The organism is Cronobacter muytjensii ATCC 51329, assembly GCF_001277195.1.
GTDB classification, from domain to species: Bacteria; Pseudomonadota; Gammaproteobacteria; order Enterobacterales; family Enterobacteriaceae; genus Cronobacter; species Cronobacter muytjensii.
This window is the reverse complement of record NZ_CP012268.1, coordinates 451439-508807: the sequence shown is the minus strand read 5'-3', so window position 1 is coordinate 508807 and position 57369 is coordinate 451439. Positions and strand designations below refer to the sequence as shown.

General features: G+C 56.8%; 54 protein-coding genes, 1 tRNA gene and 1 other RNA gene (2 of these 56 only partly in view). 18 read left to right on the top strand and 38 right to left on the bottom strand.

The window, feature by feature from the left end; translation table 11 throughout:
- A protein-coding gene (locus AFK63_RS02490) for a glycoside hydrolase family 1 protein (RefSeq protein ID WP_038868057.1) crosses the window boundary here: on the bottom strand, positions 1–149 show its 5' end (the start). The gene continues 1279 nt to the left of window position 1, outside the view; 149 of the gene's 1428 nt are visible here — the first part of the coding sequence; it begins with the start codon at positions 147–149; its stop codon lies off the left edge, out of view.
- A gap of 7 nt (positions 150–156) precedes the next feature.
- Positions 157–1494, bottom strand: coding sequence for a PTS sugar transporter subunit IIC (locus tag AFK63_RS02485; protein WP_038868055.1), 1338 nt, complete (start codon positions 1492–1494; stop codon positions 157–159).
- A gap of 285 nt (positions 1495–1779) precedes the next feature.
- Here AFK63_RS02485 and AFK63_RS02480 point away from each other — a divergent pair, with 285 nt between their 5' ends.
- Positions 1780–2817: a LacI family DNA-binding transcriptional regulator gene (locus AFK63_RS02480; RefSeq protein WP_038868053.1), complete on the top strand. Its 1038-nt coding sequence runs from the start codon at positions 1780–1782 to the stop codon at positions 2815–2817.
- Here AFK63_RS02480 and lysA read toward each other — a convergent pair.
- Positions 2794–4056, bottom strand: coding sequence for a diaminopimelate decarboxylase (gene lysA, locus AFK63_RS02475; protein ID WP_038868051.1), 1263 nt, complete (start codon positions 4054–4056; stop codon positions 2794–2796). The genes AFK63_RS02480 and lysA overlap by 24 nt on opposite strands.
- Before the next feature lie 277 nt (positions 4057–4333).
- On the opposite strand from lysA, the gene AFK63_RS02470 reads away from it, so the two are divergent.
- Positions 4334–5272, top strand: coding sequence for a LysR family transcriptional regulator (locus tag AFK63_RS02470; protein ID WP_038868049.1), 939 nt, complete (start codon positions 4334–4336; stop codon positions 5270–5272).
- Here the strand turns inward: AFK63_RS02470 and AFK63_RS02465 are convergent.
- The gene (locus tag AFK63_RS02465; RefSeq protein ID WP_038868048.1) at positions 5223–5951 is read right to left on the bottom strand and encodes an aspartate/glutamate racemase; all 729 of its coding nucleotides are present in this window, start codon (positions 5949–5951) and stop codon (positions 5223–5225) included. The genes AFK63_RS02470 and AFK63_RS02465 overlap by 50 nt on opposite strands.
- A 151-nt stretch (positions 5952–6102) precedes the next feature.
- Here AFK63_RS02465 and AFK63_RS02460 point away from each other — a divergent pair, with 151 nt between their 5' ends.
- A complete protein-coding gene (locus AFK63_RS02460; RefSeq protein ID WP_038868047.1) occupies positions 6103–6426 on the top strand; it encodes a cupin domain-containing protein in 324 nt (107 codons plus the stop codon).
- Positions 6427–6481: 55 nt separating this feature from the next.
- Here AFK63_RS02460 and wzz(fepE) read toward each other — a convergent pair whose 3' ends face one another.
- Complete coding sequence (gene wzz(fepE), locus AFK63_RS02455; protein WP_038868045.1) at positions 6482–7624, bottom strand: LPS O-antigen length regulator Wzz(fepE); 1143 nt, start codon at positions 7622–7624, stop codon at positions 6482–6484.
- A gap of 599 nt (positions 7625–8223) precedes the next feature.
- On the opposite strand from wzz(fepE), the gene AFK63_RS02450 reads away from it, so the two are divergent.
- The 5 genes from AFK63_RS02450 (at position 8224) to AFK63_RS02430 (ending at position 13665) form a co-directional block, all read left to right on the top strand.
- Positions 8224–9114: a carbohydrate ABC transporter permease gene (locus AFK63_RS02450; protein WP_007663765.1), complete on the top strand. Its 891-nt coding sequence runs from the start codon at positions 8224–8226 to the stop codon at positions 9112–9114.
- Positions 9107–10021, top strand: coding sequence for a carbohydrate ABC transporter permease (locus AFK63_RS02445; protein ID WP_038868043.1), 915 nt, complete (start codon positions 9107–9109; stop codon positions 10019–10021). The genes AFK63_RS02450 and AFK63_RS02445 overlap by 8 nt, the downstream gene beginning before the upstream one ends.
- A 12-nt stretch (positions 10022–10033) precedes the next feature.
- The gene (locus AFK63_RS02440; protein WP_038868041.1) at positions 10034–11161 is read left to right on the top strand and encodes an ABC transporter ATP-binding protein; all 1128 of its coding nucleotides are present in this window, start codon (positions 10034–10036) and stop codon (positions 11159–11161) included.
- A gap of 13 nt (positions 11162–11174) precedes the next feature.
- Entirely contained in the window at positions 11175–12464 is a 1290-nt protein-coding gene (locus AFK63_RS02435) for an ABC transporter substrate-binding protein (RefSeq protein ID WP_038868039.1), read from the top strand.
- Positions 12465–12534: 70 nt separating this feature from the next.
- The gene (locus AFK63_RS02430) at positions 12535–13665 is read left to right on the top strand and encodes an oligogalacturonate lyase family protein (protein ID WP_038868037.1); all 1131 of its coding nucleotides are present in this window, start codon (positions 12535–12537) and stop codon (positions 13663–13665) included.
- 458 nt (positions 13666–14123) lie between these two features.
- Here the strand turns inward: AFK63_RS02430 and kduD are convergent, their stop codons facing one another.
- Positions 14124–14885 carry a 2-dehydro-3-deoxy-D-gluconate 5-dehydrogenase KduD gene (gene kduD, locus AFK63_RS02425; protein WP_038868035.1) on the bottom strand — a complete coding sequence of 254 codons (762 nt, stop codon included), beginning with the start codon at positions 14883–14885 and terminating at the stop codon, positions 14124–14126.
- A 624-nt stretch (positions 14886–15509) separates the two neighbouring features.
- On the opposite strand from kduD, the gene AFK63_RS02415 reads away from it, so the two are divergent.
- Positions 15510–16688, top strand: a complete 1179-nt coding sequence (locus AFK63_RS02415; RefSeq protein WP_038868034.1) for an oligogalacturonate lyase family protein — start codon at positions 15510–15512, stop codon at positions 16686–16688.
- Between the two features lie 261 nt (positions 16689–16949).
- On the opposite strand, the gene AFK63_RS02410 is transcribed toward AFK63_RS02415, so the two are convergent.
- The 12 genes from AFK63_RS02410 to xerD all read right to left on the bottom strand — a co-directional run bounded on the left by AFK63_RS02410 (position 16950) and on the right by xerD (position 28894).
- The gene (locus AFK63_RS02410; protein WP_038868032.1) at positions 16950–17630 is read right to left on the bottom strand and encodes an oligogalacturonate-specific porin KdgM family protein; all 681 of its coding nucleotides are present in this window, start codon (positions 17628–17630) and stop codon (positions 16950–16952) included.
- Between the two features lie 387 nt (positions 17631–18017).
- Entirely contained in the window at positions 18018–19199 is a 1182-nt protein-coding gene (locus AFK63_RS02405; protein WP_038868029.1) for an acetyl-CoA C-acetyltransferase, read from the bottom strand.
- A 151-nt stretch (positions 19200–19350) separates the two neighbouring features.
- Positions 19351–19971 carry a helix-turn-helix domain-containing protein gene (locus AFK63_RS02400; protein ID WP_038868027.1) on the bottom strand — a complete coding sequence of 207 codons (621 nt, stop codon included), beginning with the start codon at positions 19969–19971 and terminating at the stop codon, positions 19351–19353.
- Between the two features lie 161 nt (positions 19972–20132).
- Positions 20133–20753 (bottom strand): LysE family translocator, encoded by a 621-nt coding sequence (locus AFK63_RS02395; protein ID WP_038868025.1) that lies wholly within the window; start codon positions 20751–20753, stop codon positions 20133–20135.
- A gap of 530 nt (positions 20754–21283) precedes the next feature.
- A complete protein-coding gene (locus tag AFK63_RS21525; RefSeq protein ID WP_038868023.1) occupies positions 21284–21511 on the bottom strand; it encodes a hypothetical protein in 228 nt (75 codons plus the stop codon).
- A 208-nt stretch (positions 21512–21719) separates the two neighbouring features.
- Positions 21720–21793, bottom strand: a tRNA-Gly gene (locus AFK63_RS02385).
- Positions 21794–21902: 109 nt separating this feature from the next.
- Positions 21903–22601 (bottom strand): amidase activator ActS, encoded by a 699-nt coding sequence (gene actS / locus AFK63_RS02380; protein WP_108695692.1) that lies wholly within the window; start codon positions 22599–22601, stop codon positions 21903–21905.
- Between the two features lie 195 nt (positions 22602–22796).
- Complete coding sequence (gene lysS, locus AFK63_RS02375) at positions 22797–24314, bottom strand: lysine--tRNA ligase (protein WP_038868019.1); 1518 nt, start codon at positions 24312–24314, stop codon at positions 22797–22799.
- Between the two features lie 9 nt (positions 24315–24323).
- A protein-coding gene (gene prfB / locus AFK63_RS02370; protein WP_144420883.1) for a peptide chain release factor 2 occupies positions 24324–25422 on the bottom strand; the annotation gives its coding sequence in 2 pieces (ribosomal slippage) (positions 24324–25346 and positions 25348–25422; 1098 coding nt in all).
- A 96-nt stretch (positions 25423–25518) separates the two neighbouring features.
- Positions 25519–27252, bottom strand: a complete 1734-nt coding sequence (gene recJ / locus AFK63_RS02365; RefSeq protein ID WP_038868014.1) for a single-stranded-DNA-specific exonuclease RecJ — start codon at positions 27250–27252, stop codon at positions 25519–25521.
- 3 nt (positions 27253–27255) lie between these two features.
- The gene (gene dsbC, locus AFK63_RS02360) at positions 27256–27975 is read right to left on the bottom strand and encodes a bifunctional protein-disulfide isomerase/oxidoreductase DsbC (RefSeq protein WP_038868012.1); all 720 of its coding nucleotides are present in this window, start codon (positions 27973–27975) and stop codon (positions 27256–27258) included.
- 22 nt (positions 27976–27997) lie between these two features.
- Positions 27998–28894, bottom strand: a complete 897-nt coding sequence (gene xerD, locus AFK63_RS02355) for a site-specific tyrosine recombinase XerD (RefSeq protein WP_038868009.1) — start codon at positions 28892–28894, stop codon at positions 27998–28000.
- Positions 28895–28995: 101 nt separating this feature from the next.
- Between xerD and fldB the strand changes: the two genes are divergently transcribed.
- Positions 28996–29517 carry a flavodoxin FldB gene (gene fldB, locus AFK63_RS02350; protein ID WP_038868007.1) on the top strand — a complete coding sequence of 174 codons (522 nt, stop codon included), beginning with the start codon at positions 28996–28998 and terminating at the stop codon, positions 29515–29517.
- A 31-nt stretch (positions 29518–29548) separates the two neighbouring features.
- On the opposite strand, the gene AFK63_RS02345 is transcribed toward fldB, so the two are convergent.
- Entirely contained in the window at positions 29549–29965 is a 417-nt protein-coding gene (locus tag AFK63_RS02345) for a protein YgfX (RefSeq protein ID WP_038868005.1), read from the bottom strand.
- Complete coding sequence (gene sdhE / locus AFK63_RS02340; protein ID WP_038868003.1) at positions 29946–30212, bottom strand: FAD assembly factor SdhE; 267 nt, start codon at positions 30210–30212, stop codon at positions 29946–29948. The genes AFK63_RS02345 and sdhE overlap by 20 nt, the downstream gene beginning before the upstream one ends.
- 276 nt (positions 30213–30488) lie before the next feature.
- Between sdhE and ygfZ the strand changes: the two genes are divergently transcribed.
- Positions 30489–31478, top strand: a complete 990-nt coding sequence (ygfZ, locus tag AFK63_RS02335) for a tRNA-modifying protein YgfZ (protein ID WP_038868000.1) — start codon at positions 30489–30491, stop codon at positions 31476–31478.
- Between the two features lie 130 nt (positions 31479–31608).
- Here ygfZ and trhA read toward each other — a convergent pair whose 3' ends face one another.
- Positions 31609–32262 carry a PAQR family membrane homeostasis protein TrhA gene (gene trhA, locus AFK63_RS02330; protein ID WP_038867998.1) on the bottom strand — a complete coding sequence of 218 codons (654 nt, stop codon included), beginning with the start codon at positions 32260–32262 and terminating at the stop codon, positions 31609–31611.
- A gap of 164 nt (positions 32263–32426) precedes the next feature.
- A complete protein-coding gene (gene yqfB, locus AFK63_RS02325; RefSeq protein WP_038867996.1) occupies positions 32427–32741 on the bottom strand; it encodes a N(4)-acetylcytidine aminohydrolase in 315 nt (104 codons plus the stop codon).
- Between the two features lie 178 nt (positions 32742–32919).
- On the opposite strand from yqfB, the gene AFK63_RS02320 reads away from it, so the two are divergent.
- Positions 32920–33648: a MurR/RpiR family transcriptional regulator gene (locus AFK63_RS02320; RefSeq protein WP_038867994.1), complete on the top strand. Its 729-nt coding sequence runs from the start codon at positions 32920–32922 to the stop codon at positions 33646–33648.
- Positions 33649–33799: 151 nt separating this feature from the next.
- Positions 33800–35233, top strand: a complete 1434-nt coding sequence (locus tag AFK63_RS02315; RefSeq protein WP_038867993.1) for a 6-phospho-beta-glucosidase — start codon at positions 33800–33802, stop codon at positions 35231–35233.
- A gap of 173 nt (positions 35234–35406) precedes the next feature.
- Here the strand turns inward: AFK63_RS02315 and AFK63_RS02310 are convergent, their stop codons facing one another.
- The 8 genes from AFK63_RS02310 to AFK63_RS02275 form a co-directional block, all read right to left on the bottom strand.
- Positions 35407–36150 carry an SDR family oxidoreductase gene (locus tag AFK63_RS02310; protein WP_038867990.1) on the bottom strand — a complete coding sequence of 248 codons (744 nt, stop codon included), beginning with the start codon at positions 36148–36150 and terminating at the stop codon, positions 35407–35409.
- A 200-nt stretch (positions 36151–36350) separates the two neighbouring features.
- Positions 36351–39224, bottom strand: a complete 2874-nt coding sequence (gene gcvP, locus AFK63_RS02305; protein ID WP_038867988.1) for an aminomethyl-transferring glycine dehydrogenase — start codon at positions 39222–39224, stop codon at positions 36351–36353.
- Between the two features lie 133 nt (positions 39225–39357).
- Positions 39358–39747 (bottom strand): glycine cleavage system protein GcvH, encoded by a 390-nt coding sequence (gene gcvH, locus AFK63_RS02300; RefSeq protein ID WP_038867985.1) that lies wholly within the window; start codon positions 39745–39747, stop codon positions 39358–39360.
- 23 nt (positions 39748–39770) lie between these two features.
- On the bottom strand, positions 39771–40868 hold the full coding sequence (gcvT, locus tag AFK63_RS02295) for a glycine cleavage system aminomethyltransferase GcvT (RefSeq protein WP_038867984.1): 1098 nt from the start codon (positions 40866–40868) through the stop codon (positions 39771–39773).
- Positions 40869–41290: 422 nt separating this feature from the next.
- Complete coding sequence (ubiI, locus tag AFK63_RS02290) at positions 41291–42493, bottom strand: FAD-dependent 2-octaprenylphenol hydroxylase (RefSeq protein WP_038867982.1); 1203 nt, start codon at positions 42491–42493, stop codon at positions 41291–41293.
- 10 nt (positions 42494–42503) lie between these two features.
- Entirely contained in the window at positions 42504–43682 is a 1179-nt protein-coding gene (ubiH, locus tag AFK63_RS02285) for a 2-octaprenyl-6-methoxyphenyl hydroxylase (protein WP_038867981.1), read from the bottom strand.
- Entirely contained in the window at positions 43679–44995 is a 1317-nt protein-coding gene (pepP, locus tag AFK63_RS02280) for a Xaa-Pro aminopeptidase (protein WP_038867979.1), read from the bottom strand. The genes ubiH and pepP overlap by 4 nt, the downstream gene beginning before the upstream one ends.
- A gap of 23 nt (positions 44996–45018) precedes the next feature.
- Entirely contained in the window at positions 45019–45597 is a 579-nt protein-coding gene (locus AFK63_RS02275) for a YecA/YgfB family protein (RefSeq protein WP_131824734.1), read from the bottom strand.
- 161 nt (positions 45598–45758) lie between these two features.
- On the opposite strand from AFK63_RS02275, the gene zapA reads away from it, so the two are divergent.
- The 3 genes from zapA (at position 45759) to AFK63_RS02265 (ending at position 46925) form a co-directional block, all read left to right on the top strand.
- Complete coding sequence (gene zapA / locus AFK63_RS02270; RefSeq protein ID WP_007669177.1) at positions 45759–46088, top strand: cell division protein ZapA; 330 nt, start codon at positions 45759–45761, stop codon at positions 46086–46088.
- 41 nt (positions 46089–46129) lie between these two features.
- Positions 46130–46313, top strand: a non-coding RNA gene (gene ssrS, locus AFK63_RS20005) — 6S RNA.
- A 15-nt stretch (positions 46314–46328) separates the two neighbouring features.
- Entirely contained in the window at positions 46329–46925 is a 597-nt protein-coding gene (locus AFK63_RS02265) for a 5-formyltetrahydrofolate cyclo-ligase (protein ID WP_038867976.1), read from the top strand.
- 102 nt (positions 46926–47027) lie between these two features.
- Here AFK63_RS02265 and serA read toward each other — a convergent pair whose 3' ends face one another.
- Both serA and rpiA read right to left on the bottom strand, forming a co-directional pair.
- The gene (gene serA / locus AFK63_RS02260; protein ID WP_038867973.1) at positions 47028–48266 is read right to left on the bottom strand and encodes a phosphoglycerate dehydrogenase; all 1239 of its coding nucleotides are present in this window, start codon (positions 48264–48266) and stop codon (positions 47028–47030) included.
- A 268-nt stretch (positions 48267–48534) separates the two neighbouring features.
- Positions 48535–49194, bottom strand: coding sequence for a ribose-5-phosphate isomerase RpiA (rpiA, locus tag AFK63_RS02255; RefSeq protein ID WP_038867971.1), 660 nt, complete (start codon positions 49192–49194; stop codon positions 48535–48537).
- 167 nt (positions 49195–49361) lie between these two features.
- On the opposite strand from rpiA, the gene argP reads away from it, so the two are divergent.
- Positions 49362–50255, top strand: coding sequence for a DNA-binding transcriptional regulator ArgP (gene argP, locus AFK63_RS02250; RefSeq protein ID WP_038867968.1), 894 nt, complete (start codon positions 49362–49364; stop codon positions 50253–50255).
- 28 nt (positions 50256–50283) lie between these two features.
- Here the strand turns inward: argP and AFK63_RS02245 are convergent, their stop codons facing one another.
- The 6 genes from AFK63_RS02245 to epd form a co-directional block, all read right to left on the bottom strand.
- Positions 50284–51069 carry an oxidative stress defense protein gene (locus AFK63_RS02245; RefSeq protein WP_038867966.1) on the bottom strand — a complete coding sequence of 262 codons (786 nt, stop codon included), beginning with the start codon at positions 51067–51069 and terminating at the stop codon, positions 50284–50286.
- A gap of 103 nt (positions 51070–51172) precedes the next feature.
- The gene (argO, locus tag AFK63_RS02240) at positions 51173–51808 is read right to left on the bottom strand and encodes an arginine exporter ArgO (protein ID WP_038867964.1); all 636 of its coding nucleotides are present in this window, start codon (positions 51806–51808) and stop codon (positions 51173–51175) included.
- 146 nt (positions 51809–51954) lie between these two features.
- Positions 51955–52893: a small-conductance mechanosensitive channel MscS gene (locus AFK63_RS02235; RefSeq protein ID WP_038867961.1), complete on the bottom strand. Its 939-nt coding sequence runs from the start codon at positions 52891–52893 to the stop codon at positions 51955–51957.
- A 189-nt stretch (positions 52894–53082) separates the two neighbouring features.
- Positions 53083–54162: a class II fructose-bisphosphate aldolase gene (gene fbaA, locus AFK63_RS02230; RefSeq protein ID WP_038867959.1), complete on the bottom strand. Its 1080-nt coding sequence runs from the start codon at positions 54160–54162 to the stop codon at positions 53083–53085.
- Between the two features lie 96 nt (positions 54163–54258).
- Complete coding sequence (pgk, locus tag AFK63_RS02225; RefSeq protein WP_038867948.1) at positions 54259–55422, bottom strand: phosphoglycerate kinase; 1164 nt, start codon at positions 55420–55422, stop codon at positions 54259–54261.
- A gap of 75 nt (positions 55423–55497) precedes the next feature.
- The gene (epd, locus tag AFK63_RS02220) at positions 55498–56517 is read right to left on the bottom strand and encodes an erythrose-4-phosphate dehydrogenase (RefSeq protein WP_038867945.1); all 1020 of its coding nucleotides are present in this window, start codon (positions 56515–56517) and stop codon (positions 55498–55500) included.
- Positions 56518–56872: 355 nt separating this feature from the next.
- Between epd and AFK63_RS02215 the strand changes: the two genes are divergently transcribed.
- Positions 56873–57369, top strand: the 5' end (the start) of a protein-coding gene (locus tag AFK63_RS02215) for an ADP-ribosylglycohydrolase family protein (protein ID WP_038867943.1). Its footprint extends 640 nt past the window's final position; only the first 497 of its 1137 coding nucleotides appear in the window; the start codon lies at positions 56873–56875; the stop codon falls past the right edge of the window.

Here is a 57369-nt window from a genome sequence, read left to right as displayed (position 1 = left end):
TCATGCCAGACGTGGCGATCGTTCTGATACCAGAGATCGAGCCAGGAGTCCTGGCCCGCTTTTTTACCGCTCCACCCTTCGGTCTGCCACGCGGACGACGCCGCGCCCAGAATAAAATCCGGCGGAATAACGAGAGTTTTTTCGCTCATGCTTGCCTCATGCGTTTTTCGCCGTTTCGACGCTGGCGGCCTGGAGCTGCGCCTGCTCAGCGCGGCGCGAGGCGATTTTCACGAACGGCAGATAGATAAGAATGGAAACCAGAATGCAGACAAGCTGGGTGACGACCGCGCCCATTGAGCCTGCGGTCGAAAGCCAGGCGTTGATAAGCGGCGGCGTGGTCCAGGGCACCATCACCACAGCTTTACCGGCAAAGCCCATCACTGTGGCGAAATAGCCAATGGAGCCCGTCACCAGCGGTGTGATGATAAACGGCACCGCGAGGATCGGGTTGAGCATAATGGGCATCCCGAAAATCACCGGCTCGTTGATATTGAAAATGCCCGGCCCGAACGACAGCTTGGCGATTTCTTTCATCTCTTTGCGTTTGGTGGCGATCATCACGGCAATCAGCAGACCGATGGTCAGCCCGGAGCCGCCAATGCTCATGTAGACATCCCAGAACGGCATGGTGATGATGTTCGGCACCTCTTTGCCCTGCTCAAACGCGCTCATATTGACGGTGATCGCGCCGAGCAGCAGCGGCTCGCGAATGGGCTTTATCATCTGGTTGCCATGAATACCGATAACCCAGAACAGTTGAGCGACAAACATCAGCAGCAGAATACCCGGCAGGCTTTGCACGACGCGCTCCAGCGGCTGCTGGACGACCTGGTAGACCGCGTCGTAAAGGTACATGCCGGTCACCTGATGGAACACAAAACCGAACGTCGCGATAACGGTAGTGGTGATAATCGCCGGGATCAGCGCCGAGAATGAGGCGGAGACATTGGGCGGTACGGTGTCGGGCATTTTGATTTTCAACCCGTCGCGGTTTTCAAGCCAGGTGTAGATCTCGACAGACAGGATCGCGATAAACATGCCGAGGAACAGGCTGCGGGTATCAGAGAACTGGCGCAGCAGCACATCTTTCACCACGTGCATTTCGCCATCCACCAGCATCTCGACCGTGGTCGGCGTGACGCAGATAAAACAGATCACCGCCAGCAGGCCGGGGAACAGCGTTTTAATGCCGTTGATGCGCCCCAGTTCAATGCCGATGAGAAACACCGCGCCGATGTTTAAAAAGTTCAGCGTCGCGTAGTTAATGGCGCTGGTGATGGGTTTTAACGCGGCAAGGAACGACAGCGCCTGAAAGCTTGCCAGCCCGTTTTTCGGATCCAGCACCATGTTGGAGATCAGCACCGAAAACGCGCCGACGATAATCACCGGCATCAGTGTGATAAACGACGCCTTGATCGCCATGATATAGCGGTAGCTGTTGAATTTGGTCGCGAAACTCCCCAGAGAGTCGATCAACTTTTCCTGGAACGCCATAGGGTGTGCCCTCATTGAATGTGGCTTTTTTATCGGAAAGGTTACCGCTGAACACCTTTTTTGGTATGCCAAAAAATAGGATCGCCACGCGCAATTATCTGTGACACTTCTCGCACAAACGAAGATTGGCATTCCAAATAATCAAAACGGCAATATTTGGCATACCAGAACTTTATAAAATCCTATCAGCGACCTGGCGACAGAGCGCGGCGCGCCCGCCCCCTTTACCGTCCGGCTTGTGTGTTAAACTCCTTCGAATAGCGATGGCAACGGGAGCGTAAGGGAATGGTAACAATGCGGGATGTTTCACTGCGGGCTGGCGTTTCCAAAGCGACCGTATCACGCGTGCTGAATAACACCGGCCAGGTCAAAGAAAGCACCCGCACACAGGTTTTTCGCGCTATGGAGGAGTTGGGATACCGCCCTAACCTGCTGGCCCGATCGCTTGCGCACCGCACCAGCAACAGTATTGGTCTGGTGGTTTCAAGCTTTAACGGCTTCTACTTCGGGCGTCTGTTGCAGCAGGCGTCGCGGCAGACCGAAACGCACGGCAAACAGCTTATCGTCACCGACGGCCACGACACGCCCGCGCGCGAGCTGGAAGCCGTGCAGATGCTGGCAGACCGCCAGTGCGACGCCATCGTGCTCTACACCCGCCATATGAGTGAAAACGCGATTATGGAGCTTATTCATCACACCCCCGTGCCGCTGGTTATCATCAACCGCGACGTCAGCCAGGCGCGTGAGCGCTGCGTTTTTTTTGAACAGCAGGACGCCGCGTTCCGGGCGGTGGAATACCTGATTGAACAGGGGCACAGGGAGATAGCCTGCATTACGGTGTCGCTCGCCACGCCCACCGGTCAGGCGCGCCTGCTGGGCTACCGCCGCGCGCTGGAAAAACACGGCATCGCCGGCAACGAGGCGCTGATTAAAAATGGCGATTCCACCATGAGCGGCGGCCATGCGCGTTGTCGGGATCTGCTGGAAAGTGGCGTACGCTTCACCGCGCTTTTCGCCTGCAATGACGATATGGCGCTGGGCGCCTCGAAAGCGCTTTACCGGGCGGGCCTGCGCATTCCGCAGGATGTATCGCTGTTCGGCTTTGACGACGCGCCGAGCGCCGCGTGGCTTGAACCCGGGCTCTCGACGGTCTGTCTGCCGATTGAAGATATGATAACGACCGCGATTGACAGCGCGATCCGGCTGTCGCGCGACGAGCCGCTCGCCGCAATCCCGCCGTTTACCGGCACGCTGGTGTTGCGGGACTCTGTCGCGCCGGGGCCTTACGCCGCCGCGCCGTTAAAAGCGCTCAAGCGCCAGTAACTCCTCAATAGTCTGACGGCGGCGAATAGTGCGCGCCTCGCCGTTTTCCAGCAGCACTTCCGGCAGCAGCGGACGGCTGTTGTAGTTCGAGGACATCGACGCGCCATACGCGCCGGTATCATGCAGCACCAGATAATCGCCCGGACGCACCGCCGGCAGCGCGCGGGTTTCCACTTTGCCGCCCTCCTGCTGGGTAAAAACGTCGCCCGATTCGCACAGCGGCCCGGCGACCACGGTCTCCAGCAGCGGCGCATCGCGCAGATCGCGCCCATCCGCCGCCAGCGCGGAGATATGGTGATAGCTGCCATACATTGACGGGCGCATCAGATCGTTAAAGCCCGCGTCGATCAGCACGAAATGACGCGATCCCATCTCTTTCACGCTGCGTACCTGGGCCACCAGCACGCCCGCCTCCGCCACGAGAAAACGGCCCGGCTCGATCTCAAGCTTAACCGGATGACCAAAGTGCGCGGCTATCTGCTCGCGTGCGCGGTTCCAGAGCCCGTAATAGTGATCAGTATCAATGGTTTCGTCGCCTTCCCGGTAAGGAACAGACAGCCCGCCGCCGGCGGAGATAGCGTCCAGATCCTGACCATACTCAATCACCTGGCTTACCATCGCGCCGCATACCTGCTCCAGATGGCCATAATCGACGCCGGAGCCGATATGCATATGCATACCGACCAGTTTCAGCTGATAACGCTGCATAACCTCAAGCGCCGCCGGAAGATCGCTGTACCAGATGCCATGTTTGCTGTTCTCGCCGCCGGTATTGGTTTTCTGGCTGTGACCATGACCAAAACCCGGGTTGATACGCAGCCAGACGCGATGCCCAGGCGAGACCGCGCCGAGCTGTTCCAGCATATCCACCGAGCCCGCGTTAACCGGCACGCCCAGTTCATGCACGCGGGCGATGGTCGCGTCGTCGAGCACGTCTGCCGTAAACACGATGTCATCCGGATGCTGGCGCGGATCGTAACCCGCCGCGACTGCGCGCTCGATTTCGCCAAGCGACACGGAATCCACTTTCACGCCCGCCTCGCGCATCAGGCGCAGGATATGGATATTCGAGCAGGCTTTCTGGGCGAAACGAATAACGTCGAACTGACGCAGGCGATCGATTTGCGCGCGGATGATAGCCGCGTCATAGACCCAGACGGGGCCGCCAAATTGCGCGGGCAGCGGCAGTAAAGTAGTGGCATTCAGGGCGCTGTCGGTGTGGTAAAGAGAACGTGGCATGGCGAGACTCCTTTAAGCTGATGCCTCTATTACGCCATAGCCGTTAACGAAGAAAAAATATCGATTTCTCGTGAGTCTATGCAAATATGATATGGGTTTATGAGGGCGAAGCCGACAGCGCCTGGCCGGTTGGGCAGGCAGGCGCACCGGTGCTACGTATGACGCTGACCTGGAGAGCGGGTACGCGAAGCGCCCCGCCCCCGCGCCGCCATCAATAAGGCGGGATCTCCCCTGTGGGGAGGGACAAACATTCACGCTTTACGAACAAGGAAACTCCATGCCAGGCGTCACGCTTCGCCATATCGAAATTTTCCACGCGGTCATGACCGCGGGCAACGTTACGGAGGCGGCGGCGCTGCTGCGCACTTCGCAGCCCACCGTCAGCCGCGAGCTGGCGCGATTTGAAAAGCTTATCGGGCTGTCGCTTTTTACCCGCGCCCGCGGGCGGCTGCACCCTACGGTGCAGGGGCTGCGCCTGTTTGAAGAAGTTCAGCGTTCCTGGTACGGGCTTGACCGCATCGTCAGCGCGGCGGAAAGCCTGCGCCAGTTCCGCCAGGGCGAACTCTCCGTCGCCTGCCTGCCGGTCTTTTCGCAATCGCTGCTGCCGCTGCTGTTAAAGCCGTTTCTGGATAACTATCCGGAAGTCAGCCTGAATATCGTGCCGCAGGAGTCGCCGCTGCTGGAAGAGTGGCTCTCCGCCCAACGCCACGATTTAGGGATAACGGAAAACACCGCCACGCCCGCCGGCACCGAGCGCCAGACGCTGCTGACATTAAATGAAGTGTGCGTGCTGCCCGCCGGGCATCGCCTGGCCGATAAACCCCAGCTTACGCCGCAGGATTTCGCCGGTGAGAATTACATCAGCCTGTCGCGCGCTGACAGCTACCGGCAACTGCTTGATTCGCTGTTCCAGGAGCATAATGTGCAGCGGCGCATGGTGCTGGAAACCCACAGCGCCGCGTCGGTCTGCGCGATGGTACGCGCGGGCGTCGGCGTGTCGATAGTCAACCCGCTCACCGCGCTGGATTATGCGGCGACGGGTATTGTGGTGCGCCGCTTCAGCGTGGCGGTGCCGTTTACGGTCAGCCTGATCCGCCCGCTGCACCGCCCGGCTTCCGCGCTGGTGGAAGCGTTCAGCCGCCATTTGCAGCAGCAGATGGCCGGACTTAGCGTAACGCTTGAGGCGATGCAGGCGAGTCCTGGTCACCCAGCATGAAATTTACCGCGTCGGCGGCATGCAGCGCGGCGGTGTCGAATACCGGCAGCGGGCACTCCTGCGCGCCCAGCAGCAGGCCGATTTCGGTACAGCCAAAAATCACGCCCTGCGCGCCGTTACCGGCGAGGGTATCAATCTGCTGCTGATAGTAGCGCTTTGATTCCGCGGTGATTTTACCAAGACACAGCTCTTCGAAGATTATCTGATTGATGCGCGCCCGTGCGGGTTCGTCAGGGATAAGCGTCTGCACGCCGAAGCCCTGACTGAGCCGCGCGCGATAAAAATCCTGCTCCATGGTATAGCGCGTGCCGAGCAGCGCCACCTGGCGTAGCCCCGCTGCGTTAATCGCGCGGCCCGTGGCGTCGGCGATATGTAAAAACGGCAGCGGACAGTGCGTTTCTATCTGATGCGCCACTTTATGCATGGTGTTGGTACACAGCACAATCGCCTGCGCCCCGGCGCGTTCAAGGCCCAGCGCCGCCTGCGCCAGCATCTCGCCCGCTTTTTCCCACTCGCCGCTCGCCTGGCAGGCTTCTATCTCGTGAAAATCGACGCTGTGCAGCAGCAGTTGTGCGGAGTGCAGCCCGCCCAGACGGTCACGCACGCCTTCGTTGATTAAGCGGTAATACGGGATCGTGGATTCCCAGCTCATACCGCCCAGCAAGCCTACTGTTTTCATCATTGCCTCCTTGTGTCCACACCGGGTTATAACATGCCCGCAAAGAGGAACAAATGTGATCTGCCCGCCATTTCCCGGCGTGGCGCGTTCTTTTCTTTTTCTCGCCAGGATAGATTAAATGAAACAACGTTTCACATATTCGAGGCGAGCCATGTTTATTTATCACAACGAGACCACGCTGGAAGATTTAGGCAACGGCGTGACCCGCCGCATTCTGGCGCACGACGGCAAGATGATGGCGGTGGAAGTCAATTTTGACGCCGGCGCGGTCGGCCCCATGCATAACCACCCGCATGAGCAACTGACCTATGTGCTTTCCGGCGAATTTGAGTTCACCATCGGCGAAGAAACCCGCCGCGTCAGCGCAGGCGACACGCTGTATAAAAAGCCGAATATCATGCACGGCTGCGTTTGTATTACGCCCGGCACGCTGCTCGACACCTTTACGCCGGTGCGGGAAGATTTTTTGAAATAACCGCGCCAGTAAAAAAGCCGTCCAAAGAGGCGGCTTTTTTGTCTGCGAGGGCGCGTCAGGGGAGCAGCGCGTCGGCGTGCGTCTCACGCTCCGCCATCGCCTGGCGCTGCGCGAGCATATCGCGCATCAGCACCGTCGCACAGGCAATAATTAAGCCCGCCAGCGCCATCAGGATAACCACCAGCGCTTTACCTGGCCCGTCGCTTTTCACCGGCAGCGACGGCGTCATCTGATAGTGGAAAGGCAGGAAATCCACCTCGGCCAGATTCAGTTTTTTCAGCTCCGCCAGGCGATATTCGCGGCTCTGGATGGCGCTGTTAAGCGCCGTGACATCGCTGATTGAACGCTCTATTTGCAGCTTCTGCGCAAGCCCATCTGCGCCGAGCGCGATTGAGTAATCCGGGTCATCCTTCACGGCCTGCCCATTGCTGTACACCGGCTTTTTAATGCCCGCCGCGTTAGCGACCTGCAACGAGTAATTAAGACGCTGAATCGCAATTTTGTGTTCGTTATTCAGGTTGTTACGCTCAATCTCCAGGCGGCTTTCTTCCGATTTCACTTTCAGCTCAATAGTGGTGCGCAGATTTTCCAGCACCTCACGCTGTACCGCCAGTGCCGCGTAATTGATGTACTCCTTTAGCACGCGCTGCGCGTCCTGCGCTTCCGGCGCGGTAAAACTCAGCGTCCACGAGCTGTAAGGCGAGGCGGTTGGCGATTTCGGATCGTCATTGGACTGCATTTTAATGCGCTGCGCCACCATCGTAATGGCGCGCTGAAGGCTTTCGGTATCGCCCTGCGCGCTTTTTACCTGTTCCTGCACCCACGGCGAGGTACGCAGGAATTTCTCCTGCAGCGCGCGCGAATCGAACTTTTTCAGGAACATGTTTTCCAGCGACGCGGCATCAATCGCGGCATCCGTATCCAGCACCTGCAGACTCACCAGCATACGCTGCAGCTCTATCAGCTGTCGCGTCTCCGGTACGGAGACCACCGCCTGGCTGGTCCATTTCTGCGGCAGCAAAAAAGCCACCGCCAGGCCCATGACGATAAACAGCGCGGTGATGGAAAAGATCATTTTGCGGGATTTGAAAAGGACCTCGATCAACGCAATCAGATCTATCTCCGTGCGCTGGCGGTCAAGAAGCGGGTAATCCGTGGCGGGGGTCAGCGGATTATTTTTAATATCTATCGATGACATAGTGAGTGAGACGCTTTATTGGCTGCTGTTAATGAAGTCGTAATTATTTCCCATGAAACAATATGCATGCGAATTGTTTCATCAATCAAATATATAAAATCAAGAAAATTGACGGGCGCACAAGGGTATCCCTTTGACAAAACAAGAAAAGTTGTGCAAAAAAGAAAAACATATCCGTGTTCTGAAGAAAGGTCATACGTCCGTATTCATCATTATCGCGAATAATTAAAAGTCAGCGCAAACGATAATTTGCCTCCCTACCAGAAGTTGTATCACCCCGCCGCCTGAAAAATAGCGCTGCTTCAAAAATCTGGAACAGCGTTTCGACCATGATCACATTTCCGCCATTTATCGAATGACGGCGAAATAAATAGCAATAAGATAAATTAAAACGCTGTTTTAGAAACTAGAAACGACGGTTCAATAAATTATAAAAGTCGCGATCTTCATCACACTACGATCGCGCATTTTCATCACGACACCGTTATTTACAGCGCGGCAGACAGGCCGCCCGCATGTTCGCGGGTCTCGCGCCTTCGCTGTCGCACGATGCTCGACCCGAATCCGATTGATGAACCCTTAATGCCAGGTAGGTATGTATGAATGAAAACAAGCTCCTGGGTCTGGCCTGGATATCACCCTACATTATCGGGTTGATAGTCTTTACGGCCTTCCCTTTTGTTTCCTCTTTCGTGCTCAGCTTTACCGAGTACGATTTAATGAATCCGCCGGTGTTTAACGGTATCGAAAACTACCGTTACATGCTGATGGATGACGATCTTTTCTGGAAATCGATGGGCGTTACCTTCGCCTATGTGTTCCTGACCATTCCGCTGAAGCTCGCCTTCGCGCTCGGCATCGCCTTTGTGCTGAATTTTAAACTGCGCGGCATCGGCTTCTTTCGCACCGCCTATTACATTCCGTCGATTCTCGGCAGCTCGGTCGCTATCGCCGTGCTGTGGCGCGCGCTTTTCGCCATCGACGGCCTGCTGAACAGCTTTATCGGCGTGTTTGGCTTAGACCCGGTGAACTGGCTCGGCGAGCCGTCGCTGGCGCTGATGTCGGTCACGCTGCTGCGCGTCTGGCAGTTCGGCTCCGCGATGGTGATTTTCCTCGCCGCGCTGCAAAACGTGCCGCAGTCGCAGTATGAGGCGGCAATGATCGACGGCGCGTCGAAGTGGCAGATGTTTATGAAGGTTACGGTGCCGCTGATTACGCCGGTTATCTTCTTTAATTTCATTATGCAGACCACTCAGGCGTTCCAGGAGTTTACCGGCCCTTACGTCATTACCGGCGGCGGCCCGACTTACTACACCTATCTGTTCTCGCTTTATATCTACGACACCGCCTTTAAATATTTCGATATGGGCTACGGCGCGGCGCTGGCGTGGGTGCTGTTCCTGGTCGTGGCGCTCTTCGCCTCTATCGCCTTTAAATCCTCGAAATACTGGGTCTTCTACTCCGCCGATAAAGGAGGCAAAAATGGCTGATATCCAACAAGAGCAGCTGACGCCGCGCGCCGGGATGAGCGCCGCCGACCGCGAAGTGGCGCGCACTCTGCGTCGCGAAAAAGTCAGCCGCGCGATTCGCTACGTGATTTTGCTGTTTGTCGGCCTGCTGATGCTCTACCCGCTGGCGTGGATGTTCTCGGCATCCTTTAAGCCCAACCACGAGATTTTTACCACGCTCGGCCTGTGGCCGACGCACGCGACCTGGGACGGCTTTATCAACGGCTGGAAAACCGGCACCGAATATAACTTCGGCCATTACATGCTGAACACGTTCAAGTATGTGATCCCGAAAGTGGTGCTGACCGTTATCTCCTCCACCATTGTGGCGTACGGCTTCGCGCGCTTTGAGATCCCGTGGAAGAAATTCTGGTTCGCCACGCTTATCGCCACCATGCTGCTGCCGAGCACCGTGTTGCTGATCCCGCAGTATCTGATGTTCCGTGAGATGGGCATGCTGAACAGCTATCTGCCGCTCTGGCTGCCGATGGCCTTCGCCACCCAGGGGTTCTTCGTCTTTATGCTGATTCAGTTCCTGCGCGGCGTGCCGCGCGACATGGAAGAAGCGGCGCAGATTGACGGCTGCAACTCGTTCCAGGTGCTGTGGTATGTGGTTGTGCCCATCCTCAAGCCCGCCATGATTTCGGTCGCGCTGTTCCAGTTCATGTGGTCGATGAACGACTTTATCGGGCCGCTGATTTACGTCTACAGCGTGGATAAATACCCGATAGCGCTGGCGCTCAAAATGTCCATCGACGTGACCGAAGGCGCGCCGTGGAACGAAATTCTGGCAATGGCGAGCATCTCCATTCTGCCGTCCATCATCGTCTTCTTCCTGGCCCAGCGTTACTTCGTACAGGGTGTGGCCAGCAGCGGAATTAAAGGTTAACAGGGGAATATCATGGCTGAAGTTATTTTCAATAAGTTAGAAAAAGTCTATTCCAACGGCTTTAAAGCGGTTCATGGTATCGACCTGAAGATCGCGGACGGCGAGTTTATGGTGATCGTAGGCCCGTCGGGCTGCGCCAAATCCACCACGCTGCGCATGCTGGCCGGGCTTGAAACCATCAGCGGCGGCGAAGTGCGCATCGGCGAAAAACTGGTGAATAACCTGGCGCCGAAAGAGCGCGGCATCGCGATGGTGTTCCAGAACTACGCGCTCTATCCGCATATGACGGTGCGCGAGAATCTGGCGTTCGGCCTGAAGCTCAGCAAGCTGCCGAAAGATCAGATCAACCGGCAGGTGGACGAAGCCGCGAAAATCCTTGAGCTTGAAGAACTGCTCGACCGCCTGCCGCGCCAGCTCTCCGGCGGCCAGGCGCAGCGCGTGGCGGTGGGCCGTGCGATTGTGAAAAAGCCGGACGTGTTCCTGTTCGATGAACCGCTCTCGAACCTCGACGCCAAGCTGCGCGCCTCGATGCGTATCCGCATTTCCGATCTGCACAAACAGCTCAAAAAGAGCGGCAAACCGGCCACCACGGTCTACGTGACGCATGACCAGACCGAAGCGATGACCATGGGCGACCGCATCTGCGTCATGAAACTGGGCCACATCATGCAGGTGGATACGCCAGATAACCTCTACCACTACCCAAAAAACATGTTCGTGGCGGGCTTCATCGGCGCGCCGGAGATGAACATCAAACCCGGCCTGCTGGTGGAAGAGGCAGGACGCCTGCTTATCTGCATCGGCGACGACCGTCTGGCGCTGACGCCACGCCAGCAGGAGAAAGTAGCCGCCCGGGCCGGTCAGCAGGTCTATTTTGGCATCCGTCCGGAATACATCACGATTTCCGATGCGCCTTACGCCGAGCCCTGCGGCACCGGCGAGATGGTACGCGTGGAAAATATGGGCCACGAGTTTTTCGTCTACCTGAAGGTCGCTGATTTCGAAATGACCTGCCGCATCCCTTCCGATGAAGCTAAGCCAATGATTGAAAAGGGCCTTCACCGCAAGGTGTATTTTAAGTTCGACATGAACAAGTGTCATATTTTTGACGCCAAAACAGAACAGAACCTCACTCTTTGACAGGAGTCTTATAATGAAAAAAGCCCTCGTTAGCACAGCGTTAGCCTCTACCCTCACTCTCTGCGCGTTCCCGTCGCACTCGGCGGAAAACGTCGAATTGCGTATGTCATGGTGGGGCGGCAATGGCCGTCACCAGGTGACCTTAAAAGCGCTGGAAGCGTTTCATAAACAGCATCCGGAAATCAGCGTTAAGCCGGAATATACCGGCTGGGACGGCCATCTTTCCCGTCTCACCACCCAGATTGCAGGCGGCACCGAGCCGGATGTGATGCAGACCAACTGGAACTGGCTGCCAATCTTCTCGAAAAACGGCGACGGGTTTTACGACTTAAACCAGGTCAAAGACGTTATTGATTTAAGCCAGTTCGATCCGAAAGAGCTGAAGACCACCACCGTCAACGGCAAGCTGAACGGCATTCCGATCTCCGTGACCGCGCGCGTGTTCTATTTCAACAACGAAACCTGGAAGAAAGCGGGCGTGGCCTACCCGAAAACCTGGGATGAGCTGATGGCCGCCGGGAAGGCGTTCGAGTCGAAACTCGGCAAGCAATACTACCCGGTGGTGCTGGAGCATCAGGATGTGCTGGCGCTGCTGAATTCCTACATGGTGCAGAAATACAACATCCCGGCGGTAGATGAAAAAACCAAAAAATTCGCCTACAGCAAGGAGCAGTGGGTCGAATTCTTCGGTATGTACAAGAAGCTCATCGACAGCCACGTGATGCCGGACACCAAATACTACGCCTCGTTCGGCAAGAGCAACATGTATGAGATGAAGCCGTGGATCCAGGGCGAGTGGGCAGGTACCTACATGTGGAACTCCACCATCACCAAATATTCCGACAACCTGAAGCCGCCGGCGAAACTTGAGCTTGGCGCCTATCCGATGCTGCCGGAGGCGAAAGATGCGGGCCTGTTCTTTAAACCGGCGCAGATGCTGTCCATTGGCAAATCCACCAAACACCCGAAAGAAGCCGCGCTGCTGATTAACTTTTTACTGAACAGTAAAGAGGGCGTGGCGGCGCTGGGCCTTGAGCGCGGCGTGCCGCTGAGCAAAGCCGCGGTGGCGCAACTGACCGAAGCAGGTGTTATCAAAGATGAAGATCCGTCGGTATCCGGCCTGAAGCTCGCGCAGTCGCTGCCGACGACGCTGCCGGTTTCGCCATATTTTGACGATCCGCAGATTGTGTCGCAGTTCGGCACCGCGCTGCAGTATATCGACTACGGTCAAAAATCCGTTGAAGACGCCGCCGCGGAATTCCAGCGCCAGGCGGAGCGCATCCTGAAGCGCGCGATGCGCTAAGGGCGGTTTTCTCACCCGCTACCCTGCCCCTGCGGGCAGGGTATTTTTTTGCCGGTATAAGGAACGCGTAATGGCTAAAAGCAAAACCATTCCCCTCTCTTTTGTGACCCGCAGGGACCGCGACACCGGAAACGAGGTGATTCGCCTGACGCCCCCGCATATCGTCTGCCACCGTAACTATTTCTACCAAAAATGCTTTACCCGCGACGTGCGCAAACTGATCTTCGGCGGCGCCTTCGAAGGGCACTGGAATTATTACCTGCTGGATCTCGATGCGCAGCAGGCGACGCAACTGACCGAAGGCGCGGGCGATAATACCTTCGGCGGTTTTTTATCAGCCGATGACCGCGCGCTGTGGTATGTGAAACACCAGCGCGAACTGCGCCAGCTTGACCTGGCAAGCCTTGAAGAGCGTGTCGTTTACGAAGTGGATGACGCCTGGGTGGCCTACGGCACCTGGGTGGCGAACAGCGCATGCACCGCGCTCGTCGGCATTGAGATTAAAAAAAGCGACTGGCAGCCGCTGACTGACTGGCAGAAATTTCGCGATTTTTATTTTACGCAGCCCGAGTGCCGGCTGATTCGTATCGATTTAACCACCGGCGAGCGGCAGGTGATTTTGCAGGAAAAACGCTGGCTGGGGCACCCGATTTACCGCCCGTTCGACGACGCGACGGTCGCGTTTTGTCATGAAGGCCCGCGCGATGTGATAGACGCGCGCATGTGGCTGATTAACGAAGATGGCAGCAATATGCGCAAGGTGCGCCAGCACGGGCCGGGCGAGAGTTTTACCCATGAATTCTGGGTGCCAGACGGTTCGGCGCTTTGTTACGTGGCGCATCAGGCGGGCGACGCGCAGCGTTATCTCTGCGCCGCCGACCCGACGACGTTAGAAAACCGTCAGTTAATGGCTATTCCGCCGTGCTCGCACCTGATGAGCAACCACGACGGCTCGCGCGTGGTGGGCGACGGCGCGCCGCACAAAACCGGCGCGGTCAGTCTTAACGATCCTTATATCTGGCTGTTCAACCTTAACGACAATACGCAGCGGGCGCTGTGCCGCCATGACACCTCATGGAAAGTGCTCGACGGCGACCGTCAGGTGACGCACCCGCACCCGTCGTTTTCGCCGGACGAGCAGTGGGTACTTTACACCTCTGATGTTGAAGGCATGCCGGCGCTGTATCTTGCGAAGGTGTGATGGCGAGTGGCGATTCAGCGAATGGCGGGCGCGCCGTTGACGTGCTTTCGCCCTCTCTGATGGGAAAATCGCCGGGGTGTGGAAATATGCCGCGTCGGTGAAAGCGTTCCGTTCGCCATGACACCCTCTCCATATGTGCTTTTCCCTCACGCGAACGTGCAAAGGGGGCTCGCCGCCGCCCCCTCTGCAATCCCGGCTCCCGGCAGAAAATCGCCCCTTCGGGGGAGCCGCACCTCTTTCCCTCCGGTCACGGGTCGGGCAAGGCAATACCTCCTGTATTGTCATGCCCTCGCACCGGCCTGCGGCGAAACGACGCGGCCGATTTTTTTTAGCCGGAGCAAAACCATCTGACTTACCGTTTTCATATTTTCCAGGGTGGGTACGCGGCGCACACCCACCATAAACGGTCACCCACAAAAAAGCCTCCACGCGGGAGGCTTTTTCACAACCGGTGACGCTTAACGCGCCAGCCAGCCGCCGTCGACAGCGACGGTGTACCCGTTAATGTAATCGGACGCGCCTGAGGCTAAAAACACCACCGGCCCCATCAGGTCGCTCGGCAGTCCCCAACGCCCCGCCGGTATACGGTCGAGGATTTCGGCGCTGCGCTGCTCGTCGGCGCGCAGCTGCTGGGTGTTGTTGGTCGCCATATAACCTGGCGCGATAGCGTTCACATTGATATTGTGCTTCGCCCACTCGTTTGCCATCAGGCGGGTGATACCCATTACGCCGCTTTTTGACGCGGTATAAGACGGCACCCGAATGCCGCCCTGGAACGAGAGCATCGACGCGATGTTAATGATTTTGCCGCCGTTGCCCTGGGCAATGAACTGCTTCGCCACGGTCTGCGACATAAAGAACACGCTCTTGATGTTCAGGTTCATGACATCGTCCCAGTCCTGTTCGCTGAAGTTAATCGCGTCTTCACGGCGGATCAGACCGGCGTTATTCACCAGCACGTCGACATGGCCGAATTCCGCCACGGCGCGCTCGATAAGCTCAGGAATAGCGTCGATTTTACGCAGATCGGCCGTCAGGCTCAGAAAACGACGGCCCAGCGCGGTCACGCGCTCGATGGTTTCCGTCGGCTCAACAATGTTAATGCCAACAATATCGCAGCCTGCTTCCGCGAGGCCCAGCGCCATTCCCTGACCAAGACCGGTATCGCAGCCGGTAACGATCGCGACTTTACCCTGAAGAGAAAATGCATCCAGAATCATGTGTGTTTCCTTGTTAATCGAGCCTGCGTCAACAGGCGTGACCGGGATAAGACTGTCTGCCGCTTACGCCCTCTCTTAACGACCTCTGATCGATGCCATAAAACGCCCCGTACAGGAGCCCCGGCACGGGTCGCTTTACGCCATCTCACGATGACCACGCGTTAAGAAAGAAGGGCCAATGATTGCCTGCCAAACAGCAAAACAGCGTTTCGTTTTCAACAATGCGTTCATCTTAAACTTAGCGAAACAGGTTTTCAATTCTAAATAAAACAATGTTTCATTTTTTATTAAGGCTATTGTCAGAATTGATGAGCCGATCACGCTTACTTTGTTTTGTTTGCGCGCGCCGCTGAAAGAAATTTTCAAATAAAGATTAGTAATCAAATAGTTAATTAATAAATGCGTTACTGCGCCTCATCGTTTCCAGGGCTACAAAGGCGCAGCCAATTACCGTCAGATTTTTCGTTTGCTATACGGCTGACTGTCTATAAATGCGCTTTTTTGAAAAAACCAGGGTAAAAGTGCGCCCGCAGTCACACACATTGAAACGGTGTTTTGATAATTTATTACTCACTTTTCGAAACGTTAACAGCGAACGCCAGCCGGCAATAAAAGGAGCAGAGTATGGCCAAAGGCATGCGGGTGAAGCTTCAGTATCAGGTGAGCATTGATCCGGATACCGGGGCGGAAATTACCCGTTTAACCCCACCGGAAGTGACCTGTCACCGCAACTATTTCTACCAGAAATGCTTTTTCAACGATGGCAGCCACCTGCTGTTTGCCGGCGAGTTCGACGGACACTGGAACTATTACCTGCTTAACCTGGAAAAGGCCGAAGCGGTGCAGCTCACCGAAGGCGCGGGAGACAACACCTTTGGCGGCTTCCTCTCGCCGGACGACAAATTCCTCTACTACGTGAAAAACGATCGCGTGCTGCGCGAAGTTAACCTCGCCACCCTTGAGGAGCGCGATGTTTACCGCGTGCCGGAAGCGTGGGTCGGCTACGGCACCTGGGTCGCCAACAGCGACTGCAACAGGCTGGTCGGCATCGAAATAGCCAAAAGCGACTATGTGCCGCTGAGCGACTGGAAAATCTTCCACGATTTTTTCCACAAGGGGCCGCACTGCCGTCTGGTGCGTGTTGATCTGCGAACCGGTGCCAGCGAAACCATTCTTGAAGAAAAAATCTGGCTGGGGCACCCGATTTATCGTCCGTTCGACGACCATACCGTCGCGTTCTGCCATGAAGGCCCGCACGATCTGGTGGATGCGCGCATGTGGATGGTGAATGAAGACGGCAGTAATGTGCGCAAGGTGAAAGCGCACGCCGAAGGCGAAAGTTGCACCCACGAATTCTGGGTGCCGGACGGCTCAGCGCTGGTCTATGTCTCTTATCTTAAAGGTCAGCAGGGCCGCACCATTTATCGTTATCTTCCCGACAGCGGCGTGAATGAAGAAGTCATGCCGATGCCAGCCTGTTCGCACCTGATGAGCAATTTCGACGGCACGTTACTGGTCGGCGACGGCTCGGGCACGCCGGTGGATGTGAAGGACACCAGCGGCTACACCATCGACAACGATCCTTATCTGTATGTGTTTGATGTCGCGAAGAAAGCCTACTACCGCGTCGCGCGCCACGACACCTCCTGGGATACCTTCGCAGGCAGCCGCCAGGTCACGCATCCTCACCCCTCCTTCACCCCGGACGGCAACGCTATTCTTTTCAGCACCGATAAAGACGGCAAGCCGGCGGTCTATATTGCAAAACTGCCCGAACAGCGTGAAATGCTGAGAGTCGAATAACAAAAAAAGTCCTGTTTCCATCACTGATCTTGCCCTCCTCTCCTGGAGGGCTTTTTTGCTGCGCTTTGTCGCAATTAAAAACCCACAACAAATAAAGAACACCTTACAGATAAACTCTGCTGAAAATAATATTGGGCGAAACGCAAAAAAAAACCGCCCCTGCATGGGCGGTGCGCTTGTGCTCAGGAGCAAGCTATCAGGAAACAGTAAAACAGAATGAATGCCCCCGTAATGTTGAGGGCAAAATGAGGGGGGAAATTATCAGAAGCTATATGCCACGCCGACACGTAAACGCGTCTGGCGTTCATCGGTTTCTTTCACGCCGATATTGCCCACTTCAAAATAAGGGGACCAGTTTTTATCAATTTTATACGCCACTTTAGCGTTATATTCGTTGGAATATTTTTTGCCGTTATTACGAGTAAAGCCCTCTTCACTCTGCGCGTAAACATAGTTCAGCTCGGTACGCCAGTCGCCCAACGCAAAGCCAACCCATGCATCGCCGCGGTTAACTTTATCGTCATCATCTTTACCTTCCGGCACGCGGGTATATTCATAACGGTAGCGTGCGGCGATATAGACGCCGTTATCAAAGCTGTACTGTACGTGAATGTTAGGCTTATAAATGGTTTTACTGTCAACGCTTTCAATTGTAAAGGCCGGGGTAACCGCGATGGCGTCGGTCGCCTTCCAGCGCCAGCTAATCTGATCTTCATGGCCATTGCCGACCACTTCATTAAAAGGACGCGACTGGTCGTCGCCGCCGGTTTTCCATTTCGCTTCGACGGAAAAACCGAGCCCGTTATCAAAACGGTGTGAAACGGCAACGCGATCTGCGTTAGTGCCGCTATCAATATACTCATGACGTAAATCGACGGTAACCGCGTGTGCCGCGAAGGATGACCCACAGAGGACAGCAAGCGCCAGTGCTTTCTTAAACATAGAGTACCCTTAATAAAATGACGTTTCGTTTTTATGAAACTGCATTTTATTTTTTAGGTAATATTATTTTAGTGATCCGGATCGTATTACCTTGTTTCAAAAATAACGAAAACAAAGCGCGTGATTTACTTCAATAAAAAACCAACAAAACACCGAAAAAAGGCGTTTTGAATCACAATTTATTTTGAGTGAAATTATAACGACGAATTTTTTAGGTAATAAATTGCGAATCACCTCAAATACCATAATAATCAACAACGCAATCGATTCGGGAGATATAATAACGTCAACAGCATTATTAGCAGCGAAAGGAAATGCGCTTTATCGCCAGTAGGCGGCAAAACGCACCGAAAAAGAGGGGGAAAACGAAGGAAAGGAAACGGCCGGTTAATCGCGCTCGATAGCCAGCGCCACGCCCTGACCACCGCCGATACATAACGTCGCCAGCCCTTTACGGGCCTGACGTTTTACCATCTCATGCACCAGCGAGACCAGAATACGGCAGCCGGACGCACCGATCGGATGTCCCAGCGCAATCGCGCCGCCGTTCACGTTCACTTTGCGCTCGTCCCACTCCAGCAGCTTGCCGACCGAGAGGGTCTGCGCCGCGAACGCCTCATTGGCTTCGATAAGATCGATATCATCAAGCCGCCAGCCCGCACGCTCCAGACAGCGGCGCGTGGCGTATACCGGCGCGATGCCCATCAGCGCGGGATCGACCCCGACGCTTGCGAAGGCGCGTATACGGGCCAGCACCGGCAACCCAAGCGCTTGCGCTTTACTGGCGCTCATCATCAGCACCGCGGCAGCGCCATCGTTGATCGATGAGGCGTTGCCCGCCGTGACGCTGCCGGGATGTGCAAAGGCGGGAGACAAACGCGCGAGCCCTTCCGCGCTGGTGTCGGCGCGGGGCTGTTCATCGGTATCCACAACCAATGGCGCGCCCTGCCACTGCTCAATGACCACCGGCACAATCTCATCACGAAACCGGCCGCTGTCGATGGCCGCCCGCGCTTTGTGCTGCGAGGCCAGCGCCCAGGCGTCCTGATGCTCGCGACTGATGTTATATTCGCGCGCCAGGTTTTCCGCCGTCACGCCCATGTGATAGTCGTTAAACGCATCCCACAGCCCGTCATGCACCAGGCTGTCGATGAGATGGCCATTTTCCGGCGGCGCGCCGGTGCGGCCCTCGGTCAGCACATGCGGCGCGCGGCTCATATTCTCCTGGCCTCCCGCGATCACCACATCCGCCTCGCCACACTGAATCGCCTGTGTCGCCAGATGGAGCGCCTTCAGCCCGGAGCCGCAGACGTCGTTAATAGTGATAGCCGATACAGCCCACGGGAGACCGCTGTTAAGCGCGGTCTGACGCGCCGGGTTCTGCCCGGCGCCTGCCGTCAGCACTTGCCCCAGGATCACCTCATCGACATCCTGTGGATTGATGCCTGTACGCCCCAGCAGCGCCTCGATAACGACCGCGCCGAGCTCCACCGCGGAACGGCTCGCCAGCGCGCCCTGAAAACAGCCGATAGGTGTACGCGCGGCCCCCACAATGACGACATCTTTCATGGTTATCTCCGGGAAGTGAACCGGGACATAGTAGCCGCTTGTTATAAAATAATTTCGTAAATGTTTAAAATTTGGTGAGGGCAATCACAAGGAATCTGCGCCGCGCCTGCCGCGGGCGGCGCCTTAAGGGAGGCAGGAAGGGGTTCAGACATTAATACCGTTCGGGCAGCCTGTTAATGGCTTTCAGACGTCCGCGTGAAATATCGACATAGTCGCCTTTCCTTAAGTCGCTGAACACTTTGAGAATATAACTCTGGGAAAGGTTAGTTTTGCTGCGAATAAAATCGCAGGCGTTAATTTCTTCGCGCTCCCGCTCATCTTTCGCGGCGAGTTCAATTAAACAATTGCGAATGAGCGTATAGGACTGTCGCCCCATGAAGTGATAGCTTTTCCAGTACAGCACGTCATAGTACCAGGAGACTACCTGTAATAACTCACGCCAGAGATGTTGCCCCTCGATCACCGCTTCAAATTCGTTACGGGGAATGATGAGCGCCTTACAGGCCGATTCCGCTTTAATCATGAAATGCTGGCTAAACTGATGACTACTGGTGACACCGAGCAACTGCGGCCGGGTCGATTCAATCATCGTCAGGCTGTCCATGATGCGGTGCATCGACACCGAACCGCGCTGGATAGCAACGATATTATCGGGTTGTAAAGGAATATGCGCGCCGTTTGCAAAATGGCGGGGATCGCCGCTATTTTCCAGCGCGGTAATAAGGCGGGTAATGGCCTCTTCAGGCCGTTCGGGGAGCGGATAAGTTTCCATGTTAATAGCGCACGCCAGCGATAACGTTAACTATCAGCATAGTAAAAACCACATCGCGTGCTGCCTCATTTTTTCAGAATGAGACGCCGCGACGATAAAACACGTAAGCAAGAGCTTATTTGGAAAATACGCTTGCCGCCGCGCCCGGGTTAAGGGCGATATCAGCGTTTACTTAATGCCAGTTTGACGGCAAACAGCAGGAAAACGCCACCGGTTACGCGATCCATCCACTTCACCACGCCCGGTTTTTTTAATATACCCGACGCATAGCGGGTGGCGACAATCAGCGTCAGCGACCAGATTGTACCGATCAGCGCATGGATGCCGACCAGCAGGAAAGTCCAGAGCATCGGCGAATGCCCCGCCGGGATAAACTGCGGCAGGAAAGAGACATAAAACACGCCCATTTTCGGGTTCAGCACGTTGCCAAGCATGCCGCGTAAAAAGCTATTGCTCGCGCGCGTTTTATTGCTCTCACGGGGATCAAAGGTGGTGCGCGGACGCAGCAGAAGCTGAATGCCGAGCCAGCAGAGATAACCCGCACCGCACCATTTCAGGAGGGAATACGCCATTTCTGACACCGCGAACAGCGCCCCAAGACCAAATGCCACCAGCGCGCCCCACACAAAACAGCCGGCGTCGATACCCAGCGCCGCCTGCACGGCTTTTTTACCGCCGTCCGCCGCCGCGGTACGCAAAATGAGCGCCGTATCCAGACCTGGCGTCAGGGTTAACAGCGTCGCCGCAAGAACATACGCCAGCAGAGCATCAGTGACAGACATGTTTATCCTCCGAAAAGAAAAATCTTATAGAAGAAAAACAGGCCCGGCAATCAGGCATTTAATTACGCGGCGGGATAATAAGGCAATGTAATTTAATTGAAAAATAAAAGGTAAACGCATAGCGGAATAAGCCGGTCAGAAATTTCCGTTTTACGCTACTTTCGTAATATTCTGCGCCATAACAAAATAACGGACTTGTTCGCCATTTTTACAGAGCAGTGCAAAACTCAGAACGTGAGAACGCAGACATCTGGCCCGGTCCTGGAGGTTCAGATTTCTGGTGACGCCATTAATTATTCAGCATTAGAATGGCTCCTGCACTCATCATTTTTCAGAGATATGTTATGAACACAAGGACGCTGCTTTTAGGTTGTTTCCTGTTAGCTGGTTCGCTGAATAGCGCAATGGCTGACAGCTGCAGGGCTAACATTTTTGGTGGAGAGGATTGCCGCTACGACGATGGAACAACATCCAGCAGCCGATCTAACATTTTTGGTGGGCAGGATACAAAATACAGCGATGGCAGGAGCTCAAGCAGCAGAGCCAATATCTTTGGCGGCCAGGATACGAAAAATAGCGATGGTAGCTCTTCGAGCAGCCGCGCCAATATCTTTGATGGCCAGGATACGCGATACAGTGATGGCAGCTCTTCCAGTAGCCGTTCCAATATTTTCGATGGTCAGGATACGCAATACAGTGACGGCCACTCTTCCAGCAGCCGTGCGAATATCTTTGACAGCCAGGACACCATAAATCATTAATCGTTTTCCGGCATCATGACTAACAGGCGATGCGCCGCCTGTTTATGCTGATGCCGCGCCTTCGCTTTACCCACCGATCTCAATCTATATGACAGGCGTAATCAAGCCGCTGTCATAGCGCTGAACCATCTTATGGTTAAGCAATGTGATTGCATCAAGGTGGCACAGGGGGCATTACGCAGTGAACAAGCAAGAAAGTAAATTCTGGAGCGGGCGAAGGGAATCGAACCCTCGTATAGAGCTTGGGAAGCTCTCGTTCTACCATTGAACTACGCCCGCGAAGAGGTGCGTTAAGCATTATAGGCTCTGGGCTACAGGTGACAAGCCCCTGGCACGCTAACTGACGGATTTATAAGCAACCGCCCGCGCACTGGCGGGCGAAACCGTATTAACAGGACGGTGATTTGCCCTGCGGCGGCAGATAGCGCAGCGGATCAATCGCTGTCGCGCGATAGCGCAGCTGGAAGTGCAAACGCACAGAATCCGCACCAGTACTGCCCATCGTTGCGATTTTCTGTCCGGCTTTCACCTGCTGACCATTGTTTACCAGCATGGTGTCGTTATGCGCGTAGGCGGTGATGTATTCTTCATTATGTTTAATCATGATGAGATTGCCGTAACCGCGCAGTTGGTTACCAACATAAACAACCCTTCCCGCCGCCGAAGCGTAAATCGGCTGTCCGCGACTTCCGGCGATATCGATACCTTTGTTGCCGCCATCGCTGTCGGAATAGCCCATCACCACTTTCCCTGATGTCGGCCAGCGCCAGCAGCGCTGCCCGGCTGGCGGCGGAGCCACTTTCGGTAGCGTTTTTGCCGGGGTGGAACGCGAGGCGGTGCGAGTCGTACTCTTACCGGACGCCGACGCGCCTTTCACCTTCAGACGCTGGCCCACTTCAATGGTGTAGGGAGGAGAGATGCCGTTCAGGCGAGCCAGCTCGCCAACGCTGCTGCCGGTCATCCTGGAGATGCGGTAAAGCGTGTCGCCGCGCTTAACCGTATAGGTCGAGCCGCTGTAAGTTCCCCTGGTTGCGTCCGAAACGCCTGACTTATTGCTGGAGCAGGCGGCGAGAAACAGGCAAACCATAAGGCAAATCGCTTTCTTTTTCAGTAAGGCGGACGACCACTCCGTGCTCAAAACAGCTCCTCATGACAGACGATAACTTTTGACGGCGCTTATCTTAGCAGCTCCGTTTCGTTGACCCAAACCCGGCGGCCTGGCAGAAATGAAAAAGCCGCGCGCTCCCTGCGGAACGCGCGGCTTTGCGGCAAGCGTGACGGCTTATTTCACCGGACGCATGGCCGGGAAGAGGATCACGTCGCGAATGGTGTGGCTGTTGGTAAACAGCATCACCATACGGTCGATCCCGATGCCGAGACCCGCGGTTGGCGGCAGGCCGTGCTCAAGGGCGGTGACGTAATCTTCATCATAGAACATCGCTTCGTCGTCACCCGCATCTTTCGCGGCAACCTGATCCTGGAAGCGCTGCGCCTGATCTTCCGCGTCGTTCAGCTCGCTAAAGCCGTTACCGATTTCACGTCCGCCGATGAAGAATTCAAAGCGGTCAGTGATTTCCGGGTTAACGTCATTACGACGCGCCAGCGGAGAAACTTCTGCCGGATATTCAGTGATAAAGGTCGGCTGAATCAGGTGCGCCTCGGCAACCTCTTCGAAGATCTCGGTCACGAGACGGCCAAGCCCCCAGCTCTTCTCGACTTTAATGCCGATCGACTGAGCGATGCCTTTCGCTTTCTCAAAATCATCCAGATCCGCCATGTCGGTTTCAGGACGATATTTTTTGATGGCTTCGCGCATGGTCAGCTTTTCAAACGGCTTGCCGAAATCAAACGTCTCTTCGCCGTAAGGCACCTGCGTGGTGCCCAGAATATCCTGCGCCAGGGTGCGGAACAGCGACTCGGTCAGCTCAATCAGATCTTTGTAATCCGCGTACGCCATATAGAGTTCCATCATGGTGAACTCAGGGTTGTGGCGCACGGAAATGCCTTCGTTACGGAAGTTGCGGTTGATTTCAAACACGCGCTCGAAGCCGCCGACCACCAGACGCTTGAGGTACAGTTCAGGCGCGATACGCAGATACATGTCGAGATCCAGCGCGTTGTGGTGCGTCACAAACGGACGCGCTGACGCGCCGCCCGGGATCACCTGCATCATCGGGGTTTCGACTTCCATAAAGCCGCGGCCAACCATGAACTGACGAATGCCTGCCAGGATCTGCGAGCGCACTTTGAAAGTGTTGCGGGATTCATCATTGGCGATGAGATCGAGATAACGCTGACGGTAACGCGCTTCCTGATCCTGCAGGCCGTGGAATTTATCCGGCAGCGGGCGCAGCGCTTTGGTCAGCAGACGCAGCTCGGTGCAGTGAATGGACAGCTCGCCGGTTTTGGTTTTAAACAGCTTGCCGCGTGCGCCCAGGATATCGCCGAGATCCCATTTTTTGAACTGCTCGTTGTAAACGCCTTCCGGCAGATCGTCGCGCGCCACATACAGCTGAATGCGGCCGCCAACGTCCTGCAGCGTCACGAAAGACGCTTTACCCATAATACGGCGGGTCATCATGCGGCCTGCCACGCAGACCTCGATGTTCAGCGCTTCCAGCTCTTCGTTTTCTTTGCTATCGAAGTCAGCGTGCAGTTGGTCTGAGGTATGGTCGCGACGAAAATCGTTTGGAAACGCGACGCCGTTTTCGCGAAGCGCAGCCAGCTTCTCGCGGCGTGTTTTCAGTTCGTTATTAAGATCGACCGCCGCTTCTGCGCCTTGTGCTTGTTGTTCAGACATGTTGGTTCCTCATAACCCTGCTTTCAGACTTGCTTCGATGAATTTATCCAGATCGCCATCCAGCACCGCCTGGGTATTGCGGGTCTCAACGCCGGTGCGCAGATCTTTGATACGGGAATCGTCCAGCACGTAGGAGCGGATCTGGCTGCCCCAGCCGATATCGGACTTGTTATCTTCCATGGCCTGCTTCTCAGCATTTTTCTTCTGCATTTCCAGCTCGTACAGCTTCGCCTTCATCTGCTTCATGGCCTGGTCTTTGTTCTTGTGCTGAGAACGGTCATTCTGGCACTGCGTCACCGTACCGGTCGGAATGTGGGTAATACGCACTGCGGATTCCGTACGGTTAACGTGCTGACCGCCCGCGCCCGACGCGCGATAAACGTCAATACGCAGATCCGCCGGGTTGATTTCGATATCAATATCATCTTCCACTTCCGGGTATACGAAAGCAGAGCTGAAAGAGGTGTGGCGACGACCGCCGGAGTCGAACGGGCTCTTACGCACCAGACGGTGTACGCCGGTTTCCGTGCGCAGCCAGCCGTAAGCGTAATCGCCAGAGATTTTAATAGTGGCGGATTTCAGGCCAGCCACTTCGCCTTCGGACTCTTCGATGATTTCGGTTTTGAAACCGCGCGCTTCGGCCCAGCGCAGATACATACGCAGCAGCATGCTGGCCCAGTCCTGCGCCTCGGTGCCGCCGGAGCCCGCCTGGATATCCAGATAGCAGTCGGCGTTGTCATATTCACCGGAGAACATGCGGCGGAATTCAAGCTGCGCGAGTTTGGCTTCAAGCTGATCCAGCTCGACTACCGCTTCGTTGAAGGTTTCTTCATCGTCCGCTTCGACGGCAAGCTCAAGCAGGCCCGCAACGTCCTCGAGGCCCTGGGACATCTGGTCCAGCGTGTCGACGATAGCTTCAAGGGAAGAACGCTCTTTACCCAGCGCCTGCGCGCGTTCGGGCTCGTTCCAGACGTCCGGCTGTTCCAGCTCGGCGTTTACTTCTTCAAGACGCTCTTTCCTGGCATCGTAGTCAAAGATACCCCCTAAGAACGTCTGAGCGCTCCGTGAGGTCCTGAATGCGGTTCTTTACCGGGTTAATTTCAAACATGGCTGTAGAATCTTTTAGTGATGAAGATGGGCAAAATGCGGTCGTAAAACGGAAAGTTTACCGGATTTACGCCGCCTTTTATAGTTCATCCTGGCGCTAAACAGGCCAGAGATGGTCGATAATGAGTTGCAGGCTGCGATTGCCGCGAAACTCGTTAACGTCAAGCTTATAGGCGAGTTCCACTTCGCGCACGCCTGGATCGGGCCAGCAGGTGGTGTCGACGTTAAACGCGATGCCATCCAGCAGCGGCCCGCCGCCGACCGGCTCCAGCATCAGTTTCAGGTGGCGTTCGCCCACCAGACGCTGCTGAAGAATACGAAAACGTCCGTCAAACAGCGGCTCCGGGAACATCTGTCCCCACGGCCCTGCGTCGCGCAGCATTTCCGCCACTTCCAGCGTCATCTCCTGCGGGGCGAGCGCGCCATCGGACCAGATTTCGCCCTGCAGCATCGCCGGGTCTAGCCACTCGTTAACCAGCTCAGCGAAACGCTGTTGAAACTCCGGGAAGCGAGCCTCTTCAAGCGACAACCCCGCCGCCATCGCATGTCCGCCAAATTTTAGCATCATGCCGGGGTAGAGCGTGTCGAGACGCTCAAGCGCGTCGCGCATATGCAGCCCCTGAACGGAGCGGCCTGAACCTTTCAGTAGCCCGTCGCCTGCTGGCGCAAAGGCGATAACCGGACGATGGAAACGCTCTTTGATGCGCGAGGCGAGAATACCGACCACGCCCTGATGCCATTCGGGATGGAAAATCGCGATCCCGCTCGGCAACGCTTCGCCGCTGCGCTCCAGTTGCTGACACAGCGTCAGCGCCTCCGCCTGCATCCCCTGCTCAATCTCTTTACGGGTCTGGTTCAGCGCGTCGAGTTCGTTCGCCAGCATCCGGGCTTCGCCAATGTTATCGCACAGCAGGAGCGCCACGCCGACGGACATATCATCCAGCCGCCCTGCCGCGTTGAGACGCGGGCCAAGCGCAAAGCCGAGATCGCTTGCCGTCAGGCGGTGCGCCTCGCGGTTGGCTATCTCCAGCAGCGCGCGGATCCCCGGGCGACATTTTCCGGCGCGGATGCGGCTCAGCCCTTGCCAGATAAGGATACGGTTATTGGCATCAAGCGGCACCACGTCCGCTACGGTGCCAAGCGACACCAGGTCGAGGAACTCCGCAAGATTTGGCTCGGAAATGCCTTTTTCCGTAAACCAGCCGACGCTTCGCAGATGCGCGCGCAGGGCCAGCATCAGATAAAACGCGACGCCGACGCCCGCAAGCGATTTCGACGGAAAGGTACACTCCGCGAGGTTCGGGTTGATAATAGCGCCCGCCGCCGGGAGCGTATCGCCCGGTAAGTGGTGATCGGTGACCAGCACCGGAATGCCCAGCTCATGCGCGCGCGCAACGCCCGCATGCGATGAGATGCCGTTATCGACGGTGAGGATCATCTGCGCGCCGCGCGCGTGGGCCTGATCGACAACCTCCGGGCTAAGACCGTAGCCATCATCGAACCGGTTAGGCACCAGATACGCCACATTGCTGCCGCCGAGCGCGCGCAGCGCCAGCACGCTTAACGCCGTACTGGTGGCGCCGTCGGCATCGAAATCGCCCACAACGATAATGCGCAGCCCTTCACGCAGCGCGTTGTGCAGCATCGCGACCGCCTGTTCAATACCGCACAATTGCTGCCAGGGCAGCATGCCTTTTACGCTGCGCTCCAGTTCCTGCGCGCTGCGTACTCCGCGGCTGGCATAGAGCCTGCGCAGCAGCGGCGGTAAATTTTCGGGCAAGGAAATGGCTTCATCCGGCGAACGCCTGCGAAGTTGCGTCTGTTTGCTCACTCGTTACTGCCCGCTCGCCGAAAGCTGTTTCTGATGCTCATCCAGGAACGCTTTCATCTCTTTTGGCCCCTGATATCCCGGCACCATCGCGCCGTTGCTCAGCACAATCGCAGGCGTACCCTGTACGCCAAACTGCACGCCGAGCTCATAATGCTTCGCAGTGTCGATATTGCAGCTGGCCGCCGCGACTTTGCCGCCGCCCATCGCGTTATCGAAGGCCTTGTTGCGGTCTTTCGCGCACCAGATAGCCTGCATGTCTTTAGCTGGTTCGCTGCGCGGCCCCTGACGCGGGAAGGCCAGGTAGCGCACCGTAATGCCGAGCGCGTTGTAGTCTTTCATCTCTTCATGCAGCTTGTGGCAATAGCCGCAGGTGATATCGGTGAAGACGGTGATGACATGTTTCTCTTGCGGCGCTTTGTAGATAATCATCTCTTTTTCGAGCGCGTTGAGTTTGGTCATCAGCATCTGGTTGGTCACGTTGACCGGCTGGCCGCCACTGACGTCATACAGCGGGCCCTGAATAATGTGCTTGCCGTCCTCGGTCACATAGATAACACCGCTTTCGGTTAGCACGGTTTTCATGCCAGCCAGCGGGGCGGGCTGAATTTCAGCGTTCGCTACACCCAGTTTGGCCAGCGACTGCTTGATGGCTGCATCATCCGCCTGGGCAAAGCCTGAGAATGCCGCCAGCGTAACGGAGAGCAGCGCAATAGATTTTTTCATAACGAGTCCTTAAATTCGGCACTCACGCTCTGGGGTGGTGCTGTTGATGAAGTTGCCGCAATCGTTCCGTCGCCACATGCGTGTAGATTTGCGTGGTGGAAAGATCGCTGTGTCCCAGCAGCATCTGAACCACGCGCAAATCGGCGCCATGATTTAACAGATGCGTGGCGAACGCATGACGTAAAACGTGCGGCGAAAGCTTTTCACTATCGATGCCCGCCAGTTGAGCATAATGTTTGATACGATGCCAGAAGGTCTGTCGTGTCATCTGCTGAGCGCGATTGCTCGGAAAGAGAACATCCAGCGACTGCCCGTTAAGCAACCACGGACGGCCATGCGTGAGATAGTGCTCCAGCCAGTAGATGGCCTCTTCGCCAAGCGGCACCAGCCGCTCTTTGTTGCCTTTACCGATAACGCGTACGACGCCCTGTCGCAGGCTGACATCGCTCATGGTTAATCCGACCAGCTCAGAGACGCGAAGCCCGGTGGCGTACAACACTTCCAGCATCGCTTTATCACGCAGTTCAATGGGTTGATCGACCGTCGGCGCCTGCAGCAGACGCTCCACCTGCGCTTCACTTAAATCCTTCGGCAGGCGCTGCGGCAGCTTGGGTGACGCCAGCAACGCGCTGGGGTCATCATCGCGAATTTTTTCACGGTACAGATGCTGAAACAAGCGCCGCACGGCGCTTAGCATACGGGCAGTGCTGGTCGCTTTGTATCCGCCCTCAACGCGCTCCGCCAGCAGCGTCTGGAGATCGCCGCTCTGCGCGGTCGGGAGACTGAGTCCGCGGTGGTGCAACCACTCGACCACCATTTTGAGATCCCGCCGGTACGCGTTCAGGCTGTTCTCGGCCAGGTTGCGCTCCAGCCAGAGCGCATCGAGAAATTGTTCGATACGGGCTAAATCCTGTTCCATTGCCACCTCACTTACGCTCCTCGTCGCTGCATTATGCCTGACAGGAGGCGGGATCTGATACACTGGCGCTTCTGCAGAATAGGAAATGAGACGTTATCGCTATGAACATTGGTCTTTTTTATGGTTCCAGCACCTGTTACACCGAAATGGCGGCTGAAAAAATCCGCGATATTATTGGTCCTGAACTGGTCACGCTGCACAACCTTAAAGACGATTCGCCAACGCTCATGGAACAGTATGATGTGCTGATCCTCGGCATTCCTACCTGGGATTTCGGCGAACTCCAGGAAGACTGGGAAGCCATATGGGATCAGCTGGACGCATTAAACCTCGACGGAAAAATCGCGGCGCTCTATGGCATGGGCGATCAGTTGGGCTACGGCGAGTGGTTCCTTGACGCGCTCGGCATGCTTCATGACAAGCTTAGCCCGAAGGGCGTAAAGTTCGTCGGCTACTGGCCCACTGAAGGCTATGAGTTCACCAGTCCTAAACCCGTCATCGCGGATGGTCAGCTGTTTGTCGGTCTTGCGCTGGATGAAACCAATCAGTACGACCTGAGCGATAGTCGTATCGAAAGCTGGTGCGAGCAGATCCTCGGCGAAATGGCGGCGCACTTCTCCTGAGTATCATTGGTGCTGAGTGTCACTGGCGGCGTCAACGGCTACCCCGCACCGGCTGTTGCAGTAACAGTCGACGCAAATCCCGCCACTCTGCCGGCGTCATGCTGTCCGATGCCAGCCACACATGGTGGCTGCGCGTCGTTTTGGGATGGCGCAGGCGCATCATCATGCCGCTGCGTAACATCCAGGGCGTGGCGCAAATCTCCCAGTCGATGCCCTGCCAGCGTAGCTGATAGTCCGCCGTGAGGCTGACCTCCCCCTGAAAAGCGTTGATACGTCGCTGACTGCGAACGCAGTCAAACACCACCAGCGACAGCAGCAACATCCAGACGGGCAGATACCGCAGCGGCCAAGGAAGCAACAAAATAATAACGGCCACAGCGCCATGCAGCAGCAGCGACACCCACTGAGAGCGCCATGAGACGCGAAGATCAGAGTGCCACAGGACCACGTTCCTGATTCCGTTGCTGGATCAATTGCACCATCCGCGCCAGTTCCGCATCGGCAGGTTTGCCGTGGTTCATCAGCCAGTTGAATAAATCAGGGTCGTCACACTCCAGCAGGCGGACAAAGACGCGTTTGTCTTCTTCGCTCAGAGCGTCATAGTCGTGCTCAAAGAAAGGCATGATGGAAATATCCAGCTCACGCATACCTCTGCGACATGCCCAGTGAATACGGGCTTTATTGTTAATATCCATGTCTCTTACCTGCTAACCGCTATTGAATGACGGCGGTTAGTGTAACCCGTTTTGCACACATCATTCAGTCCTATATGAGTATTTGCGAGGCGTTATCCTGAATATAACTTTTTGGGTGCAACCGACATTTTTCCCTGCGAGTTATCTCGAGGAACGCGTTAACGGCACAAAAGGGGATGCTAAAAGGCTTGCAAACTCCGTCGGCTCTTTAACAATATGAAGCTATCTCTCCACTCGCGTGGACCATTATTGCGATAGCACATTGGGAATCTATTTATGGCATTTACTCCATTTCCTCCCCGTCAGCCAGCCGCCAGTGCGCGCCTGCCGCTGACGCTCATCTCGCTGGAAGACTGGGCGCTGGCGACAATCACGGGCCCGGACAGCGAAAAGTATCTTCAGGGCCAGGTGACGGCGGACGTTACCCAGCTTGGCGATAACCAGCATCTGCTGGTGGCGCACTGCGATGCGAAGGGCAAAATGTGGAGCAATCTGCGTCTGTTCCGCAACGGTGACGGTTTCGCCTGGATCGAACGACGCAGCGTGCGCGACGCGCAGCTCGCGGAAATGAAAAAATATGCGGTTTTCTCAAAGGTGACCCTCGCGCCGGACGATGAATCGGTGCTGCTGGGCGTGGCTGGTTTTCAGGCGCGCGCGGCGCTGGCGAACCATTTCGCCTCGCTGCCGGATGAGCAAAACCAACGCGTGACTGTCGGCCCTACCACCCTGCTGTGGCTCGGTCTGCCTGAGGAACGTTTTCTTGTCATGACCAATGAGGAAACTGCCAGTCAGCTTGCGGAAAAGCTTCGTGGCGAAGCGCAGCTGAACGCCAGCGCCCAGTGGCTGGCGCTGGACGTAGAAGCGGGTTTCCCTGTCATCGACGCGCCAAACAGCAATCAGTTTATTCCGCAGGCGACCAACATTCAGGCGCTGGGCGGCATCAGCTTTAAGAAAGGCTGTTACGCAGGCCAGGAAATGGTAGCGCGTGCGAAATTTCGCGGCGCCAACAAACGCGCGCTGTGGTATCTGGCGGGGCATGGCAGCCGTGTGCCAGAAGCCGGCGAAGATATCGAAATGCAAATGGGCGAGAACTGGCGTCGCACCGGTACGGTACTGGCGGCAGTACAGCTGGATGACGGACGCCTGCTGGCGCAGGTGGTTATGAACAACGATCTGGAAGCCGACACCGTGTTCCGGGTTCGTGAAGAGAGCGGCGCGCACACGCTGCATATCGAGCCGCTGCCCTACTCGCTCGAAGAGGCGTAACGGTTTCCCGCCAAAACCCGGCGCACGGAATGCGCCCGTCATGACCGCCAGGCCGGTAACCATCAGCCTGGCGGGAATTCAGTGGATGTTGATTAGGTGTATCAGGCGAGATTGCGATAACGCAGGCGCGTTAACGGATATAGAGGTAAATGGCCAGGAAATGGCAGACGCTCCCGCCCAGCACGAAACCGTGCCAGATGGCATGGTTGTACGGAATACGTTTGCAGACATAAAAAATCACGCCCAGCGAATAGATAATGCCCCCTGCCGCGAGCAGCGTTACGCTACCAGGCGCGAGCTTCACCACCATCTGGTAGATGACCACCAGCGACAGCCAGCCCATCGTAAGATAAGTCACCAGCGACAAAACCTTAAAGCGGTGCGCGATGGTGAGCTTAAAGAGGATGCCGAGCAGCGCCAGGCTCCAGATAACAATCATCAATCCATGCGCCAGCGGCGACTTAAGCCCCACCAACATAAACGGCGTGTAAGTGCCTGCAATTAATAAGTAAATCGCACAATGATCAAACTTTTTAAGCCAGGTTTTAGCCCGCGCGTGCGGTATGGCGTGGTAAAGGGTCGAGGCGAGAAACAGCAGGATCATGCTGCCGCCATAGAGGCTGTAACTGGTGATAGCAGTGGCGCTGGCATTGCTGTCCACCGCCTGGACCAGTAACAACACCAGCCCGACAATCCCAAACACCAGCCCGATGCCGTGACTGATGCTGTTGGCTATCTCCTCAGCCAGTGAATATCCCTGCGCAAGTAATGGTTTACGAACCATGTGGCGACTCCGGTAAAACTGAATAAAAAAAACGCAGCCCACATAGCCTAACTGAGAATGATTCCAGTGAACACCTGTTCGCTAAAATAAATCTGTGACGACCCGTAACAGCCTGGCGCAACGGCCCCGGACAACAGTTTTCCCTTTACCGCCCATGCGTGCGTTTACTCATCAACCTTTTTGAAAGCAATCACATACAGTTCACTGAGTCCCGGATAAATGTCCCCAATAACCTTTTTCAGCGCATCCAGCGTCATATTCTCCTGACGAGCATGCTCTTCGTTCAGTTGCGCCAGCATTACCGGCGTCACGCTCAGGACTTCCAGCGTGCAGAAATAGCCGTCATCCTCGTAGCGCCCGGTGCGCAGCCGCTGGCCCGGCTTAAAGTGTGATTCGCTGGCGTCTCGGATGGTGATAGTTTTGGTGCCGTTGAGAATGTCCTGCTGGAAGCGGGTATAGAAAGTAATAGCGTTTTTCATGGCGCGTCCTGGTAAAAAGAAGGCCCCATCATAAGCCGCGCGGCGGGCAGACGCCATTGCGCGGCAGAAAGAGTGGCGCATGCCGCCGCGATTTATGGCAGCATGAGCGAGCCGACGCCGCGGTCAACGCCCGCGCCGGAGCCTGAAAGCATTAACCAAAGGATGTTGCGCCGTGACGATGTTTACCCACTCCGCTGTCGCCAGCCTCAATAATCTTGAGATGATGGTTTACAATTTTGTGGTCAAAAACCGCGACAAAGTCATGTACATGACAATTCGCGAACTGGCGGATGCGGCGGGTGTTTCCACCACAACCGTATTACGCTTTTGCCGCAAACTGAATTGCGAAGGGTATTCCGAATTCCGCGTACGTTTTAAATTATATCTGGAGCAAAATGAGCCACAGCAGGCAAATTTCGGCGCCAGTGAAATTATTAGTTTTTTCCGCAGCGTCAATAATGAGGAATTCGATGCCCTGCTTGAAAAAGCGGTAGAAATTATTCTCGAATCCGAACGTATTATATTTGTTGGGGCAGGCACCTCAGGCGCACTGGCCAAATATGGCGCGCGATTTTTCTCAAATGTCGGAAAATTCAGTAACCATATTGACGACCCTTATTTCCCGGTCACAAACGATATGGCGAAAAACGCGCTGGCGATTGTGCTCTCCGTCTCCGGCGAGACCGAAGAGATCCTGCGTTTCGCCAGCCAGTTCAGCCTGCACCGCTGCAAAGTGCTCTCTGTTACCAGCCATGAAAACTCTTCTCTGGCGAAGCTTGCTGATTTCAATCTCTCCTGGCACGTCCCGCAAACGCGCATCGCTGGTGTTTACGACATTACCACGCAAATTCCTGTCATCTATATTCTTGAAACGCTGGGCCGCAAGCTGGCGAAAAAACTGACATAAAAAAACAACCTGTTTTTCATTTGTAACAAGTCACGCCATACGCTATTTGTTATAGCGTGACTTTTGTATTTCCTTTGCTAGACTCGCAGCCAGCCTCTATTAATTTATCGTTATTAATCAGCTTCAAATTCATTTTCGATGAGATGACACGATGAAACAGCTTAAATTACCGAAAGACTTTTTATGGGGCGGCGCGGTCGCCGCGCATCAGGTGGAAGGCGGCTGGGATCAGGGCGGCAAAGGGCCGAGCATCTGCGACGTGCTGACCGGCGGCGCGCACGGCGTACCGCGTGAAATCACCGAATCCGTTGTGCCGGGCAAATATTACCCAAACCACGAAGCCATCGATTTCTACGGGCATTACAAAGAAGACATTAAACTCTTCGCCGAAATGGGCTTTAAATGTTTCCGCACCTCCATCGCCTGGACGCGTATCTTCCCGAATGGCGACGAAACGCAGCCTAACGAGGCTGGCCTTAAGTTTTACGACGATATGTTCGATGAGCTGCTGAAATACAACATCGAGCCGGTCATTACGCTCTCTCATTTTGAAATGCCGCTGCATCTGGTGCAGCAGTATGGCGGCTGGACCAACCGTAAAGTGGTGGATTTCTTTGTGCGCTTCGCCGAAGTGGTGTTTGAGCGCTACAAGAATAAGGTCAAATACTGGATGACCTTTAACGAGATCAACAACCAGCGCAACTGGCGCGCGCCGTTGTTCGGCTACTGCTGCTCCGGCGTGGTCTATACCGAACACGACAACCCGGAAGAGACGATGTACCAGGTGCTGCACCATCAGTTTGTAGCGAGCGCCCTGGCGGTGAAAATTGGCCATCGCATTAACCCGGAGATGAAAATCGGCTGCATGCTGGCGATGGTGCCGCTCTATCCGTTCTCCTGCAAACCGGAGGACGTAATGTATGCGCAGGAATCGATGCGTGAGCGTTATGTCTTTACCGACGTCCAGCTGCGCGGCTACTACCCGTCTTACGTGCTGAACGAGTGGCAGCGCCGCGGTTTTCACATCAGGATGGAAGCAGGCGACGAGCAGATCCTGCGCGAAGGCTGCTGCGACTATCTGGGCTTCAGCTATTACATGACTAACGCGGTACAGGCCGAGGGCGGCAGCGGCGATGCGCTGACCGGTTTCCAGGGCAGCGTGCCGAACCCGCATGTGAAAGCGTCCGACTGGGGCTGGCAGATTGACCCGGTGGGCCTGCGCTACGCGCTGTGTGAGCTCTACGAGCGCTACCAGAAGCCGCTGTTTATCGTCGAAAACGGCTTTGGCGCTTACGACAACGTGGAAGAAGACGGCAGCATTAATGATGATTACCGCATCGATTATCTGCGCGCCCATATTGAGCAGATGATGAAAGCGGTGACTTACGACGGCGTGGATTTGCTGGGCTATACGCCGTGGGGCTGCATCGACTGCGTATCATTCACTACCGGGCAGTACAGCAAGCGTTACGGCTTTATCTATGTGAATAAGCACGATGACGGCACAGGCGATATGTCCCGCTCCCGTAAGAAGAGTTTTGCGTGGTATCAGGGGGTGATTGCGAGTAACGGCGAGTCGCTCTGACCTCTCATGTCAGCCCTCTCCCCTGCGGGGAGGGAGCCAAACGGCGCCCGCCATCAGATCTGGCGGGTGCGCTTTACTTCCCGCCCTGCAATACGGCTTCTGTCTGTCCCGTAGGGCGGATAAGCGCAGCGCCACCCGCCTGCCTCTCTTCCGCCCTCGTCAATCCGCTCCGGTTATTTCCCGCCGGCGAGATCAAGAAAACTGCCCGTCACGTAAGAGGCTTTATCGCTGAGCAACCAGGCGATGGCTTCGGCGACCTCTTCCGGTTGACCGCCGCGCTGCATCGGTAACGCCGATTTCACACGATCGACGCGGCCCGGCTCGCCGCCAGAGGCGTGAATATCGGTATAGATAAGCCCTGGCCGCACGCCGTTGACGCGAATGCCCTGCGCGGCGACTTCCAGCGATAGCCCAATGGTCAGTGAATCCACCGCGCCTTTCGACGCCGCGTAATCGACATACTCGCCAGGCGCGCCAAGCCGTGAGGCGGCAGACGACACATTCACAATCGCACCGCCCCGCCCGCCGTGATGATGCGCCATTCGCTTCACCGCTTCGCGGCAGCACAGGAAATAGCCGGTGACGTTAATGGCGAGCACTTTGTTGATGCGCTCTGCGGTCAGGTTCTCCGTCATGCATTGGGTAAACAGAACGCCGGCGTTATTGACCAGCGCAACCAGCGGCTCGTCCTGCTGGTCAAGCGTGGCGAACATCGCCATCACCTGCCTTTCGTCGCTGATATCCGCCTGCACGGGAAACGCCCGCCCGCCGTGTGCGGTGATCGCGTCAACCACCTCCTGCGCCGCGGCGGCGTTACTGAGGTAATTGACCGCCACGGTATAGCCCTGCGCGGCCAGCAACTGCGCCGTCGCCCTGCCAATGCCGCGGCTCGCGCCGGTAATCAGTGCAATGGACATACTTTTTCCTTTTTTATGGTGTGGTACAGCAGGCTTTTCTGCATGCATCGGGGTGCTCCCGATAACTTACCGCGGTGCGTAACGCAGGGACACTCTACAAATCAGGTAGCAATAGCGTGGCATCCGGCGCCGCGCCATAAAAAAAGGGCGCCGAAGCGCCCTGTGGGTTGTCTTTACCTGCTGGTCACAGCGAAGAGCCGTTACTGATACTCGCTCATCGGCACGCAGGAGCAGAAGAGATTACGGTCGCCGTAAACATCATCGAGACGCTTCACGGTCGGCCAGTATTTATTCTCAAACCCTGCCGGGAACGCCGCCAGCTCGCGGCTGTAAGCGTGCTCCCATTCCTGAGCCAGTTCGCGCTGCACGTGCGGCGCGTTGACCAGCGGGTTATCGTCCTGCGGCCATTCGCCCTGCGCCACACGGTCGATTTCGCCGCGGATCGCCAGCATCGCGTCGATAAAGCGGTCCAGCTCAGTTTTGCTTTCCGATTCTGTCGGCTCAACCATCAGCGTGCCCGCGACCGGGAAAGACATGGTCGGCGCGTGGAAGCCATAGTCGATAAGGCGTTTGGCGATATCCAGTTCGCTTATGCCGGTGGCCTCTTTCAGCGGGCGAATATCCAGAATGCACTCATGCGCGACGCGGCCGTCGCGACCGGTATAGAGCACCGGATAGGCGTCTTTCAGACGGCTGGCGATGTAGTTGGCGTTGAGGATTGCCGTCTGGCTTGCCTTCTTCAGCCCTTCAGAGCCCATCATACGGATATACATCCAGCTTATCGGCAGAATCGACGCGCTGCCGAACGGTGCGGCGGAAACCGCGCCCTGCGCCGTCAGCATGCCTTCAATCTGCACGACGCTGTGGCCCGGCACGAATGGCGCCAGATGCGCTTTCACGCCAATCGGGCCCATGCCAGGGCCGCCGCCGCCGTGCGGAATGCAGAATGTTTTATGCAGGTTGAGATGTGAGACATCCGCGCCGATATAGCCCGGCGACGTGATGCCCACCTGGGCGTTCATGTTGGCGCCGTCAAGGTAAACCTGACCGCCGTACTGATGCACGATGTCGCACACCTCGCGGATGGTTTCTTCATACACGCCGTGGGTGGACGGATACGTCACCATAATACAGGAGAGCTTATCGCCTGCGGTTTCGGCCTTCACACGCAGATCCGCCAGATCGATATTGCCCTGTTTATCACAGGCGACCACGACGACCTGCATGCCTGCCATCTGCGCCGACGCCGGGTTGGTGCCATGCGCGGAGCTCGGAATAAGACAGATATCGCGATGGCCTTCGTTGCGGCTTTCGTGATAGTGGCGGATAGCCAGCAGGCCCGCATACTCGCCCTGCGCGCCGGAGTTCGGCTGCATGCAGAGCGCATCGTAACCGGTGAGCTTCACCAGCCAGTCGGAGAGCTGGCCAATCATCTGCAGATAGCCCTCGGCCTGATCCGCCGGACAGAACGGATGCAGTTCGGCGAATTCCGGCCAGGTTATCGGGATCATTTCCGCTGCCGCATTGAGCTTCATGGTGCAGGAGCCGAGCGGGATCATCGCCTGATTCAGCGCCAGATCTTTGCGCTCAAGGCTGTGCATATAACGCATCATCTCGGTTTCGCTGTGGTAGCGATTAAAGACCGGATGCGTCAGGATGGCGTCATCGCGTAGCATCGCGGCCGGAATGGAGCGGCTGTCGTGCGCCACCTCTTTATCCAGCGCGTCGATATCCGCCTGCGCGTCGTCACCGGTCACGACGCGCAGCAGCGCCTGCACGTCAGCGCGGGTCGTGGTTTCATCAAGCGTAATGCCGACCGCGCCCGGAATATCGCTGCGCAGGTTGATTTCCTGTGCCTGCGCGCGCGCCAGCACCGCCGCTTTATCGGCGACGTCGACGCACAGCGTGTCGAACCAGGTGGCATGACGCAGCTTCAGCCCTTTGCGTTGCAGGCCCGCCGCCAGAATATCGGCAAAACGGTGGATACGGCTGGCGATGCGCTTCAGCCCCTCCGGGCCGTGGAACACGGCGTAGAGGCTCGCGATATTGGCCAGCAGCACCTGGGAAGTACAGATGTTGGAGTTCGCTTTCTCGCGGCGAATATGCTGCTCGCGGGTTTGCATCGCCATACGCAGCGCAGTGCGACCGGCGGCGTCTTTCGATACGCCGATAATGCGCCCAGGCATGGAGCGTTTAAATTCATCGCTGGCGGCAAAGAACGCCGCATGCGGGCCGCCGTAGCCCATCGGCACGCCGAAACGCTGGGCGGAGCCGAAGACGATATCCGCGCCCTGCTTGCCCGGCGCGGTCAGGAGCACCAGCGCCATAAAATCCGCCGCTACGCTGACCACCACTTTGCGGGATTTCAGCTCGCTAATCAGCGCGCGATAGTCATGCACTTCGCCAGTGGTGCCGACCTGCTGCAACAGCACGCCAAACAGATCCTGATGATCGAGCGCCTTTTGCGCGTCATCCACAATCACCTCAAAGCCGAAGGTTTCAGCGCGGGTGCGCACCACATCCAGCGTCTGTGGATGCACATCAGCCGCCACAAAGAAACGGTTGGCGTTTTTCAGTTTGCTGACGCGCTTCGCCATCGCCATGGCTTCCGCCGCGGCGGTAGCTTCATCAAGCAGCGAGGCGGAGGCGATATCGAGCCCGGTCAGATCCAGCGTCACCTGCTGGAAATTAAGCAGTGCTTCGAGACGTCCCTGAGAGACTTCCGGCTGGTAAGGCGTATAGGCCGTGTACCAGCCCGGGTTTTCCAGCATGTTGCGCAGGATAACCGGCGGGGTGTGCACCGCGGTGTAGCCCATGCCGATATAGTTTTTGAAGCGCTTATTGCGCCCGGCGATAGCTTTAAGCTCCGCCAGCGCAGCGAATTCGGTCGCGGCGTCGCCAACATCAGGCGGGGTCGCAAGCTGGATATCCGCCGGAACGATTTGCGAAATCAGCGCATCCAGCGAGTCCGCGCCAACGGTGCGCAGCATCTCCTGCTGCTGGTCAACACCCGGTCCGATATGACGCCCGATAAAAGCGTCGCGATTTTCCAGGTGGCTCAGGGTCTGGGTCATGGGCGATATTTCCTGAAACGTGCAGTGAGGCAAATAAATGCGATGGTCAGTTGTGCTCCCTTGTGGGAGCGGCGCGTGCAATGCGGCGCACGCGCCTGCCCCTGAGCGTTACCCAGGAGCGCGGTCCCGTGTATTACTCGTTTTCTAACAGCGCTTCATACGCGCTGGCGTCCAGCAGCGCGGCCACTTCGGCCTCGTCGCTGGCTTTGATTTTGAAAATCCAGCCCTGGCCGTACGGCTCGCTGTTGACCAGTTCCGGAGAGTCGCTCAGCGCGTCATTGACGGCCACGATCTCGCCGCTGACCGGCGCGTAGATGTCAGAGGCGGCTTTCACCGACTCCGCTACGGCGCAGTCGTCGCCCGCGCTGACGGTCGCGCCGACATCCGGCAGGTCGACAAACACCATGTCGCCCAGCAACTGCTGCGCATGTTCGGTGATCCCAACGGTGTAAGTACCGTCCGCTTCTTTACGCAGCCATTCGTGTTCTTTGCTGTATTTCAGTTCGTTTGGCACATTGCTCATTGCTTCTCTCCTGATAACAAAACTTACTGCGCCACCGGTTTACCGGCGCGCACGAAAACGGGTTTAGTGACCTTCACGGGCATTTCGCGGTTGCGGATCTGCACAATGGCAGTATCGCCGATACCCGCCGGAACGCGAGCCAGCGCAATGCTGTAGCCGAGCGTCGGCGAGAACGTGCCGCTGGTGATAATGCCTTCGCACGCGTTGCCCTGAGTGTCGGTGAAGCGCACCGGCAGCTCATTGCGCAGCACGCCTTTTTCGGTCATGACCAGGCCGACCAGCTGTTCAGTGCCGTTTTCACGCTGGGCTTCCAGCGCATCGCGACCGATGAAATCGCGGTCTTCCGGCTGCCAGGCGATCGTCCAGCCCATATTGGCAGCGAGCGGCGAAACGCCTTCATCCATCTCCTGGCCATACAGATTCATGCCCGCCTCAAGGCGCAGCGTGTCGCGCGCGCCGAGGCCGCAGGGTTTCACGCCCGCTTCTACCAGCTGGCTCCAGAACCCCGCCGCTTTTTCATTCGGCATCGCGATTTCATAACCCGCTTCGCCGGTATAACCGGTAGTGGCGATAAATAAATCGTCCGCCTGCACGCCGAAAAACGGCTTCATGCCTTCGACGGCTTTACGCTGCGCATCGTTAAACAGCGTGGCGGCTTTGGCCTTCGCGTTCGGGCCCTGAACGGCGATAAGGGAGAGATCGTCGCGCACGGTAACGGCGACGCCGTAAGGCTCGGCATGCTCGTTGATCCAGGCGAGATCTTTTTCACGGGTAGCGGAGTTCACCACCAGGCGGAAATAGTCTTCCGTCATGAAGTAGACGATCAGGTCGTCAATCACGCCGGCAGAGGCGTTGAGCATGGCGGTGTAGAGCGCTTTACCCGGCTGGGTCAGCTTCGCCACATCGTTTGCCAGCAAGTAGCGCAGGAAATCGCGGGTGCGCGCGCCGCGCAGATCGACAATGGTCATGTGAGAGACGTCAAACATCCCCGCGTCGTTGCGCACGGCATGGTGTTCGTCAATTTGTGAGCCGTAATGCAGCGGCATCATCCAGCCGTGGAAATCCACCATGCGCGCGCCGCAGAGGTTGTGCTGTTCATACAACGGGGTTTGTTGAGCCATCTTTTCCTCATCCTGTCAGCCGGGTTGGTGTGGGTTTCAGACGGCGAACAGCCCTGAGTGAAACCCGGCGCCGACGCCGATCCCGACGGCGACGCAAACGTTAACTTGCGTCTGAACTTATCACCGAACGGAGGTGTAAACCATAAGGTGAGCTGAGTCATCAGATTAGCTTATGACCGGGACAGGTGTTTTTGGCGACAGAATTAAACACTGCCTGAATGGTTTCAGGCGTAGCCGATACGCTAACTCTCTGCCGCCTTTTCAAAATAACCGGGCAGAAATCGCTGTTTTGAAGGAAAAATCATGGCAGTGGAAAAATTAAAGGATTAAAAAAACTAATCCGAAAAAGAGAGTGAAATTAGAATATTTCAAACGGGGGGAAGCTTCTCTTTCCGACGCCCGGAAAGAGAAGTGTGACGCAGTTAACGCAACCACGCAGGCAGGTCATTCAGCCCCATCGCCTGGCGAATCAGCTGCGGTTTGATCCCCGGCAGTTTATCGGCAAGCGTTAAGCCCAGATCGCGCAGCAGCTTTTTCGCCGGGTTATTGCCTGAGAAAAGCTCGCGAAAGCCCTGCATGCCTGCCAGCATCATCGCGGCGGCGTGCTTGCGGCTGCGCTCGTAGCGGCGCAGATAGAGATGCTGGCCGATATCCTTGCCCTGCTGTTGCAGGCGACGCAGTTCGCTTATCAGTTCAGCCGCGTCCATAAAGCCGAGGTTCACCCCCTGCCCGGCCAGCGGATGAATGGTGTGCGCGGCGTCGCCGACAAGCGCCAGTCGATGCGCGGCGAACTGACGCGCATAGCGCCCGGTCAGCGGGAAGACCTGTCGCTCGCCCTCAAGCGTACACAATCCGAGGCGGTTATCGAACGCCACACAGAGGGCCTGATTAAACGCGGACGCAGGGGCCTGTTGCATCCGGTCCGCCTCCTGCGGCGAGAGTGACCAGACGATAGAGCACAGATGCGGATCGCCGAGCGGCAGGAACGCCAGAATGCCGTCGCCATGAAAGACCTGGCGCGCCACGCCGCCGTGCGGCTCATCGGTGCGAATCGTGGCGACCAGGGCATGATGCTGGTAATCCCAGGACGTCAGCGGAATTTCCGCCTTTGTGCGCAGCCAGGAGTTAGCGCCGTCCGCGCCCACAACCAGCCGCGCCGTCAGCATATTGCCGTCTTCGAGCGTAATAAATGCTTCGTTCTCGCCCCAGGCCACCTGTTGCAGCATCGCCGGCGCCATCAGCGTCACCGATTTGCACTGCTGCGCCTTTTCCCATAACGCATGGTGGATAACCGGGTTTTCGATAATGTGCCCAAGATGGCTGAAGCCGAACGCCTCATCGTCAAACGCGATGCGCCCGAAGCTGTCTTTTTCCCAGACCTCCATGCCGTGATAGGCCGCGGCGCGCTGGCGAATAATCGCCTCCCATACGCCGAGACGTTTGAGCAGCGTTTCGCTGGCGGCGTTGATCGCCGATACGCGCAGCGCTGGCGGCGCTCCGGCATCCAGCGGTTGCGGCGCGCGTTGTTCAAGCACCGCGACGCGCAGCCCGCTGCCTTCCAGCCCGCAGGCCACCGCCAGCCCGACCATTCCGCCGCCGACAATCGCTACATCTACACTTTGCACATTCGACTCCTTAGCGCGGCACCCAACCCAGGGTGCGTCTGGCCAGCGCGTCACGCGCCGGGGTAAATAGATCCATCGCCATCAGGCCAAGGTTGCGCCCGACGACCAGCGGCGACCAGCGGTTGGCGAAAAGCTGCACCAGCCCGTCGGTAACGCCGATCGTCGCGGCTTTATCCTGCTCCCGGCGCTGCTGATACGCGTTTAGCACCGGATACGCGCCGATATCCTGACCGCGCGCGAACGCCTGCGCCAGCGTCTCCGCGAGCGTTATTACATCGCGTAAGCCGAGGTTAAAGCCCTGCCCTGCGATCGGATGCAGCGTCTGGGCAGCATTGCCGACAAGCGTCGTGCGATGCGAAATTACCCGTGAGGCGAGGCTTAAGGCGAGCGGATAGCCGCTGCGCGCGCCTGCATGCGTGATACGCCCGAGCCGCCAGCCAAAAGCGTGTTGCAGTTCGCGACAGAAGCGCTCATCGCTCCAGCCCAGTACCTCTGCCTGTTTATCAAGCGGATGGCACCAGACCAGCGAGCTGCGCCCACTGGACATCGGCAGCAGCGCCAGCGGGCCGTGTTCGGTGAAGCGCTCAAACGCGCGTCCCTGGTGCGGCAATGCGGTCGCGACATTCGCGATAATCGCCGCCTGGTGGTAAGGCTGCTGACGCCATTCAATGCCGCACTGCGCGCCAATCGAGGAGCGCGAACCGTCGGCGGCGACCAGCAACTGGCCTTCCAGCGTCTCGCCGCTGTCCAGCCGTACGCTCACCGCCTCTTCACGGCGCGTAATGTCCGCCACACGCGCCGGGCAGTGCAGATGAACGCCGGGCGCTTTGCGCAGCAGGCCGAAAAGGCGCTGACCGGCATCATGCAGTTCGACGACATTGCCAAGCGCCTGCGTCTGGTAATCGCGTGCGTTGAGCGTCACAAAACCGGCGTGACCGCGATCGCTGACGTGAACGGTGGTGATAGGTGTCGCACAGGGAGCGAGCGCCTGCCAGACGCCGACACGTTCAAGCTCCCGGCAGGTGCCGTCGGCAAGCGCGATGGCGCGCGCATCGAATCCCGGATGCGCGGCGGACTCTGGCGCGCTGGCTTCCACGAGGTGAACCGGCAACGCACCGTGAGTGAAGCGGGAAATCGCGAGCGCGAGCGTCGCGCCAGCCATGCCGCCGCCTGCGATAATCACACTCATGAGCGCTGCGCTGCCGCCATCAGCGCTTCGATGTCGTCCGCCGATTTCACCACGCTCGCGGTCAGGTTTTCGTTACCCGTTTCGGTGATGACGATATCGTCTTCGATGCGAATGCCGATGCCGCGATACTCCTCCGGCACGTCGGCGTCGGGGGCGATATAGAGGCCCGGCTCAACGGTGATAACCATTCCCGGCGCCAGAATGCGCGAGCGATCCGGGCCGTAGAAACCGACGTCGTGCACATCAAGCCCCAGCCAGTGGCTGAGCCCGTGCATAAAATAGGGACGATGGGCATTTTCGGCGACCAGTTGCTCCACATCGCCTTGCAGAATGCCAAGCCCGATAAGGCCTTTCACCATGACGCGCACCACATCGCCGGTGACGTCCTGAATCGACGTACCGGGGCGGAAAAGGCGCAGCGCGGTTTCCAGCGACTCCAGCACGATGTCGTAAACAGCGCGCTGAGCCGGGGTGAATTTGCCGTTCACCGGAAAAGTGCGGGTGATATCGCCCGCGTAGCCCTGATATTCACAACCTGCGTCGATCAGGACCAGATCGCCGTCGCGCAGCTGGCTTTCGTTTTCGGTGTAATGGAGGATACAGCCGTTCTCACCGCCGCCCACAATGGTGTTATAGGAGGGAAAACGCGCGCCATGGCGGTTGAATTCATGCAGAATTTCGCCTTCAAGCTGATATTCATACATGCCCGGACGGCATTTTTGCATAGCGCGGGTATGCGCCAGCGCGCTGATTTCACCGGCGCGGCGCATCACAGCCAGCTCTTCCGGCGATTTGAACAGGCGCATTTCGTGTACCCAGGGGCGCCAGTCGGTGAGCGTGGCGGGTGCCGAGAGATTCTGGCGCGAACCGCGGCGCAGCTTATCGAGCGCGGCGAAAACGATGGTGTCGGCGTAGGTGTATTCCCCCTGCGCGTGGTAGACCACATCCAGCCCGTTGAGCAGCTGATAAAGCTGTTCGTCGATTTCATTAAAAGCCAGCGCACGGTCAACGCCGAGCTTCGCCGGCGCTGCATCCTGCCCGAGACGGCGGCCAAACCAGATCTCCGCATTTTTATCGCGCAGACGGTTGAAGATAACGCTGTGGCTGTGGGTCTCATCGCTTTTGATGAGCACCAGCACGGCTTCCGGTTCGTTAAAGCCGGTGAAGTACCAGAAATCGCTGCTCTGGCGATAGGGATATTCGCTGTCGGCGCTGCGTGAAGCTTGCGGCGCGGCGAAGATCAGTGCCGCGCTGGCCGGCGCCATTTTCGCCAGCAACGCCTGACGGCGTCGCAGAAACTCTTGCTGTGTCATTGCACCTCCTGAGTAAACGAATTTTAGTGAAGCGTAGGCTTTTTCACTTCCGGCGCGGTCAGCGTCTGGCGCGTAAAGGTGTCATGGCAGAGCAGCGCCGCGACGCGCACATACTCGACGATCTCCTCAAGCGACATCTCCAGCTCTTCCTGATCTTCGCCTTCGTCATAGCCGAGCTGGGCAATATTGCGCAGATCGTCAATGGCCTCGCCGGTTTCGCCGGTGATTTTGTCGAGCTTCGGCTGCGTGACGCCAAGCCCCAGCAGGAAGTGGTTCACCCAGCCTGCCAGCGCGTCGGCGCGATCGAAGACCGAGACGTCATCGCCATCCGGCAGCCAGAGCTGGAACAGGAAACCATCATCCTCCAGCGTATCGCTGGTGGCGGCGTGCAACTGACGCAGCGCCTGAGCGAGCTGTTGGCCGAACGCCAGCCCCTCATTGGTGAGGTCGTGCAGCAGCGGTTGCCAGCTGCTGTCATGATTGCCGCCGCACAGGATTCCACTGATAAGTCCGTGCATTTCTGCGGGGGTCAGGCCCACGCCTTGCTGATTGAGCAACTGGCCGACTTCGTCGTAACCAGGCATTTCGTTCTGTATAGACATGCGCATTCGTCGTCGTTGGGAGGATGAGTTCGTGTTATGCTACCACTTCGTGCCCTGGTGATACCAGAAAAGGGCTTGTGTCTTCATATCAGGGTAGCTATAGTGTCGCCCCTTCGCAGCCCCGGCGCGAATGGTTGGCGAGTCAACAGCAGGAAAGTGGAATGTCTGCACAACCAGTCGATATCCAAATTTTTGGGCGTTCACTGCGGGTGAATTGCCCGCCTGAACAGCGAGATGCACTGAATCAGGCTGCGGACGAGCTGAATCAACGGTTGCAAGATCTGAAAGTTCGCACTAGAGTCACCAATACTGAGCAGTTAGTTTTCATCGCAGCACTGAACGTCTGTTATGAGCTGGCTCAGGAAAAAGTTAAAACCCGTGACTACGCGGCCAACATGGAACAGCGTATCCGGATGCTCCAGCAGACCATTGAGCAAGCATTACTTGAGCAGGGTCGCATAAGTGAAAGAGCGGAGCCAAAGTTTGAATAACGCTTCAGGGTCTACTATGGTAGAGTGACCGTGAAGAAAAAATTTCTCTGAGATGTTCGCAAGCGGGCCAGTCCCCTGAGCCGATATTTCAAAAAACAAGAATGTGACGCTCCACGGTTGGTGAGCATGCTCGGTTCGTCCGAGAAGCCTTAAAACCGTGACGACGCATTCACCTTGAACCGCGGGTTCAAGGGTTACAGCCTGCGGCGGCATCTCGGAGATTCCCCTTCCTTTACTACCATGACGCAACTTCCTGTTAGTGCCGACCTTCGACAACAAATCCGTAAAACAATACGTCAACAGCGCCGCGCGCTGACGGCCGAACAACAGGCGCATTTCGCCGAACGGGCCGCTGCACGCATGCTGGGCTTCGCCCCGGTCGTTGAGGCGCGCACCGTCGCGGTATTTCTCTCCTTTGATGGTGAACTCGACACCCGCCCGCTGATTGAAGGTCTGTGGCGCGCCGGGAAGCAGGTCTACCTGCCGGTGCTTCACCCTTTCAGCCCCGGTAATCTTTTGTTCCTGCGCTATCTGCCGGATAGCCTGCTTGCGACGAATCGTCTGAAAATTCTTGAGCCTGCGCTGGATGTACGCCATGTGCTGCCTTTAGACCGCCTCGACGTCTTGATAACGCCGTTGGTCGCGTTCGACCGCACGGGACAACGCCTCGGCATGGGCGGCGGTTTTTACGATCGCACCCTGCAACACTGGCGCGACCACGGATTCTTCCCGGTCGGTTACGCGCACGACTGCCAGCAGGTGGAAAGCCTGCCGGTGGAAGAGTGGGATATTCCACTACCCGCGGTGGTGACGCCGGGTAAAACCTGGCTTTGGTAAAAGAAAAACCTGAGGAAAAGAAAAGCCGGGTTGCGTTACGCATACCCGGCTTACGCGCCGATATTGCAGGCCGGGCAGCGTTACGCCGCCCGACGAACGGCATTAGTACAGCAGACGAGCGCGAATAGTACCCGCAATGGCCTTCATGCTTTGCAGCGCTTTGTTCGCTACCTCTTCCGACGCGTCGACATCAATAACCACATAGCCCATCTGAGGGGTGGTTTGCAGGAACTGTGCGGCGATGTTGATGCCCTGTTCGGCGAAAATCTGGTTAATGGCGGTCAGCACGCCAGGACGGTTTTCATGAATATGCAACAGGCGGCTAACGCTGCCGCCGTGCAACGGCAGAGAAACTTCAGGGAAATTCACCGCCGAAAGCGTAGAGCCATTATCGGAGTACTTCGCGAGCTTGCCCGCCACTTCCAGACCGATATTTTCCTGCGCTTCCTGGGTTGAGCCGCCGATATGCGGCGTCAGGATGACGTTGTCAAACTCGCACAGCGGCGAGTTAAACGGATCGCTGTTAGTCGCAGGCTCGACCGGGAACACATCAATCGCCGCGCCCGCAAGATGCTTGCGAGAGAGCGCGTCGCAAAGCGCCGGGATATCCACCACCGTACCGCGCGCGGCGTTAATCAGCAGCGCGCCGGGCTTCATCAGCGCCAGCTCTTCCGCGCCAATCATGTTTTTGGTCGACGCATTTTCCGGCACATGCAGGCTCACCACGTCGCTCATATTGAGCAAATCGGAGAGATGCTGCACCTGCGTGGCGTTGCCAAGCGGCAGTTTGCTTTCGATATCGTAGAAAAAGACGTTCATGCCCAGCGATTCCGCCAGGATGCCGAGCTGCGTGCCGATATGGCCGTAGCCGATGATCCCCAGCTTTTTGCCGCGCGCTTCATAAGAGCCCGTCGCCAGTTTGTTCCAGATACCGCGATGCGCTTTGGCATTCGCTTCCGGAATACCGCGCAGCAGCAGCAGCAGTTCGCCGATAACCAGTTCGGCAACCGAACGGGTGTTAGAGAACGGCGCATTAAAGACCGGGATGCCGCGCTTCGCTGCCGCGTCCAGATCCACCTGGTTGGTGCCGATGCAGAAGCAACCGACCGCCACCAGTTTTTCCGCGGCGGCGAAAATCTCTTCAGTCAGATGAGTACGGGATCGCAGGCCGATAAAATGCGCATCGCGGATGGACGCTTTCAGCTGCTCGCTGTCGAGCGCGCCCTTATGATATTCAATATTGGTATAACCTGCGGCGCGCAGGCTATCGATGGCTTTCTGGTGAACGCCTTCCACCAGCAAGAATTTAATTTTGTCTTTCTCCAGCGATACTTTTGCCATTTCCCGACCCTGTCTTGTCTGAACTGTTATGAAGCTGAAATAAGCCAGCCTTCTGCCAACATATCAAAATTTGCGTTCCCGGCAATATGAACGTTTGCGTCGCGATGTTGAAGAAATATCACGGAAAGATAAAAGGCAGGACAAAATATGGCATGGCAGAAATATGACGGAAGGATTAACAGGATGGAAACAAAAATGTGAGAGATGTCACCAAATTTCACGCCGGGGAAATTTTTTTTCAGCGGGGCGCCGCGACGCCCCGGTCAGATCATTTTACGATGGTTTTCACGCCGTCCGCCGTGCCGATCAGCGCCACGTCCGCGCCGCGGTTCGCAAACAGCCCGACTGTCACCACGCCCGGAATCGCATTAATCGCGTTCTCAAGTGCGATCGGGTCGAGAATGGTCATACCGTACACGTCGAGGATCACGTTGCCGTTGTCGGTCACCACGCCCTGGCGATACTCCGGACGCCCGCCGAGTTTCACCAGCTGGCGCGCCACGGCGCTGCGGGCCATCGGGATCACTTCCACCGGCAGCGGGAAGTTGCCGAGTACATCCACCTGCTTGGACGCATCGGCGATACAGATGAACTTCTGCGCGACCGATGCGATGATTTTCTCACGGGTCAGCGCCGCGCCGCCGCCTTTGATCATCTGCATCTGGCCGTTAATCTCGTCCGCGCCATCCACATAGATGCCGAGCGTATCGACTTCATTGAGATCAAAAACAGTGATGCCTAAGCTTTTCAGTTTTTCGGTCGAGGCGTCAGAGCTGGAAACCGCCCCTTCAATCTCGTTTTTCATGGTGCCCAGCGCGTCGATAAAATGCGCGGCGGTGGAGCCGGTGCCGACACCGACAATCGTGCCCGGCTCGACATACTGAAGCGCGGCCCAGCCGACGGCTTTTTTAAGTTCATCCTGCGTCATGAGAGTTTTGCCTGTGGTGTGAAAACTGTCGCGCATTATAGAACAAGCCGCAGCCCAGTGGGTCAGTCATTCTGCGGCACAGCTCCGATGTTTGCGTTTGGGTCTGTATCCATCGCAAATTTATGTCATAGTGCGACAGATAACGAGACAGGGAGCACACCACAGAGATGAAACGCCCGGACTACAGAACACTACAGGCGCTGGATGCGGTGATAAGAGAGCGCGGATTTGAGCGCGCCGCACAAAAGCTGTGTATTACGCAGTCCGCCGTATCGCAACGTATCAAACAGCTGGAAAACACATTCGGCCAGCCGCTGCTGGTCCGTACCGTGCCGCCGCGCCCGACTGAACAGGGGCAAAAGCTGCTGGCGCTGCTGCGTCAGGTGGAGTTGCTGGAGGAGGAGTGGCTGGGCGACGAACAAACCGGCTCGACGCCGCTGCTGTTATCGCTTGCGGTCAACGCCGACAGTCTTGCGACCTGGCTTTTGCCCGCGCTGGCACCGGTGCTGGCCGATTCGCCCGTGCGCCTGAATCTGCAGGTGGAAGATGAAACCCGCACCCAGGAGCGTTTACGCCGTGGCGAAGTAGTAGGCGCGGTGAGTATTCAGCCCCAGGCCCTGCCGAGCTGTCTCGTCGATCAACTGGGCGCGCTGGACTATCTGTTCGTCGCCTCGAAAGCTTTCGCCGATCGCTATTTCCCGAACGGCGTCAACCGCGCGTCGCTGCTGAAAGCGCCCGCCGTCGCGTTTGACCATCTGGATGATATGCACCAGGCCTTTTTACAGCAGAATTTCGACCTGCCGCCCGGTAGCGTTCCCTGCCATATCGTGAATTCGTCAGAGGCATTCGTACAGCTGGCTCGTCAGGGCACCACCTGCTGTATGATCCCGCATCTTCAGATAGAAAAAGAGCTGCAAAGCGGCGAGCTTATCGATCTCACGCCAGGGCTGTACCAGCGCCGGATGCTGTTCTGGCACCGCTTCGCGCCGGAGAGCCGCATGATGCGCAAGGTCACCGACGCGCTGCTGGAGTATGGGCGCAAGGTATTGCGTCAGGATTAAAAAACCCGCCGGATGGCGGGTTTTTTGTTTACTGTTGCGAGGGCGCGTTGGTCGCCGCAGGTGCGGTTCCCTGATTTGCCGTGCCGTTCTGGCTCGCCGTACCGCTAGGCTGGAGTTCGAACACCACATCCACCTGATCGTCAAACTGAATAGTCTGCTGATCGTAAGTGTCCTGGGCGGAAGCCGGCGCCGCGGCTTCGGCTTTCATCATGCGCATCATCGGTGTCGGCTGATAGCTTGAGACGTGATAACGCACGCTGTAAACCGGGCCAAGCTTGCTGTTGAAACCGTTAGCCAGCTGCTGCGCCTGACGCACAGCGTCGTCGATAGCCGCTTTGCGCGCCTTGTCTTTATATTCATCCGGGTGCGCCACGCCTAACGAAACAGAACGGATTTCGTTCAGCCCGGCCTTCAGCGCGCCATCAAGCAGCTCATTAAGTTTATCGAGCTTACGCAACGTCACTTCCACCGTGCGCACCGCGCGATAACCTTTCAGCTGGGTCTTGCCATCTTTGAGGTACTCATATTCCGGCTGGGTGCGCAGGTTGGCGGCGTTCACGTCTTTTTTCTCAACGCCGTTGTTCTGCAGGAAAGTCAGATACTGCCCCACGCGCTCGTCCGCCTGTTTTTTCGCGGCAGCCGCATCTTTGGCGGAAACATTCACCTCAATAGCCAGCGTCGCGATATCCGGTACCGCATCCACGCTCGCCGTGCCGGAGGTGACGATGTGCGGACCGTTGGGCAATTCATTCGCCTGAACGGACGTCGCGCCGAAACCAATCATTGCCGCAAGGGCCATCACTTTAAACTTCACTGTTATTCCTCCATGCTGCGTGCAAGTGAAACCGCCCGTCAGGGCAGACGGGCATCTGCCTGCAAGCTTAGCGCCCCGGCGCGGAATGTCCATCAGAGAAGGCTTAGAGGCCGAGCGACGCCAGGTGATTTATCCCCTCTCGCGCCAACTGGAAAGCGATAAACCACATCACCAGGCCCACCAGCAGATTAATCGTTCGCTGCGCGCGAACAGTGCGCAGACGCGGCGCAAGCCACGCGGCGAGCAGCGCCAGGCTGAAAAACCAGATAACCGACGCGCTGATCGTGCCCAGCGCAAACGCGCGTTTCGGTAGCGCGTCAAGCTGCCCGCCCAGGCTGCCGAGCACCACAAAGGTATCAAGGTAGACGTGGGGATTAAGCCATGTGACGGCAAGCATTGTGGTGATGATTCGCAGCCTGCCGTGCTTCAGGGCTTGCGCCGAGGCAAGCTCAGGGTTGCCGGCAAGCGCGGTTTTCAGCGCGCCGAAACCGTACCAGAGTAAAAACGCCACGCCGCCCCAGGTAACAAGCGCCAGCAGCCAGGGGGACTGCATCAGAATCGCGCTGCCGCCAAAAATGCCGGCACAAATTAGTACGATATCGCTCAGCGCGCACAGCGAAGCGATCATCAGATGATACTGGCGACGAATGCCCTGGTTTAGCACAAAAGCATTCTGCGGGCCGAGCGGCAGGATCATCGCCGCGCCCAGGGCAAGCCCCTGAAAATAAAAACTTAACACGTTACGTTCCCGAATAAAGTGGAAGTCAGGTTCTCAGTGTAGGGGGCCGTTGCCATTAGAAAAAACGAATAATATTAATCGTCAATAAGAAATACTAATGAACCGAGTTAAAAAAACGGCCTGCGCATGGCAGGCCGTCTGGCAGGTTACTGGCCGTCGGCCGGTTTTTCCTGTGGTGCCTGAGGCTGCGTGATGATCGCAGGCTGCGGCTCGGCTCGCGGCGTCTTTTCTTCCGCGTCGCCTTTCAGCGGCTTGTAGTGCACATCCATCTGCGGGTAAGGAATGCCGATGCCGTTGGCATCCAGCGTTTTTTTGATGCGCTCCAGCACATCCCAGTAAACTTCCTGCAGATCGCTGCTCTTGCTCCAGACGCGAATGACGAAATTCACGGACGATGCGCCCAGCTCATTCATGCGCACGGTCATTTCACGATCTTTGAGAATACGATCGTCGGACTCGATAATTTCCGTCAGCAGCGCGCGGACTTTATCGATATCCGCGTCGTACGAGACGCCGATGATAAATTCGTTACGGCGCACGGGCTCACGCGAGAAGTTAATGATATTGCCCGCGATGATTTTGCCGTTCGGCACCACGACGATGCGGCCATCCGGCGTGCGAAGTGTCGTCGAGAAGATTTGTACGTGGAGCACCGAACCCGCGACGCCGCCGAGATCGACATATTCACCCGCACGGAACGGGCGGAAGGTCACCAGCAGTACGCCTGCCGCGAGGTTGGAAAGTGAGCCTTGCAACGCCAGGCCCACCGCCAGCCCGGCGGCACCAAGTACGGCGATAACCGACGCTGTCTGTACGCCGACGCGGCCCAGGGCTGCAATCAGCGTAAAGGCGATAATCCCATAGCGCACCAGCGCGGAGAGAAAATCCGCCACGGTGGCATCGATATGACGGGCGATCATGACGCGGTTAAGCGTATTAGAGATGGCGCGCGCTACGATCATCCCGACGATAATGATGGCGATCGCCGCCACAATATTAACGGCGTAGCTGATAAGCAGCGCCTGGTTACGCACCAGCCAGCCGCCGGCGTTATTAATACTGTCTATTACGTGTAAATCATCCATTCGCGATCCTTTTCCCCTGGTCGGGTGATTAATGAACTGCCAGTCTGAGGCAGCGAGGATTGTTAAAGGGTAAACAAAACCTCGGTGCTCTGCCAGTCAGCGTACCGCGAATCGGACACCTATTGCGTTGATCTTGCAAAAAGAAAGGCCCACCAGAGGTGGGCCTTTTAGGCGATGCTGTAAAAAAGATTACAGTACGTCGATGGCGTTCAGCTCTTTGAAAGCCTGCTCCAGACGAGTCACCATGCTCGCCTGCGCAGCACGCAGCCATACGCGCGGATCGTAGTATTTCTTGTTCGGCTGGTCTTCGCCTTTCGGGTTGCCCAGCTGGCCTTGCAGGTAAGCTTCGTTTTCTTTGTAGTACTTCAGAATACCTTCCCAGGTTGCCCACTGGGTGTCGGTATCGATGTTCATTTTGATAACGCCGTAGCTTACGGAGTCTTTGATTTCCTGAGCGGAAGAACCGGAACCGCCGTGGAACACGAAGTTCAGGCTGTTGTGCGGCAGGTTGTGTTTCTTAGAAACATATTCCTGAGAGTCGCGCAGGATAGTCGGGGTCAGCTTCACGTTACCCGGCTTGTAAACGCCGTGTACGTTACCGAAGGACGCCGCGATGGTGAAACGGTGGCTGATCGCGTTCAGTTTGGTGTATGCGTAGTCAACGTCTTCCGGCTGGGTGTACAGTGCGGACGCGTCCATATGGCTGTTGTCCACGCCATCTTCTTCACCACCGGTGCAGCCCAGTTCGATTTCCAGGGTCATGCCCATTTTGGACATGCGCTCCAGGTATTTGGAGCAGATTTCAATGTTCTCTTCCAGCGACTCTTCAGACAGGTCAATCATGTGAGAAGAGAACAGCGGTTTACCGGTAGCGGCAAAATGTTTTTCACCGGCGTCCAGCAGGCCGTCGACCCACGGCAGCAGTTTCTTGGCGCAGTGGTCGGTGTGCAGAATAACCGGCACGCCGTAGTGTTCAGCCATCTGGTGAACGTGATGCGCACCAGAGATAGCGCCGAGGATAGCGGCACCCTGAGGAATATCGGTTTTAATGCCTTTACCTGCGATAAACGCAGCGCCGCCGTTAGAGAACTGAACGATAACCGGCGCTTTTACTTTCGCAGCGGTTTCCAGTACGGCGTTAATGGAATCGGTACCCACGCAGTTAACTGCCGGCAGCGCGAAATTGTTTTCTTTAGCTACCTGGAATACTTTCTGTACGTCGTCGCCAGTGACGACGCCCGGTTTGACGAAATCAAAAATTTTAGACATGTTTCGTTGTCCTGTATGTGTATCTTCGACCGTTGAAAAGGGTAAGCGAGCTGTCAGGCGCGCTGAAAAACAGGCGGGACCCCCCGCCTGCTTCAATTACTGTTTTGCGCGCTCTTCGAGCATCGCAACTGCCGGCAGAACTTTGCCTTCCACGAATTCGAGGAACGCGCCGCCGCCAGTGGAGATGTAAGAGATCTTGTCGGCGATGCCGAACATATCGATAGCCGCCAGGGTGTCGCCGCCGCCCGCGATGGAGAACGCGTCGCTTTCTGCGATAGCGCGAGCCACGATTTCAGTGCCTTTACGGAAGTTCGGGAATTCGAACACGCCAACCGGGCCGTTCCACAGAATAGTTTTGGCGTTTTTCAGGATTTCAGCCAGTTTCTCGGCGGAAACGTCGCCCATATCCAGAATCTGCTCTTCATCTTTGATGTCAGAAACAGATTTCAGGGTTGCCGGCGCGGTTTCAGAGAACTCAGTCGCCACGCGAACATCCGTCGGAACGGGAATGTCGCAGGTGGTCAGCAGGCGTTTGGCTTCATCCACCAGGTCTGCTTCGTACAGGGATTTACCCACGTTGTGGCCCTGGGCTGCAACGAAGGTGTTGGCGATGCCGCCGCCAACGATGAGCTGGTCAGCGATTTTAGACAGGGAGTCCAGCACGGTCAGTTTGGTGGAAACTTTTGAACCGCCAACGATAGCGACCATCGGGCGAGCCGGTTCTTTCAGCGCTTTACCCAGCGCGTCCAGCTCTTCCGCCAGCAGCGGGCCTGCGCACGCGACGTCAGCGAATTTACCTACGCCGTGGGTAGAAGCCTGCGCGCGGTGGGCAGTACCGAAGGCGTCCATGACAAACACGTCACACAGCGCGGCGTATTTTTTCGCCAGCGTTTCGTCGTCCTTTTTCTCGCCTTTGTTAAAGCGAACGTTTTCCAGAACGACCAGCTCGCCTTCAGCAACTTCAACGCCGTCGAGGTAGTCTTTAACCAGACGAACCGGCGCGTTCAGTTTGTCTTTCAGGTAGTTAACTACCGGCAGCAGAGAGAATTCTTCGTTGTATTCGCCTTCGGTCGGGCGGCCCAGATGGGACGTCACCATGACTTTAGCGCCCTGTTTCAGAGCCAGTTCAATGGTCGGCAGAGAAGCGCGGATACGCGCGTCAGAGGTCACTTTCCCCTCTTTTACCGGAACGTTGAGATCGGCGCGGATGAAAACGCGTTTACCTGCCAGATCCAGATCGGTCATCTTAATTACAGACATGGTGAATCCTCTCGTTGATTCTTAAAGTTTTGCAGACGCCATACGCTTGACCAGAAGGCTACTACGTATGAAATCTTACCTGAAACCAATAGCTGCCATCGCTAACGTGGTGTCGAGCATCCGGTTAGCGAAGCCCCATTCGTTATCGCACCAGACCAGCGTTTTAATCAGGTGCGCCCCACTCACCCTTGTCTGGGTGCCGTCCACAATGGCGCTGTGCGGATCGTGGTTAAAATCTGTTGAGACCAACGGTAATTCCGTATAGTCAACTATACCATGAAATGCTCCCTGTGCCGCTTTTTGCAGCAACAGGTTGACTTCATGGGCTTTTACCGCTTTTTGCACCGTCACGCTTAAATCGATGGCAGTTACGTTAATGGTAGGCACGCGCACCGCGATAGCCTCAAAGCGGTCATGAAATTTAGGAAAAATACGTGCTATGCCCGCCGCGAGCTTAGTATCGACCGGAATGATGGACTGACTGGCTGCGCGCGTGCGGCGCAAATCCGGGTGATAAGCGTCGATAACCTGTTGATCGTGCATGGCGGAATGGATAGTTGTCACGGTGCCGGACTCAATGCCGAACGCGTCATCCATCAGCTTGATAATCGGAATAATGCAGTTGGTGGTGCAGGAGGCGTTGGAGACAATACGATGTTCAGCGCGCAGCGCCGCTTCGTTGACGCCATAAACGACCGTGGCGTCGAGGTCGTTGCCGCCGGGATGCGAGAACAAGACTTTGCGCGCGCCGGCTTCAAGATGGGCGACGCCGTCGGCCCGGCTGCCGTAAACGCCGGTGCAGTCGAGTACTACGTCCACGCCCAGTGCTTTCCACGGCAGCGCGGCAATCTCGCGCTCATGCAGCAGACGAATAACATCGTTGCCAATCCAGAGCTGTTCGCCTTCCTGACGGACATCCCATGCGAAACGGCCGTGGCTGGTGTCGTACTTCAACAGATGCGCCATGCCTGCGGCGTCGGCCAGTTCATTAATGGCGACCACACTGATTTCCGCGCGACGGCCGGACTCATACAACGCACGAACTACGTTGCGCCCGATGCGACCGAAGCCATTAATCGCTACGCGTAAGGTCATATATCTCCTGCCAGAATCCCGGTAATGAAGAGGCTGACAGAGTAATGCAGCCATCTTCGCAGGGGAATCCTCGCCCGTCACAAACTACAACCGTTTGATGGATTGTCGAACAATCATTCGACTGAAACGCTTCAGCAAGAATAAGCGAAACGTGGAATAAAAGGAATGATAACGCCCCGGAATGAAACCAACTTCTGACCTGCGTCACATTTTTTCTGGAATAAATTCCACCATTACACCACTGTTCCTGAATAACGAACAAGAAAAGAGGGTCACTCCAGCGAATCATGGGGGGTTACGCGCCTGCGGCTGCGTCCTACAATGCCATCCGCTCCACACTAACAAAGGAAAGAGGATGGCGACGCCAGAAGAATACGAAAATCAGGCAAAGCTGATGGACCTGCGCACGCGCTTTCGCGGCTGCCTGTTGGGCGGCGCCGTGGGCGATGCGCTCGGCGGCCCGGTGGAGTTTTTAAGCCTGCCGGACATTACCGCGCGCTTTGGTAAGCAAGGCGTGACCGGCTATGAGCACGCCTGGGGCGGTAAGGGCAAAATCACAGACGACACCCAGATGACGTTATTTACCGCCGAAGGATTGCTGCGCGCCTTTACGCGTGCGGCGATGCGCGGCATCGGCCCGTCGTTCACCTCCGTGACCGCGCATGCCTATCTGCGCTGGCTGGTCACTCAGGGCGAGCGCAACCGTCACGGGCTGGTGAATGCCGCCTCACTTTCCGGCTGGCTCATCAGGCACGACGCCCTCTTCCACCCACGCGCGCCGGGCATGACCTGCCTGAACGCGTTGCGCGAAATGCGCACTTTCGGCGAACCTGCCCGTAACGACAGCAAAGG

Bases quoted from the DNA above. Each gene is read 5' to 3' on its own strand.
- epd (WP_038867945.1), bottom strand. From the start codon at position 56,517: ATGACCTTACGCGTAGCGATTAATGGCTTCGGTCGCATCGGGCGCAAC.
- zapA (WP_007669177.1), top strand. From the start codon at position 45,759: ATGTCTGCACAACCAGTCGATATCCAAATTTTTGGGCGTTCACTGCGG.
- pepP (WP_038867979.1), bottom strand. From the start codon at position 44,995: ATGACACAGCAAGAGTTTCTGCGACGCCGTCAGGCGTTGCTGGCGAAA.
- AFK63_RS02275 (WP_131824734.1), bottom strand. From the start codon at position 45,597: ATGTCTATACAGAACGAAATGCCTGGTTACGACGAAGTCGGCCAGTTG.
- fbaA (WP_038867959.1), bottom strand. From the start codon at position 54,162: ATGTCTAAAATTTTTGATTTCGTCAAACCGGGCGTCGTCACTGGCGAC.
- AFK63_RS02400 (WP_038868027.1), bottom strand. From the start codon at position 19,971: ATGGAAACTTATCCGCTCCCCGAACGGCCTGAAGAGGCCATTACCCGC.
- kduD (WP_038868035.1), bottom strand. From the start codon at position 14,885: ATGATTCTGGATGCATTTTCTCTTCAGGGTAAAGTCGCGATCGTTACC.
- dsbC (WP_038868012.1), bottom strand. From the start codon at position 27,975: ATGAAAAAATCTATTGCGCTGCTCTCCGTTACGCTGGCGGCATTCTCA.
- fldB (WP_038868007.1), top strand. From the start codon at position 28,996: ATGAACATTGGTCTTTTTTATGGTTCCAGCACCTGTTACACCGAAATG.
- AFK63_RS02235 (WP_038867961.1), bottom strand. From the start codon at position 52,893: ATGGATGATTTACACGTAATAGACAGTATTAATAACGCCGGCGGCTGG.
- AFK63_RS21525 (WP_038868023.1), bottom strand. From the start codon at position 21,511: ATGATTTATGGTGTCCTGGCTGTCAAAGATATTCGCACGGCTGCTGGA.
- AFK63_RS02485 (WP_038868055.1), bottom strand. From the start codon at position 1,494: ATGGCGTTCCAGGAAAAGTTGATCGACTCTCTGGGGAGTTTCGCGACC.
- xerD (WP_038868009.1), bottom strand. From the start codon at position 28,894: ATGGAACAGGATTTAGCCCGTATCGAACAATTTCTCGATGCGCTCTGG.
- AFK63_RS02440 (WP_038868041.1), top strand. From the start codon at position 10,034: ATGGCTGAAGTTATTTTCAATAAGTTAGAAAAAGTCTATTCCAACGGC.
- AFK63_RS02265 (WP_038867976.1), top strand. From the start codon at position 46,329: ATGACGCAACTTCCTGTTAGTGCCGACCTTCGACAACAAATCCGTAAA.
- AFK63_RS02395 (WP_038868025.1), bottom strand. From the start codon at position 20,753: ATGTCTGTCACTGATGCTCTGCTGGCGTATGTTCTTGCGGCGACGCTG.
- AFK63_RS02465 (WP_038868048.1), bottom strand. From the start codon at position 5,951: ATGAAAACAGTAGGCTTGCTGGGCGGTATGAGCTGGGAATCCACGATC.
- actS (WP_108695692.1), bottom strand. From the start codon at position 22,601: ATGGTTTGCCTGTTTCTCGCCGCCTGCTCCAGCAATAAGTCAGGCGTT.
- lysS (WP_038868019.1), bottom strand. From the start codon at position 24,314: ATGTCTGAACAACAAGCACAAGGCGCAGAAGCGGCGGTCGATCTTAAT.
- trhA (WP_038867998.1), bottom strand. From the start codon at position 32,262: ATGGTTCGTAAACCATTACTTGCGCAGGGATATTCACTGGCTGAGGAG.
- AFK63_RS02445 (WP_038868043.1), top strand. From the start codon at position 9,107: ATGGCTGATATCCAACAAGAGCAGCTGACGCCGCGCGCCGGGATGAGC.
- AFK63_RS02435 (WP_038868039.1), top strand. From the start codon at position 11,175: ATGAAAAAAGCCCTCGTTAGCACAGCGTTAGCCTCTACCCTCACTCTC.
- ygfZ (WP_038868000.1), top strand. From the start codon at position 30,489: ATGGCATTTACTCCATTTCCTCCCCGTCAGCCAGCCGCCAGTGCGCGC.
- yqfB (WP_038867996.1), bottom strand. From the start codon at position 32,741: ATGAAAAACGCTATTACTTTCTATACCCGCTTCCAGCAGGACATTCTC.
- rpiA (WP_038867971.1), bottom strand. From the start codon at position 49,194: ATGACGCAGGATGAACTTAAAAAAGCCGTCGGCTGGGCCGCGCTTCAG.
- AFK63_RS02430 (WP_038868037.1), top strand. From the start codon at position 12,535: ATGGCTAAAAGCAAAACCATTCCCCTCTCTTTTGTGACCCGCAGGGAC.
- AFK63_RS02310 (WP_038867990.1), bottom strand. From the start codon at position 36,150: ATGTCCATTGCACTGATTACCGGCGCGAGCCGCGGCATTGGCAGGGCG.
- AFK63_RS02315 (WP_038867993.1), top strand. From the start codon at position 33,800: ATGAAACAGCTTAAATTACCGAAAGACTTTTTATGGGGCGGCGCGGTC.
- AFK63_RS02320 (WP_038867994.1), top strand. From the start codon at position 32,920: ATGTTTACCCACTCCGCTGTCGCCAGCCTCAATAATCTTGAGATGATG.
- AFK63_RS02450 (WP_007663765.1), top strand. From the start codon at position 8,224: ATGAATGAAAACAAGCTCCTGGGTCTGGCCTGGATATCACCCTACATT.
- ubiH (WP_038867981.1), bottom strand. From the start codon at position 43,682: ATGAGTGTGATTATCGCAGGCGGCGGCATGGCTGGCGCGACGCTCGCG.
- AFK63_RS02460 (WP_038868047.1), top strand. From the start codon at position 6,103: ATGTTTATTTATCACAACGAGACCACGCTGGAAGATTTAGGCAACGGC.
- AFK63_RS02470 (WP_038868049.1), top strand. From the start codon at position 4,334: ATGCCAGGCGTCACGCTTCGCCATATCGAAATTTTCCACGCGGTCATG.
- sdhE (WP_038868003.1), bottom strand. From the start codon at position 30,212: ATGGATATTAACAATAAAGCCCGTATTCACTGGGCATGTCGCAGAGGT.
- pgk (WP_038867948.1), bottom strand. From the start codon at position 55,422: ATGTCTGTAATTAAGATGACCGATCTGGATCTGGCAGGTAAACGCGTT.
- serA (WP_038867973.1), bottom strand. From the start codon at position 48,266: ATGGCAAAAGTATCGCTGGAGAAAGACAAAATTAAATTCTTGCTGGTG.
- gcvT (WP_038867984.1), bottom strand. From the start codon at position 40,868: ATGGCTCAACAAACCCCGTTGTATGAACAGCACAACCTCTGCGGCGCG.
- lysA (WP_038868051.1), bottom strand. From the start codon at position 4,056: ATGCCACGTTCTCTTTACCACACCGACAGCGCCCTGAATGCCACTACT.
- gcvH (WP_038867985.1), bottom strand. From the start codon at position 39,747: ATGAGCAATGTGCCAAACGAACTGAAATACAGCAAAGAACACGAATGG.
- AFK63_RS02480 (WP_038868053.1), top strand. From the start codon at position 1,780: ATGGTAACAATGCGGGATGTTTCACTGCGGGCTGGCGTTTCCAAAGCG.
- gcvP (WP_038867988.1), bottom strand. From the start codon at position 39,224: ATGACCCAGACCCTGAGCCACCTGGAAAATCGCGACGCTTTTATCGGG.
- AFK63_RS02410 (WP_038868032.1), bottom strand. From the start codon at position 17,630: ATGTTTAAGAAAGCACTGGCGCTTGCTGTCCTCTGTGGGTCATCCTTC.
- AFK63_RS02405 (WP_038868029.1), bottom strand. From the start codon at position 19,199: ATGAAAGATGTCGTCATTGTGGGGGCCGCGCGTACACCTATCGGCTGT.
- AFK63_RS02415 (WP_038868034.1), top strand. From the start codon at position 15,510: ATGGCCAAAGGCATGCGGGTGAAGCTTCAGTATCAGGTGAGCATTGAT.
- argP (WP_038867968.1), top strand. From the start codon at position 49,362: ATGAAACGCCCGGACTACAGAACACTACAGGCGCTGGATGCGGTGATA.